Source organism: Pseudomonas sp. IT-P294 (assembly GCF_949767865.1).
Classification (GTDB): Bacteria; Pseudomonadota; Gammaproteobacteria; order Pseudomonadales; family Pseudomonadaceae; genus Aquipseudomonas.
In genome coordinates this window covers 224497-279974 of sequence record NZ_CATKQW010000055.1, presented here as the reverse complement: position 1 = coordinate 279974, position 55478 = coordinate 224497, and the positions used below count along the sequence as shown (strand labels likewise).

Here is a 55478-nt window from a genome sequence, read left to right as displayed (position 1 = left end):
ACGACGACAGGCTGGCCACTATCAGGGTTGACGCAGCCAGGTGCTTGAATGAGAAATTCATTGTTGAGGGCATTCCTTTGCAGGCAGTTTGTGAGAGATTTCTGATCGATAAGACAGAAAGTTTTCCAAACTAACACCCTGAATGCGCGATAGGGGAGCCTTCAAGCGGGATCTGTCGCACAAAAATGCAAAAGCGACGCACAAGCGAAAAAGGCCCGCCAGTCGGACTGAGCGGGCCTTTTTCGTGAGCGCAGGTCTTACATCGACAGCATCAGGCGCCCGGCGAACAAAATCAGAATCACCCCCATGGTCCGTTCAAACCAGTGCCCCATGCGCATGAACAGCAAGCGCACCCGGGCACTGGAAAAGAACAATGCGACGATCACAAACCACAACGCGTTGACCAAACACATCCACACGCCGTAGAGCGCCTGGATCTTTAGTGGCGTCGTGGCACTGATGATGGTGGTGAAAATCGCCAGGAAAAACAGCGTCGCCTTTGGATTGGTCGCGTTGGTGAGAAATCCAGTGGTGAACGCCTTCAGTAGCGTTTGCTCGATGACCGGTTCGTCGGCAACCTTGTCACCCTCAAGCGCCGACTTGGGTTTGCTGCGCAACAGGCTGACACCGAGGTACAAAATGTAAGCGCCACCGACGACTTTGGCCACAGTCAGCAGCCAGGGCGTCGAGTGCATCAGCGCGCCGACCCCGAGCAGGGTGTAAAGCACGTGCACGGAAATGCCCGCGCCAATGCCCAGCGCCGTGCAGATTCCGACCAGCCGACCGAAGCGCACACTCTGACGGATGGTGACGGCGAAGTCCGGCCCGGGTGCGACGACTGCCAGGAAGTGAATTGTCGCCAGCGCCAGAAACTCGCCCAGGTAATTCGAAAGCATCTCAACTCCAAAAAGTAAGGGGTGACGCATTGCCGCGATAGCCGACAAAGAACGAAAGGCTCAAGCGCGGATCTTCCAGCCCCGGCGTCACTGAGTGCATGCGGCGCGAATTGAACATGATGAAATCACCCGGCTCGGGACGAATCTCCAGGGTCGGAGCGCCCAGCAGGTTGGGGTCGATGCCGTAACTGTCGCCGCGCATTTCGTCGAACTGGTCCGCAGAAATGTCGTGGTCCCACATCTGCAATGCACCGCCCTCGGTCGGCATGCTCAGGTAGACGTTGCAGGCGAACTGCGCTTCCAGGCTCCTGGCCTGATAACTGTCCGGGGCGTCCTTGGCGAAAATGTCGTGATGAGCAAGGAAGCAAACCCCGGGTTTCACCACTCGGGACAGCCCGACATACATTTTGCGACCGTAGAGATTTTCCAGGTGCGCACCCGCAGGCCAGGTCTCATCAAGCATGCAGCGCAGGGTGTCGACCGGGGACGAGTAAGGCGCGCAACGGTTGCGCAACTCGGCGATGTTGCGCGAGGCACGCTCGAAGTAATCTTCGATCAGCAGCGGCTGGTTTTCCGCTTCATAGAACGCCATGCCGATACGGCCAATGCTGGGCGCGTTGATATAGCCTTCGAAGCCTGGCGCAAGGATCTTGTCGCCAATCTGCTTCGCCAGCGGCTGGGGCAATAAGCCTTTGACGCGGATCGCGAGGACTTCTTCGTTGGCCAGTTTTTTTATGCACGTCTCATCGAGACGCTCGACGTCAAGCATCATGTCTTAGGTCCATCTATCAGATAGTCAACAGAGCCCACGAACGCAGGCTCCCCCGGCGTCAGGCGATGACGGGGACGGCATCGCCCAAAAGCTCAATCCACGCTGTAGTGGACTGACAGCGTTCCCTTCTTCAGTGAAAGGGAAGCGATCGTGACCGTGCCCAAATCCTTCAGGCTACGTACATGGGTGCCGCCGCAGCCGTAGGCGGGCAGTTCACCGAATCCAATTTCCCGGGAGCCTTCGCGCAAAGACGTCAGGCGTGGCATGTCATCGGCCACCCATTGCGCGATGCCCTGTTGAATCATTCCGGCATCAACCTCTTTTGCCGACTCGGCCGGATTGAACTGCACGCGTCCTTCGCCCGGCCAGTGATGAGCCTTGATCGGCATCCAGCCCTGGGCCTGGACAAAATGGCCGATCAGATGCCCGGCCGAATGCATGCGCGAATTGAATTGGCGACGTTGCTCGTCAATCCGGATCTGGGTCATGCCCGGTTTTACCGGGCGGTCGACAAAATGAATGATGCGGTCCGGGTCCTGCACCACGCGCAGAACCTGGCTTTCGCCAATCCACCCGGTGTCGCACGGCTGACCGCCACCTTGGGGGTGAAACAACGTGGCGCGCAGCACCACCGCGAATTCGTTCTCCTGGGGGGTGCAGTCCAGGACTTCCACATTGGCCTTGAGGTCATCACTATGGAAAAAGAGGCGAAGCGTCATATTCCATGTCCTCATTAGAGTTTCTTTTTTTATTATATGAAGCGTGGAATTGCGTGATAATCCGTTCAAACATCAAAGGACTGTTGCGCTGTGAGCATAAATCTTCCACTGCCGCTGCTGGGTGAAATGGCGATTTTCGTCAAGGTTGTCGAGACCGGCAGTTTTTCCGAAGCCGCGCGTCAGTTGGGGTCGTCACCCTCGGCGGTCAGTCGCAGCATCTCGCGACTGGAAAAGGCGTTGGCCACACGTCTGCTGCAACGAACCACGCGCAAACTGCGGTTGAGCGATGGCGGCGAAGAAGTGTTCAAGCGTTGCCAGGAGATGGTCAGCGCAGCCAGGTCGGTGATGGAAATCAGCGGGCAGTTCACCCATGAAGCGGAAGGGCTGGTGCGGGTCAGCGTGCCCAAGGCTGTCGGTCGATTTGTGATTCATCCGCACATGCCAGAGTTTCTGCGGCGTTATCCCAAAGTGGACGTGGAGTTGTTGCTGGAGGATCGACAGGTGGATCTGATCGATGACAACGTCGATCTGGCCATTCGCATTACCGATCGACCACCCGCCGGCCTGGTCGGGCGGCAGTTGCTGACCATCGACCATCTACTTTGCGCGACACCGCAATATTTGGCCGAACATGGCACGCCCACCCATCCCCACGACTTGCTCAACCATAGCTGCATCTACCTGGGTGAAACCCCAAGCGATGCGCGCTGGAAGTTCAAGAAGGGCACCAAGGCCGTCACTGTCGGTGTGCGCGGACGCTATGCGGCGAATCACACGGGCGTGCGATTAGGCGCGGTGTTGCAGCACATCGGGATTGGCAGCCTGCCATACTTCACCGCGCGCTATGCGCTGGAACAGGGCTTGATTGTGCAGGTCTTGCCGGACTGGACCTTTCTGGCGTCTTACCATGGCGGCGCCTGGTTGCTGCATTCGCCAACGCGTTATCTACCGCCGAAGTTGCGGGTGTTTATCGATTATCTGGTGGAATGCCTGGAGAAGGAGCCGACGCTGGGCAAGCGGGGGAAACCGGGAAAGGTCGCGGCGGAGTATGAATTGCCTGAGAGTGACGGGTTGCTTTGACCGGCCCCATCGCGAGCAAGCTCGCTCCCACATTAGATTTGTGACCGCCGCAGAGCCAATGTAGGAGCGAGCTTGCTCGCGATGGCGGCCGTCCAGGCACTGCATCACTGCGCTATGCCACAAAAAAAAAGGCCCGCATGAATAACCATGCGGGCCTTTTGCGCTTCCAGCCGGGAATCAGTGCTTCGGTTCGTCGTTCGACATCGCCAGCAGCTGTTTTTCCTGGTTCCAGTCGAACGGTTCGTCGTTCTGCTCGGCTTCGAAACGACGTTCTTCCAGCGCCTGGTACAAGTCGATTTCGTCATCGGGCATGTAATGCAGGCAGTCTCCTGCGAAGTACCACAGCAGGTCACGAGGGACCAGATGGGCGATTTGCGGGTAACGGGTGATCACCTGGCAGAGAATGTCCTGGCCCAGGTATTGGCTTTCGATCGGGTCGACCGGCAGTAATGCACGCAGTTCGTCGAAGCGCTCCAGGAACAAGGCATGGCTTTCTTCGGGAACCTGTTCGGCCTCACCCACGGCGACCAGGATGCTACGCAAGTGGTCAAGCAAGACGAGATGATCGGCAACGACGTTGGACACGAGATAAGTCCTCAAGAGCAAAACGGGCGCGGGAGTATAAAGCCCCCGCGTCCATTTTTACATGATAGTCGACTTGATCAGCGGACCTTTCCGTCAGCCAGCGCCAGTTCTTCCTTGGCGAAATCATCGACGTCGATCACCTTGCGCCGCGCCGCCTCGGCATCATGCAGGGACAGCGCCTCACCCGCCTGCAAGACCCCGGCTTCCAGCGCCGCGTCGATGGCGTGTTCCCCGGCAGCCGGTTTGACCTGGCCGCTCTTGAGTGCCATGTGCAGCTTTTTCTGCAACGGCTGCACCGCGTTCAACAAGTTGCACGCTTGTTGCAGTGCTCCGACCGCGTCATCGGCCGATTGCGGACGGTAGCAACCGGCCAGCAACTCTTCGAGTGTCGGATCGCCTTTGGCCCGGCCAATCACCGCGGCCACTTCGGCAGCGAGTTTGTCCGATGGGCCTTTGTGACGACGACCCAGCGGGAACACGATCACCCGCAACAGGCAGCCCAGCACTTTGTTCGGGAAGTTGCTCAGCAACTCATCCAGCGCTCGTTCCGACTGGCCAAGACTTTCTTCCATGGCCCAGGTAAACAGTGGCGCCATATGTTCCGGCGAGTCGAGGTCGTGGTAACGCTTGAGCGCGGCGGAGGCGAGGTACATGTTGCTGAGCACATCGCCAAGCCGTGCCGACAGGCGTTCGCGACGTTTCAGCTCACCACCCAGCAGCATCATGCTCAGGTCCGCGAGCATGGCGAATGCGGCGGCCTGACGATTGAGGGCGCGGAAGTAACCCTGGCTGAGCTTGTTGCCTGGCGCGTGTTCGAAGTGCCCGAAGCCGAGGTTCAGTACCAGTGTGCTGGCGGCGTTGCTCACGGCGAAACCGATGTGTTTGAGCAGCAGGCCATCGAATTCGGTGAGGGCCTGGTCCTTGTCTTCACGACCGGCGAGGGCCATTTCCTTGAGCACGAACGGATGGCAGCGAATGGCGCCCTGACCGAAGATCATCAGGTTGCGCGAAAGAATGTTGGCGCCTTCCACAGTGATGAAAATCGGCGCGCCATTCCAGCTGCGGCCGAGGTAGTTGTTCGGGCCCATGATGATCGCCTTGCCACCGTGAACATCCATGGCGTGGCTGATGCATTCGCGACCGCGTTCGGTGAGGTGGTACTTGAGAATCGCCGACAGCACCGACGGTTTCTCGCCGAGGTCTACTGCGTTGGCGGTCAGCATCCGCGCCGCGTCCATCATCCAGGCGTTGCCGCCGATACGCGCCATGGCTTCCTGAATGCCCTCGAATGCGGACAGTGGCACGTTGAATTGTTCGCGAACCTGCGCATATTGGCCGGTCACCAGGCTGGTGAATTTGGCGGCGCCGGTGCCGACCGCCGGCAGGGAAATCGAACGCCCGACCGACAGGCAGTTCATCAGCATCATCCAGCCCTTGCCGAGCATTTCCTGGCCGCCGATAAGGAAGTCCAGCGGCACGAAGACATCCTTGCCGGAGTTCGGGCCGTTCATGAACGCTGCGCCTAACGGCAGGTGGCGGCGGCCGATTTCAACACCGGCCGTATCCGTGGGGATCAACGCCAAGCTGATGCCCAGGTCTTCCTTGTCACCGAGTAAATGGTCCGGGTCATAGGCCTTGAAGGCCAGACCGAGCAGGGTCGCCACCGGGCCCAGGGTGATGTAACGCTTTTCCCAGTTGAGGCGCAGGCCGAGGGTTTCCTTGCCTTCCCATTCACCTTTGCAGATCACCCCGGTGTCGGGCATGGCTCCGGCGTCTGAACCCGCCAGTGGCCCCGTCAATGCGAAGCAGGGAATGTCGTCGCCGCGGGCCAGCCGTGGCAGGTAATGGTTGCGCTGTTCCTCGGTGCCGTAATGCAGCAGCAGTTCGGCCGGGCCGAGGGAGTTGGGGACCATCACGGTGGACGCGAGGTCGCCGCTGCGGGTCGCCAGTTTCATCGCCACCTGGGAGTGGGCATAGGCCGAGAAACCCTTGCCACCAAACTCCTTGGGGATGATCAGCGCAAAGAAACCGTTTTCCTTGATGTGAGCCCAGGCCTCGGCAGGCAAGTCCATGTCTTGCCCGATCTGCCAGTCGGTGACCATTGCGCAGAGCTCTTCGGTCGGGCCGTCGATAAAGGCTTGTTCTTCTTCACTCAACTGCGCTTTTGGATAAGACAGCAGCTTGTCCCAGTCCGGGCGACCGCTGAACAGTTCGCCGTCCCACCACACCGTGCCGGCGTCTATTGCATCGCGTTCGGTTTGTGACATGGGCGGCAGGGTTTTCTGAAACCAGTTGAACAGCGGCGCGCTGAAGAATTTGCGACGCAGGTCGGGCAGCAACAACGGCGCCGCGACGGCTGCGATCAACACCCAGAGAACCAGCAGCAGCCAGCCAGGCGCGCGGCTGAAGGCACCCATCGCGACGACAAACACCGCGACGATACACAGGGCGGGCAGGGGGGCGATGCGGCGGTGCGCCAAATAGGCTATCCCGACAACCAGAACCAGTATCCACAACAGCAGCATATTTAATCCTCCGTGAACCAGGGCAAAACCAACCTTCAGAGCTTAGACGGCATCCGCAAAACAGGGTGGTCGGAGCGAGGTGATTGAATTCGTGGGAAATCATGGGTGAGTTTTGTAGGTTGGGTTGGCAACACCCTCGGGAAATCGTTCGCTTCCTACGCGGCTATACGCCCATGTTTGGCCGAAACGTCGTTATGTCTGTGCTAATGGTCTCGCTAGACTCGTGGTTTCCCCCAGGAGATCGTTCTCATGTACGAGTACCTGACACCCGGCCGCTTCATCGATAGTGACCATCCGTCGGTGGTGGAGTTCGCCGAAAAACATCGCGGTGCCAGTCGCGACCCGCTCGAGCAGGCGATCAATCTTTATTACGCCGTGCGCGAAGCTGTGCGCTACAACCCCTACACCTTCAGTCGCGACCCGCAGACCTTGTGCGGCAGTCATGCGTTGGCGACCGGGGAGAGCTATTGCGTGCCCAAAGCCACGCTGCTGGCAGGCGCCGCGCGCCATTGTGGTATCCCGGCGCGTATCGGCCTGGCGGATGTGCGCAATCATTTGTCGACCCCGCGTTTGCTCGAGTTGCTCAGGAGCGACGTGTTCGCCATGCATGGTTATACGGAGTTGTACCTGAACGAACGCTGGGTCAAAGCCACACCGGCCTTCAACCAGAAACTCTGTGAACTGTTCAATGTGGCACCGCTGGAGTTTGACGGGATCAACGACAGTGTTTTCCATCCGTTCAATCGCGATGGCGAGCAGTTGATGGAGTATCTGGTTGATCACGGCCAGTTCACCGATGTGCCCGAGGCATTCTTTTTCGAGCACCTGGAAAAGTGCTATCCGCACCTGTTCAGCGACACACTGCCCGTGCTCCTGGGTGATATGCAGAGCGATTTGAGCCGCGCCTGATCCGGCGTATGCTGCCTGCGCATTCATCCATAAAGAGGCGGTCATGCTGAAGATCTGGGGTCGGAAAAATTCGTCGAATGTCAGAAAGCCATTGTGGGCCGCCGAAGAGCTGGGCCTGGCTTACGAGGCTATCGATGCGGGCGGTGCTTTCGGTGTGGTCGATACGCCCGAGTATCGCGCGATGAATCCCAACGGCCGCGTGCCGGTGATTGAGGACGACGGCTTTGTGCTGTGGGAATCCAACGCCATCGTGCGCTACCTGATGGCTCGGCACGCCAGCGGCACGGCCTGGTATCCAGCGGATTTGAAAGTCCGCGCCTCGGCTGACAAGTGGATGGATTGGGCCACCTCAAGTTTCGCCGGCCCGTTTCGCACGGTGTTCTGGGGTGTGTTGCGCACGCCGAAGGATCAACAGGACTGGGCTGCGATCAACGCAGCGATCAAGGAATGCGATGGCCTGCTGTCGATGGCCGATCAGGCGCTGGCGACCCAACCTTACCTGTCGGGTGACGCCATCGGCATGGGCGATATCCCGCTCGGCAGTTTCATTTATGCCTGGTTCGAGATGCCGATCGAGCGCGCGCCACAACCTCATCTTGAAGCCTGGTATGCCCGGCTGAAGCAGCGGCCGGCGTATCAGAAAGCGGTGATGACCGCGTTGACTTAATACTCACTATCGACACGCTTGACTGTACTTGTGGGGCGGCGACACGCACCATTGCGCTCATGCGCCGTGGTTGTATTAGTCGCCGCCCGCCCTTATTTATCCCTTTCTTCCCTTCTTGGTGCGTAATCAGATATGAGTTCCGCTCTGTCCATCCGGCAGCTAACCAAAACCTACGGCAACGGTTTCCAGGCCTTGAGTGGTATCGATCTGGACGTCGCCGAAGGTGACTTTTTCGCCTTGCTCGGCCCCAACGGCGCGGGCAAATCCACGACCATCGGCATTCTCTCGACCCTGGTGAACAAGACCAGCGGCACGGTGAACATCTTCGGTCACGACCTGGACAAGGAACCAGCGGCACTCAAGCGCTGCATCGGCGTGGTGCCCCAGGAATTCAACTTCAACCAGTTCGAAAAAACCTTCGATATCGTCGTGACGCAGGCCGGTTACTACGGCATCCCGCCGAAAATCGCCAAGGAACGCGCCGAGCAATACCTGACTCAGCTCGGGCTGTGGGACAAACGCGATACGCCGTCGCGTTCGCTGTCCGGCGGTATGAAGCGTCGATTGATGATCGCTCGCGCGCTGGTTCACGAACCGCGCCTGTTGATCCTCGACGAACCAACGGCGGGGGTAGACATCGAACTGCGTCGCTCGATGTGGACGTTCCTCACCGAGCTGAACCAGAAAGGCATCACCATCATCCTCACCACGCATTACCTGGAAGAGGCTGAGCAGTTGTGCCGCAACATCGGCATCATCGACCACGGCACCATCGTCGAGAACACCAGCATGAAACAGCTGCTGGGCCAGTTGCATGTTGAGACCTTCTTGCTGGATTTGAAGAACGGCTTGGGCGTGACACCGCAGTTGATCGGTTACCCGACGCGGTTGCTCGACGGTCACACGCTGGAAGTCCAGGTGGACAAGGCCATGGGCATCACGTCGCTGTTTACCCAATTGGCGCAGCAGAACATTGAAGTGCTGAGCCTGCGTAACAAAACTAATCGCCTTGAGGAGTTGTTCGTGTCCCTGGTGGAGAAAAATCTGTCGAAGGTGGCGGTATGAGTTCCGAGCTGCAACCCAACCTCGTCGCCCTCAATACCATCGTTTACCGTGAGGTCCGCCGCTTCACCCGGATCTGGCCGCAGACATTGCTGCCCCCAGCCATCACGATGGTTCTGTACTTCGTCATCTTCGGTAACCTGATTGGCCGGCAGATTGGCGACATGGGTGGTTTCACCTACATGGAGTACATCGTACCGGGGCTGATCATGATGTCGGTGATCACCAACTCCTACGGCAACGTGGTGTCGAGTTTCTTCGGCAGCAAGTTCCAGCGCTCCATCGAGGAATTGATGGTCTCGCCGGTGTCGCCGCACACCATTCTGATCGGCTACACCCTCGGCGGCGTCCTGCGTGGCTTGATGGTCGGGGTCATCGTGACGATGCTGTCGCTGTTCTTCACCGATTTGCAGGTCCATCACCTGGGCGTGACCATTCTGGTCGTGGTGCTCACGGCAACGATCTTTTCGCTGCTGGGGTTCATCAACGCCGTGTTTGCGCGCAACTTCGATGACATCTCGATCATCCCGACTTTCGTGCTGACACCGCTGACTTACCTGGGCGGGGTGTTTTACTCGATCAGCCTGCTGCCGCCGTTCTGGCAAACCGTGTCCCTGGCCAACCCGGTGCTGCACATGGTCAACGCCTTCCGTTACGGCATTCTCGGCGTTTCGGATATCAAGATCAGCGTGGCGATTACCTTCATGCTGGTGGCGACCGTTGCGCTGTATATCGGTTGTGCGCGGTTGCTGGTCAGTGGGCGCGGCATGCGTACCTGATCAAGACCGAGTCGCCCCTTTCGCGGGCACAAAAAAACGGCCTCCCAAGTGGAGGCCGTTTTGCATGTCTACATCCGGTTTTTCTTGCGCCGCGTCCATTGCCGCGCAACCCACCAACGCCAATACAGCATGGTCAGGCAATAGGCGAGGGCGCCCAGCACCAGCCCTGTCACCACGGATCCGAGCAGGAACGGTTGCCACAGCGTCGATAGCTCACCGCTGATCCATTCCCAGGTCAACTCGTCCGGCAAATGCCTGGCGGGAACGTCCATCAACCACGCCCCGGTCTGATAGGTGCAGAAAAACACCGCCGGCATGGTGATCGGGTTGGTCAGCCAGACCAGGCTCACGGCAATCGGCATGTTGCCGCGCACCATGATGGCGAGGATGGCGGCTACCAGCATCTGCAACGGAATCGGCAGAAAGGCCGCAAACAAACCCACCGCCATGGCCCGTGCAACCGAGTGACGGTTGAGGTGCCAGAGGTTCGGGTCATGCAGCAGGGTGCCGAGAAAGCGTAAGGATTTGTGTTCCCTGATGCTGGTCGGGTCTGGCATGTAACGTTTGAATAAGCGCCGGGGCATAAGGCTTCTCGGTCGGTTAAGGCGGCAAGTATGTCTGGATTCTATGAGCCGCCCATTCAGACTTTGTGACAATTAATAACCGTGCCTCTGCGATCCGCCCGCTATGACTAGGGAGGGGACTCTCAAGGACGGGCTTATGCGCACAGGGATGATGGCGCTGGCGACGGGTTTGCTGGCGTTGCGTTTTTTACCGGAATTACCGCCGGTCTGGGTTTGGATGTTGCTGCCTGTTGTCGGGCTGATGCTGCTGCCGTTTCACACTTACGCATTGGCGTTCTTTATGTTCGGCTTCAGTTGGGCATGCGCGAGTGCACAGTGGGCGCTGGATGATCGTCTGCCGCTGAAGCTTGATGGTGAGACGCGCTGGGTCGAAGGGCGGGTGACGGGTTTGCCGCAGAATGCCGACGGTGTGGTGCGTTTTGAACTGTCGGACAGTCAATCGCGACGCACCCGGCTGCCCAGGCATTTACGCCTGGCCTGGTACGACGGCCCCGCCGTCAATGCCGGCGAACAGTGGCGGCTGGCGGTCAAGTTGAAGCGTCCCGCCGGGCTGCTCAATCCGCATGCGTTCGACTACGACGCCTGGTTGCTGGCGCAACGCATCGGTGCCACCGGGACGGTCAAGGCCGGTCAAAAGCTTGCCGATGCTCAATGGGCCTGGCGTGACAGCATTCGTCAACGCCTGCAGGCGGTGGATGCCCAGGGTCGAACGGGGGCGCTGACAGCTCTGGTGCTGGGGGATGGCGCCGGGTTGAGTCGCGAGGATTGGCAAGTTCTGCAAGACACCGGCACCGTGCATCTGTTGGTGATTTCCGGGCAACACATCGGGTTACTGGCGGGATTGGTGTATCTGCTGATCGCCGGGCTGGCCCGTTATGGCTTGTGGCCGAATCGTTTGCCCTGGCTGCCATGGGCGTGCGCGCTGGCGTTCGCGGCTGCGCTCGGGTACGGGCTGCTGGCCGGTTTCGAGGTGCCGGTGCGGCGCGCGTGCGTGATGATCGGCCTGATGCTGTTGTGGCGGCTGCGGTTTCGTCACCTCGGTGCCTGGTGGCCGTTATTGCTGGCGCTCGACGCGGTGTTGCTGATGGACCCGCTGGCCAGCCTGCAACCGGGTTTCTGGTTGTCTTTCGCCGCAGTGGCTGTGCTGGTCTTCACTTTTGGTGGACGGCTGGGCCCTTGGCAATGGTGGCAGACCTGGACCCGTGCGCAATGGCTGATCGCGATCGGCCTGTGTCCGTTGCTGCTGGTGCTCGGCTTACCGATCAGCATCAGTGGCCCGTTGGTCAACTTGCTGGCGGTGCCCTGGATCAGTCTGGTTGTGTTGCCACCGGCCTTGCTGGGCACGCTGCTCTTGCCAGTGCCTTATGTGGGCGAGGGGCTCCTGTGGTTGGCGGGTGGTCTGATTGACTGGCTGTTCAAGGGGCTGGCGTTGATGGCGGACCGGTTGCCCGCGTGGGTGCCGGTCGCCATCCCTTTGTGGAGTTGGGCGCTTGGCACGCTCGGGGCCATTTTTCTCTTGCTGCCCAAAGGCGTGCCGATGCGACCGCTGGGTTGGCCGTTGCTGTTGCTGCTGGTTTTTTCACCTCAAGAACGGGTGTCCGACGGCTTGGCCGAAATCTGGCAACTGGATGTCGGCCAAGGGTTGGCCATTCTCGTGCGCACGCGTCATCACACTTTGCTGTACGACACCGGCCCGCGTTTCGGCGATTTCGACCAGGGGGCGCGGGTGGTGCTGCCGTCGTTACGCAAACTGGGCGTGGACGGGCTCGATCTGATGCTCATCAGTCACCCCGACGCCGATCACGCCGGCGGCGCACGCGCGGTGGCCAACGGATTGCCGGTGACCCGGGTCCTCGGCGGCGATCATCAGGCGCTGCCGGCCGAGTTACAGGCCGAAGCCTGTGAAAGCGGTCGGCAATGGACCTGGGATGGCGTGAACTTCCAGCTCTGGCAATGGGCATCCGCCAGCGACAGCAATCAGAAATCCTGCGTCTTGCAGATCGAAGCCAACGGTGAGCGATTGCTGTTGACCGGTGATATAGATGTCGCTGCCGAACGGGCGCTGCTCGACAGTCCACTCGCCGTGCCCACCGATTGGCTGCAATCACCGCACCACGGCAGCCGCAGTTCGTCGTCAATGGCGCTACTGGCCGTGCTTGAACCCCATACAGTGCTGATCTCCCGTGGCCAGGGCAATTCCTTTGGTCATCCGCATCCCACGGTCATGGCGCGCTATCAAAAACGTGGCATGGCGATCTATGACAGCGCCGACCACGGCGCCATTCGTCTGCAACTCGGACGCTTCAAACCGCCCTGGTCGATGCGTCTGCAACGGCGTTTCTGGCGTGATTCGCCGCCGCTTACCCAATAACCCGCAGTTATTACAGACCGACCGGATGCGACATCACGGTCTTCGGTGCATCCACCCCCTATGTTAGAGTGGCGCACTTTTTCGAGGGGACTGTCACTGTGTGGGAATTGGTCAAATCCGGCGGCTGGATGATGCTGCCGATCATTCTGAGTTCCATCGCGGCCATGGCAATCGTCGCCGAGCGTCTCTGGACCCTGCGTGCCAGCCGTGTAACCCCGGAGCATCTGCTCGGGCAGGTCTGGGTGTGGATCAAGGACAAGCAACTCAATAAAGAAAAGCTCAAGGAACTGCGCGCCAACTCACCGTTGGGCGAGATCCTGGCGGCGGGCCTCGCCAACTCCAAGCATGGTCGCGAGATCATGAAAGAGTGCATCGAAGAAGCTGCTGCGCGGGTGATTCACGAGCTCGAACGCTACATCAATGCGCTGGGCACCATCGCCGCCATGGCCCCTTTGCTGGGGTTGCTGGGCACGGTGCTGGGCATGATCGATATTTTCAGTTCGTTCATGGGCACGGGCATGACCACCAATGCCGCAGTGCTGGCCGGCGGTATTTCCAAAGCCCTGATCACCACGGCTTCGGGCCTGATCGTCGGTATCCCGTCTGTCTTCTTCCACCGGTTCCTGCAACGGCGCATCGATGAGCTGGTGGTGGGGATGGAGCAGGAAGCGATCAAACTGGTCGAGGTCGTGCAGGGTGACCGTGACGTGGACCTGTCCGAGGGCAAAAAAGCGTGAAATTCCGCCGCAAGCAACGGGAGAACGTGGACATAAATCTCGTGTCGCTGATCGACGTAGTGTTTGTCCTGCTACTTTTTTTCGTTGTGACCACCACCTTTACCCGTGAAACCCAGCTACGTGTCGAGTTGCCGGAAGCGGTCAGCGGTTCGCCGGCAGAAGATCAGCAGATCAAGCAACTGGATATCGCCATCAATGCCGAAGGCGCGTTCTCGGTGAACAATCAGGTGTTGCAGAAAAACGATCTGGCAACCCTGATGGACGCGTTGCAAAAAGAGTCCAATGGCGACACCAACCTGCCGCTGTCCATCAGCGCTGACGGCAAGACCCAGCATCAATCCGTCATCACCGCCATGGACGCTGCCGGCAAGCTCGGTTTCAGCCACTTGCGCATGACCACGGTCGAGGCGGCGCCCGCGCCCTGATGGCCATGTCCGATCGGTTGCTCGCCGCGTGGTACGAAGGTCATCCGGCCCTGAAGCTGTTACAGCCACTGGAGTGGCTGTATCGGCGCGTGGTCATGAACAAGCGCAAACGCTTTCTGGCGGGTGAGGGCGAGATCTATCAGCCGCCGGTGCCGTTGATCGTGGTCGGAAACATCACGGTCGGCGGCACCGGCAAGACCCCCCTGATTTTGTGGATGATCGAACATTGCCAGCGCAGTGGCCTGCGGGTCGGTGTGGTCAGCCGGGGTTACGGTGCCAAGCCGCCGCAGCTGCCGTGGCGCGTCGAGGCGGATCAAGCCGCCGAAATGGCCGGCGACGAGCCGCTGTTGATCGTCCAGCGCACGGGTGTGCCGTTGATGATCGACCCGGACCGCAGCAGCGCCGTCAAGGCTCTGCTGGCGAGCGAACCGCTGGACCTGATTCTCTCCGATGACGGTATGCAGCATTACCGCCTGGCTCGCGATCTTGAGCTGGTGCTGATCGACGCCGCGCGTGGCCTGGGCAATCGCCGTTGCCTGCCCGCCGGGCCGTTGCGCGAGCCGGTCGAGCGTCTGCAAAGCGTCGATGCGGTGCTGTACAACGGCGCGGCCGATGATCGCGAGAATGGTTTTGCCTTCCAGCTGCGACCCACCGAATTGATCAATCTGCACAGCGGCGAACGGCGTCCTCTGGACCACTTCCCCGCAGGCCAGGCGCTGCACGCCGTGGCCGGGATCGGCAATCCCCAGCGTTTCTTCAAAACCCTCGAAACGCTACACTGGCAGCCAATCCCGCATGCGTTTGCCGACCACGCCGAATACAGCGTGCAGGCCTTGAATTTCAAACCGTCATTGCCAGTGGTGATGACTGAAAAGGACGCGGTGAAGTGCCGTGCCTTCGCCGCGACCGACTGGTGGTACCTGGCGGTCGATGCTGCGCCATCGCCGGCTTTCGTGGCCTGGTTCGATACGCAGCTGATGCGCCTGTTGCCGGATCGTCTTCTGCCTTAACCGTTTTTTTCCAGGGAATGTTCATGGACACCAAATTGCTCGATATCCTCGCTTGCCCGGTCTGCAAAGGCCCCCTCAAGCTCAGCGCCGACAAAAAGGAGCTGATCAGCAAGGGCGCAGGTCTGGCCTACCCGATTCGTGACGGTATTCCGGTCATGCTCGAAACTGAAGCCCGCACCCTGACCACCGAAGAGCGCCTGGATAAATGACCACAGCCTTTACTGTTGTCATTCCATCGCGTTATGCCTCGACCCGCCTGCCGGGCAAACCGCTGCTGTTGATCGCCGGCAAGCCGATGATTCAGCACGTCTGGGAGCAGGCGAGCAAAAGCAGTGCCCAGCGGGTCGTGGTCGCCACGGATGATGCGCGCATCGTCGAGGCCTGCAACGCCTTTGGTGCGGAAGTGGTGTTGACCCGTGAAGATCATAATTCCGGCACCGACCGTCTGGCCGAAGTGGCGGCGAAACTGGGCCTGGCGCCTGACGCCATTGTGGTCAACGTTCAGGGTGACGAGCCGTTGATCCCGCCGAGTGTGATCGATCAGGTCGCGGCCAACCTGGCGGCGCACACCGAAGCGCGCATGGCCACGTTGGCCGAGCCGATCGAAGACGTTGAAACCCTGTTCAATCCCAATGTGGTCAAGGTCGTCAGCGACCTCAATGGCCTGGCGTTGACCTTCAGTCGCGCCACGTTGCCGTGGGCCCGGGATGCATTCGCCAAAACACGCGAGCAATTGCCGCACGGCGTGCCGTATCGCCGCCACATCGGCATCTATGCCTACCGCGCCGGTTTCCTGCATGACTTCGTCAGCTGGGGCCCATGCTGGCTGGAAAACACCGAATCCCTGGAACAGCTGCGTGCGCTGTGGCACGGCGTGCGAATTCACGTCGCCGATGCGCTGATCGCACCGCCAACCGGTGTTGATACCGTCGAAGACCTTGAGCGCGTTCGTCGCCTGCTGGAGGCCTGATGCGCGTTTTGTTCGTGTGCCTGGGCAACATCTGCCGGTCTCCCACGGCCGAAGGTGTGCTGCGCCATAAACTGCGTGAAGCAGGGCTGGCCGATCAGATCGAAGTCGCTTCCGCCGGCACCGGCGACTGGCATGTCGGCAAGGCGCCGGACAAACGCAGCCAGGCGGCCGCAAAGCTGCGTGGTTACGACCTGTCGGCCCAGCGCGCCCAGCAAGTGACCCGCGCTGATTTCGCCGCCTACGACTTGATCCTGGCCATGGACAACAGCAACCTGCGCCACCTCAAGGCCCTGCAACCGGCAACGGGCAAGGCCGAATTGGACCTGTTCCTGCGACGCTATCAATCGGAACTCGATGAAGTGCCGGATCCCTATTACGACGGCGACCAGGGTTTCGAACAGGTGCTGGACCTGATCGAGCGCGCCAGTGATTTGCTGGTGATCGAATTGAAGGGGCGGTTATGAGTTTGCAGGTTCGACCTCAGGTTTCGCTCAAGCCGTTCAACAGCTTTGGTGTCGACGTCAAGGCGCGGTTGTTTGCCGAGGCGCACAGCGATGCCGATGTGCGCGACGCCCTGGCCTATGCGACAGCGCATGACGTGCCACTGTTGGTCATCGGCGGTGGCAGCAACCTGCTGCTGACGGCCGATATCCCGGCGCTGGTGCTGCGCATGACCACGCGCGGGATTCGAATCCTGAGCGATGATGGCAACAAAGTCGTCATCGAAGCCGAGGCCGGCGAGCCCTGGCACCCGTTTGTGCAACACACCCTGGCGCAGGGTTTGGCGGGGCTTGAAAACCTCAGCCTGATCCCCGGCACCGTGGGCGCGGCACCGATGCAAAACATCGGCGCTTATGGTGTCGAGATCAAGGATGTTTTCGCCGGCCTGACCGCGCTGGATCGCCAGAGCGGCGAGCTGCGGGACTTCACCTTGGCGCAGTGCAACTTCGCCTATCGCGACAGCGTGTTCAAACAGGAGCCGGGACGCTGGTTGATCCTGCGCGTACGTTTCACCCTGGACCGCGCCGCACACCTGCACCTGGAATACGGCCCGGTTCGCCAGCGCCTGACCGAGCAAGGCATCGATCATCCGACCGCTACCGATGTCAGTCTGGCGATCTGCAGCATTCGCAACGAAAAGCTCCCGGACCCGGCCGTGCTGGGTAATGCCGGCAGCTTTTTCAAGAATCCTCTGGTGCCGGCCGCGTTGGTCGCACAGCTCAAAATCGAATACCCGGACCTGGTGGCCTACGCGCAGCCCGACGGGCAGATGAAACTGGCGGCGGGTTGGTTGATCGAGCGAGCGGGCTGGAAAGGGTTTCGAGACGGGGATGCCGGCGTACACAAGTTGCAGGCTCTGGTGCTGGTCAACTACGGCACTGCCACCGGCCTGCAATTGCTGAGCCTGGCGCAGCACATTCAGCAAGACATTTCAGAACGATTCAAGGTCGATCTGGAAATGGAGCCAAACCAGTATTGAAGCTACGCTTCTATGACTGATTTCAGAGCCCTGCACACCTTCAAATGTGCAGGGCTTTTTTGTTAATGCTGAGTTAACTTAGCCACCTAACGATGCAAGCATTTGCTCCATCAAAGGCCCGATGCAGACCTTCCCGTCCGCATAAGAGAGCCTCATTAGCCTGAGTCGATCTGCGTAATGCCAACCGCCAACCCCAGGCGGCAGATTGCTCGACCCCATAACCTGAATAAATATGCGGGCGTGCCCATGATTACCCTGAAACTCAATGGTCAAGACCATCAACTCGACGTCACCGAGGACATGCCGCTGCTCTGGGCAATCCGCGATGTGGCCGGCTACAACGGCACCAAGTTTGGCTGCGGCATGGGCCTGTGCGGCGCCTGCACCATTCATATCGACGGCGCTCCGGCGCGCAGTTGCATCACGCCGATCGGTTCGGTGGTCGGCCAGAACGTCACCACCATCGATAACTTGCACGTCGACCCGGTCGGGCAAGTCGTGCAACAGGCCTGGCTCGACACCGCCGTGGCCCAATGTGGTTTCTGTCAGGGCGGGCAAATCATGTCGGCCACCGCGCTGCTCAAGACTCATCCGAACCCCAGCGACGAACAGATTGAAGAGGCGATGGTCGGCAATATTTGCCGCTGCGGCACCTACAACCGTATCAAGACCGCCATCCGCCAGGCATCCACTCACCTGAAGGAGGCCAAGGCATGAGCCAGTTGCCGAATGATTTTGCGCTGAGCAACCTCAGTCGCCGTGGTTTCCTTAAAGGTGTCGGTGCGACTGGTGCATTGGTGCTGGTGGCGAGCTGGGGCTGGCAAGACGCTTTCGCCGAAGAAAAAGAGAAGAAATTCGGCGCCGACGGCATGCCCAATGGCTGGATCGACGATCCCAAGGTTTACGTCAGCATCGCCGCTGACGGCATGGTGACCGTCGTCTGCAACCGTTCGGAAATGGGCCAGGGCGTGCGCACCAGCCTGACCATGGTGGTGGCCGATGAACTGGACGCCGACTGGGCGATGATGAAAGTGCAGCAGGCGCCGGGCGACGAAGTGCGCTTCGGCAACCAGGACACCGACGGCTCACGCAGCATGCGTCACTGGTACGAACCGATGCGCCGCTGCGGTGCTGCCGCGCGGACCATGCTGGAGCAGGCCGCCGCCGATCAGTGGAAAGTGCCGGTCGGCGAGTGCCATGCGCAACTGCATAAAGTGCTTCACCAACCCACCGGCCGCGAACTGGGTTATGGCGCCCTGGCCGCCGCTGCGGGTGCGCTGGACGTGCCGGCTCGCGACAGTCTGCGACTCAAGCAGCCATCGGAATTTCGCTACATCGGCAAAGAGGGCACCAAGGCCATCGACGGCGCCGACATCGTCAATGGCCGTGCCGTTTACGGTGCCGATGTGCATTTCGACGGCATGCTCTACGCCACGATTGCCCGTCCGGCGGTCTATGGCGGCACGGTTAAATCCGTCGATTCCAGCGCTGCGCTGAAAGTCCCGGGGGTGATCAAGGTCATTCAGATCGAAGGCCGTCCGCTGCCGTCAGAATTCCAGCCATTGGGTGGCGTGGCCGTCGTGGCCAGCAATACCTGGGCCGCGATCAAGGGCCGCGAAGCGCTGAAAATCGAGTGGGATGACGGTCCCAACGCCAGTTATGACTCGATTGCCTACCGCAAGGAGTTGGAAGCCGCGTCCCTGCAACCCGGCAAAGTGGTGCGCAATACCGGCAACATCGACGAGGCCATGAAAGGCGCCAGCAGCACCGTCGAAGCGTCCTACTACCTGCCACACCTGGCACAGGCGCCAATGGAGCCGATGGTCGCCATCGCCCGCTTCAAGGATGGCGTGTGCGAAGCCTGGGGGCCGAGCCAGGCGCCGCAAGTCACCCGCGAGCGCATCGGCGAACGCCTGGGCATTCCCTTCGATAACGTCACCTTTAACGTGACCCTGCTGGGCGGCGGTTTCGGTCGCAAGTCCAAACCGGATTTCATCATCGAGGCGGCCATTCTCGCCAAGGAATTCCCGGGCAAGGCTGTGCGTGTGCAATGGACCCGTGAAGACGACATCCATTGCTCCTACTTCCACACCGTGTCGGCCGAATACCTGAAAGCCAGCCTGAACAAGGACGGCCTGCCTTCCTGTTGGCTGCACCGCACCGTCGCGCCGAGCATCACGGCGCTGTTCGCGCCGGGGATGAACCACGAAGCGGCGTTCGAGTTGGGCATGGGGTTCACCAACATGGCCTATGCCATTCCCAACGTGCGCCTGGAAAACCCGGAAGCCGCGATCCACACCCGGGTCGGCTGGTATCGCTCGGTATCGAACATTCCTCACGGCTTTGCGATTCAGAGCTTCGTCGATGAGCTGGCGTACAAGGCAAAGCAGGATCCGCTCAAGTACCAGATCAAATTGCTCGGTCCGGACCGCCAGATCGATCCGCGCACGTTGAGTGAAGAGTGGAACTACGGCGAGTCGCCCGAGCGTTACCCGATCGACACCGCCCGGATGCGCACGGTGTTGGAAACCGCTGCCAAGGCGGCTGGCTGGGGCCGTGAAATGCCCAAGGGCCGAGGTTTGGGGCTGGCGGTGCATTACAGCTTTGTCACTTACGTGGCAGCGGTCATCGAGGTCGAGGTCAAGGACGATGGCACGTTGATCGTGCATAAAGCCGACATCGCCGTGGATTGCGGTCCGCAAATCAACCCGGAGCGGATTCGCTCTCAGTTTGAAGGCGCCTGCGTCATGGGCCTGGGCAATGCGGTGCTGGGTGAAATCAGCTTCAAGGACGGCAAGGTCCAGCAGGACAACTTCCACATGTACGAAGTGGCGCGCATGTCCCTGGCGCCGAAGGAAGTCGCCGTGCATCTGGTGACACCTCCAGGCGTGGTACCGCTGGGCGGTGTCGGTGAGCCAGGCGTGCCACCGATTGCGCCGGCGCTGTGCAACGCGATCTTCGCGGCGACCGGCAAACGCATCCGTACGCTACCGGTTCGCTATCAGCTGCAAGGTTGGCAGAAGGCTCAAGCCTGATGGACAGCGCAGATCTGAACGTCCTGCGCAGCGTCCTCGAATGGCGCCGTGCCGGTCAGCGGGTGGTGTTGTTCAGCGTGGTCCAGACCTGGGGCACCGCGCCCCGGGCACCTGGCGCCATGCTGGCGTTGCGTGAAGACGGCGTGGTGATCGGTTCAGTGTCCGGTGGTTGTGTCGAGGATGATCTGATAGCGCGGCTGCACGACGGACGGATTGCGACTGACGGGCCGCCCGTGCAATTGATCACCTACGGCGTCACCCGCGAGGAAGCTGCGCGGTTTGGTTTGCCGTGTGGCGGCACGTTACGCCTGACCGAAGAGCGCGTGGGCGATCCGGAATGGGTGGCGCAGTTGCTGGCGCGTTGCGAGGCGCATGAAATCGTTGCCCGCACACTTGATCTTGAGACGGGCGAAGTGGCTTTACAGCCGGCGAACAAAAGCGATGTGCTGACGTTTGATGGCAAGACGCTGCGGGCCATCTACGGTCCTCGTTGGCGGCTATTGCTGATCGGCGCAGGGCAGCTGTCCCGGTACGTCGCCGAGATGGCGCGGTTGCTGGATTTCGAAGTGCTGATCTGCGATCCGCGCAGCGAGTTCGTCTACGGGTGGGAAGAGCAGCACGGGCGTTTCGTCCCGGGCATGCCGGATGAAGCGGTGCTGACGATCCAGACCGATGAGCGCACGGCCATCGTCGCCCTGACCCACGATCCGCGTCTGGATGACATGGCGCTGCTGACAGCACTGGACTCCAAGGCTTTCTATGTCGGTGCACTCGGCTCACGGGTCAACAGCCTCAAGCGTCGGGATAACCTGGCTCAGCTAGGCTTGTCGCCACAGGCCATCGACCGGCTGCACGGCCCGATTGGGTTGCACATCGGCAGCCACAGCCCGGCGGAAATCGCCTTGTCGCTGTTGGCCGAAATTGTGGCGATCAAGAATGGCGTCGAACTCAAGCAGAAGAAGCCGTTGCAGGAGGTCGTATGAGTGAATCCATCGGCATCATTGTCCTGGCGGCGGGACAGGGCAGTCGTTTCAGGCAGGTGGCGGGGGCGGATAAGGACAAGTTGCTGGCTGATTGCACGGGGCGAGACGGCGCGGTTCGCTCCGTCATCGAGCAAGTCCTGGTGAACCTGCCTGCTTCGCGGGGGAGGCGCGTGCTGGTGACCACCGAAGATCGTCCCCAGGTGATACGCATGGCTCAGGCGTACGGCTTCGAGATTGTATTGATCGAGTCTGCCGGGATGGGCGACAGCATTGCTGCCGGGGTGACGGCGTGTCCGGAGCTTGATGGCTGGTTGATTGTGCTGGGGGATATGCCGTTTATCCAGCCGTCGAGTATTGATCAGGTGCTGACAGGGATAGCTGACGATTGCGTCAGTGTTCCGGTGCATGAGGGCAAGTTTGGGCATCCAGTGGGGTTTGGTCGCCGCTTTGGTCCGGGGTTGATGGCGTTGTCCGGCGATCACGGTGCCAAGCCGTTGTTTGCGCAGGGCAGGGTGGTCGAGGTGGTCGTGGATGATCCCGGGGTGTTGTGGGATGTGGATGTCCCGGAGAAATTGATCTTCAAGTAGCGCCAGCACAAATTCCCTGTGGGAGCGAGCTCGCTCGCGATTGCTGTTTTACATTCAACATTTATGCAAGCTGATCCTCCGCCATCGCGAGCAAGCTCGCTCCCACATTGGATTCTGGTGATTTACGAACAGGTATAAAAAAGCCCCGCCTGGATTACCAGGCGGGGCTTTTTAGTGGCCGATGGAATCAGACGAGAGGTTTAGGCTCGTGTTCTTTTTCCAGGGCTTGTTCGTGTTGCTCTACCGCTTCCTGTACGGAGCGTGGTGCCTCTTCGATGACCGATTCGGCAGCAGGTGCCGATTCGATCACTTCAGCTGCAACCGGTGCAGGTTCGGAAGCCGGAGCCGCTTCAGCCGGAGCAGCAGCGGCAGCCAGTTCGGCTTCCTTCTTCAGACGCTCTTCTTCACGCTTGCGACGACGCACTTCACGCGGGTCGTTGGGCGCACGACCGCTCGGGGTCAGGGCGCTGACAGGGGCAGCTTCGACTTGCGGCGCAACCACTTCAGCCACAACCGGCGCTTCCACGACCGGAGCAGGCTCGGCGGCAGCAACCACTGGCTCGGAGACTATCGCTTCAGCAACCGGGGCTTGCGCAACAGGTGCTGGAGCTTCGACAGCTACCGGCTCGGCAACCCAGTTGAACGCGGTTTGTTCTTCGCGAACTTCACGAACAGCTTCGGTTACGGTTTCGCTGGAGGTTTCGACAGCTGGCTCGGCGGCAAACACTGGTTCGGCGACAGCGGCAGCTTCAACCACAGGCTGTGCTTCTTCGCGAACCGGAGCCACTTCGATTTCCGGCGCGGCGGTGGCTTCGACCGGAGTCGTTGCTTCAACCACAGGTGCTTCAACCGCAGCTGTTTCCAGAGTAGCGGCAGTGGCGCGTTCGGCTTGCTCGTGGGCTTGTGCTTCAGCCGGAGCGCTGATCACGGTGCTGGCAACGGCTGCGGTAACAGCCAGGCCGGCGGCCAGATCGGAAGTGCTTGGCGCTTCGTTGCGTTCAGCAGCTTCGTTACCTTCACCGGCTTCGGACTCTTCCGAACCTTCGATCACGTTGCCGTTGGCATCACGCTGACGCTCGCGACGGTTGCTGCGACGACGCTGGCCACGGGAGCGGCGGCGTGGACGATCGCCTTCGGCGCCTTCCTGACCGTCTTCCTGCAGTTGCTCTTCGTTGGTCACCAGTTCTTCTTCGGCAACGGCAGCCGCTTGCTCGGCACGTGGCTGACGTTCTTCACGCGGTGGGCGTGGAGCGCGTTCTTCACGTGGCTGGCGAGCTGGACGCTCTTCAGCGGTAACGGCAGCAGTCGCGACGGCGGCAGCGACAGCTGGAGTGGCATCCAGAGGCTCACGCAGTTCACGAACCGGACGCTCTTCGCGGTCGCCTCGTGGCTTGCGATCTTCGCGTGGAGCGCGCGGGGCACGTTCTTCACGAGGGGCGCGTGGTGCGCGCTCTTCACGAGGTGCGCGTTCTTCGCGAGCAACAACCGGCGTTTCTTCACGAGCTTCACGTGGCTCACGTGGTGCACGTTCTTCGCGCGGTGCACGTTCTTCACGAGGCTTGCGTTCTTCATCGCGGCGACCGTTACGGTTGCGGCTCTGCTGACGACCGTTGCGACGCTCTTCGTTGCGGGCCGGACGCTCGGTGGTCGCTGGTTTTTCAACCACAACCGGAGCTACGGGCTCTTCCTTGGTCGCGAACAGGCTGACCAACGACTTCACCAGGCCCTTGAACAGGCTTGGCTCTGGCGCGGCGACCGGTGCAGCCACTGGCGCAGGAGCAACGACTTCGGTCGGAACCGGAGCGTTGGCGCGGGCCGGAGCGGTCTTGACCGCAGCTTCCTGGCGAACCAGGGTGCGGGTCGCGGCGGCTGGCTGGACTTCTTCGACTTCGGCAGCGGCAGCAGCGATTTCGTAGCTGGACTGGCCGACCGCGGCTTCCGGGCTGTCATCGCGCAGACGCTGAACTTCGAAGTGCGGCGTTTCGAGGTGGTCGTTCGGCAGGATGACGATGCGGGCACGGGTGCGCAGTTCGATCTTGGTGATCGAGTTGCGTTTTTCGTTGAGCAGGAACGCAGCGACCGGGATCGGCACTTGGGCGCGAACTTCGGCGGTACGGTCTTTCAGGGCTTCTTCTTCGATCAGGCGCAGGATCGCCAGCGACAGCGATTCAACGTCACGGATGATGCCGGTGCCGTTGCAACGCGGGCAGACGATGCCGCTGCTTTCGCCAAGCGATGGACGCAGGCGTTGACGGGACATTTCCAGCAGGCCGAAGCGCGAGATGCGACCGACTTGTACGCGAGCGCGGTCGGCTTCCAGGCATTCGCGGACTTTCTCTTCCACGGCGCGCTGGTTCTTGGCAGGGGTCATGTCGATGAAGTCGATGACGATCAGGCCGCCGATGTCGCGCAAGCGCAACTGACGGGCAATTTCTTCGGCGGCTTCAAGGTTGGTCTGCAGGGCGGTTTCTTCGATGTCGCTGCCTTTAGTGGCGCGCGCCGAGTTGATGTCGATGGACACCAGGGCTTCGGTCGGATCGATAACGATGGAACCACCGGAAGGCAGTTCGACGACGCGCTGGAAAGCGGTCTCGATCTGGCTTTCGATCTGGAAACGGTTGAACAGCGGAACGCTGTCTTCGTACAGCTTGATCTTGCTGGCGTACTGCGGCATCACCTGACGGATGAAGGTCAGGGCTTCGTCCTGGGCTTCAACGCTGTCGATCAGCACTTCGCCGATGTCCTGGCGCAGGTAATCGCGGATGGCGCGGATGATCACGTTGCTTTCCTGATAGATCAGGAACGGCGCGGAGCGATCCAGCGAGGCTTCTTTGATGGCGGTCCACAGTTGCAGCAGGTAATCGAGGTCCCACTGCATTTCTTCGCTGCTACGGCCAAGGCCGGCAGTGCGCACGATCAGACCCATGTCAGCCGGGGCAACCAGGCCGTTCAGGGCTTCACGCAGTTCGTTGCGCTCTTCACCTTCGATGCGACGGGAAATACCGCCGGCACGCGGGTTGTTCGGCATCAGCACCAGGTAACGACCGGCCAGGCTGATGAAGGTGGTCAGGGCGGCGCCCTTGTTGCCACGTTCTTCTTTTTCGACCTGAACGATGACTTCCTGGCCTTCGCTCAGGACGTCCTTGATGTTGACGCGGCCTTCAGGGGCTTTCTTGAAGTATTCGCGGGAGATTTCTTTGAGGGGCAGGAAGCCATGGCGCTCAGAGCCGAAATCGACAAAGGCAGCCTCAAGGCTTGGTTCGATGCGAGTAATCCGGCCTTTATAGATGTTGGCCTTTTTCTGCTCGCGTGCACCGGATTCGATGTCCAGGTCGTAGAGGCGTTGGCCATCTACCAGTGCAACACGCAACTCTTCGGGTTGAGTTGCGTTAATCAGCATTCTTTTCATGTAGTACCGTCGGTTTCCGGGCTGCCGGAAACGGCGTTCGGCACACACGACTTCTCATGGTCGGTGTCAGGTGCGTCGGGAGTGGTTGGCCATTCCCGTGTCCAGCGATGTCTGGCCAATTGGGCCGTTATCGCGACGTACGCGTCCTGCTTGCTGTGGCTACTTAAGCACTCAGTCAGGAGGAGGAATCAACCAGCGGCTGTGGACGAGATGAAGCGTCTTGATAAAGCCTATTGCTACACAGTCCAGCGGTTGTGCATCTCCACCCTACACGTATCCCTGATAATTCGGGTGCTGCCGCGCGCAGAATCCGCAGCGGGTTGGCATTTACCGTGAGCTCCGAAGGGGGAGGTCACGCATCATGGCTAATTTAGGCGGTGTTTCCGAAGCGTTCGCTCGGGGTCGTTCGTCGCTGACTGCACTTTGTGAACTGGCCGTGAATATTGGCTCGCAAGGCGAGTGAAAACTCTGCTTTGCCGCTTGATTCAGGCCTCATGTCACCTGCGCTCGTTACAGCTGCAAACTCCACCGTTACGTAGCGAAAGCCCCGTAGGACGGCCTTGCGTCCTGGTGAATTGCGTTGGTCAGGGCCGGTTTTTGACCGTTAGTCCGCTGTCCAGGCCGCTTTTGGCGGCGTTCGCGACTATAGCAGCAATGATTAAGTGCTTCAATTCCATAAAAAATTGTTATCATCCGCGACATGACGACTACTGCCCCTTCGACCCCAGCCGTACAACTGCTGGAGGTCTCGCCGGAATATGCCGGCCAACGTATTGATAACTTCCTTCTCGCTCGGCTCAAAGGCGTGCCCAAGACCTTGATTTACCGCATTTTGCGCAAAGGCGAAGTGCGAGTGAACAAAGGTCGGATCAAGCCCGAATACAAGCTGCAGGCGGGCGATATCGTGCGCGTGCCGCCTGTTCGCGTGCCTGAGCGCGACGAGCCTGTCCCGCTGGCCCAGGGCCTGCTGCAGCGCCTTGAGGCGTCGATTGTCTTCGAGGACAAGGCGCTGATCGTGATCAACAAGCCTCCCGGCATCGCTGTTCACGGCGGTAGTGGCCTGACTTATGGCGTGATTGAAGCCTTTCGTCAGTTGCGTCCCGATTGCAAGGAGCTCGAGCTGGTTCACCGTCTCGACCGTGATACCTCCGGCCTGTTGATGATCGCCAAGAAGCGCAGCATGTTGCGCCACTTGCACACGGCCTTGCGCGGCGACGGTGTCGACAAGCGCTATATGGCGCTGGTTCGCGGTAACTGGGCGACATCGATCAAGCAAGTCCGGGCGTCGCTCGGCAAGAGCAATCTGCGCTCCGGCGAGCGTATGGTCGAGGTCGACGAGGAGGAGGGCAAGGAGTCCGTGACCGTGTTCAAGGTCCTGCGTCGCTTCGGTGACTTTGCCACCATGGTCGAAGCCAGGCCGATCACCGGTCGGACTCACCAGATTCGCGTTCACACCTTGCACGCCGGACACTGCATCGCGGGCGATACCAAGTATGGCGATGAAGCGTTCAGCAAGGAGATTCGCGACCTGGGCGGCAAGCGCCTGTTCCTGCACGCCTACATGCTGACCGTGCCGCTGCCCGATGGTGGTGAGCTGAAGTTGCAGGCGCCTGTCGATGAAATGTGGGCCAAGACCGTGGAGCGCCTGAGTGCACCCCTCTGATTACAAGCTGCTGATTTTCGATTGGGACGGCACGCTCGCTGACTCCATTGGTCGGATTGTCGAGGCGATGCATGTCGCCTCCGAACGGTCCGGATTTCAGTTGCGCGATGATTTTGCCGTCAAAGGCATTATTGGCCTGGGCTTGCCTGAGGCCATTCGCACCTTGTATCCCGACATTGGCGATGCTGAACTCGTGGCGTTCCGTCAGCACTATGCCGATCATTACATCGCCTCCGAGGCCGTGCCTTCACCGCTGTTCGAGGGTGTGGTGGAGTCGATGGAGGCGTTTCGCGCCGAGGGTTATCATTTGGCCGTGGCGACGGGCAAGGCGCGTCGCGGGCTGGATCGGGTGCTCAAGTCTCACGGTTGGGAAGATTATTTCGATATCACCCGCGCCGCTGACGAAACCGCCAGCAAGCCCCATCCGCTGATGCTCGAGCAGATTCTGGCGCATTGCAGCGTTCGCCCGGAGCAGGCGCTGATGGTCGGCGATTCTTCGTTTGATCTGCAGATGGCGCGTAACGCCGGTATGGATTCGGTGGCGGTCAGCTATGGCGCGCAATCGATCGAGGCGCTGAAGGTGTTCGAGCCGGCACTGGCCATTGACCATTTTTCAGAATTGCATGCCTGGCTGAGTCAGCGGGCTTAATCGTTTTTTGCTGGGGTAGATGTCATGACCGACGAATGGAAAGCGCCCGCCAAGGCGAGCGCGGAGAGCGGTGACGAGAAAAGCTGGAAGCTGCTGGAAAAAACCTTGCTGGCCAGTGTGCAGGAGCAGCGCCGGTCTCGTCGCTGGGGGATTTTCTTCAAATTGCTGACCTTTGTTTACCTGTTTGGCGCGCTGGTCCTGTTCACGCCGCTGATGGACATGGAAAAAAGCGCCACTCGCGGGTCCCATTACACCGCATTGATCGACGTGACCGGCATGATTGCCGACAAGGAGCCGGCCAGCGCTGACAACATCGTCGGCAGCTTGCGTGCGGCGTTCGAGGACGAAAAGGTCAAGGGCGTAATCCTGCGCATCAACAGTCCGGGCGGCAGTCCGGTGCAGTCGGGTTACGTGTACGACGAAATCGTCCGTTTGCGCGGTCTGCACCCGGATACCAAGGTGTATGCGGTGATTTCGGACCTGGGTGCGTCTGGTGCCTACTACATCGCCAGTGCGGCAGATCAGATCTACGCCGATAAGGCGAGTCTGGTGGGTTCCATTGGTGTGACGGCGGCCGGGTACGGTTTTGTCGGCACCATGGAGAAGCTTGGTGTTGAGCGTCGGACCTATACGTCGGGGGAGCACAAATCGTTCCTCGACCCGTTCCAGCCGCAGAAACCCGAAGAAACCCAGTTCTGGCAGGGCGTGCTTGATACGACTCACCAGCAGTTCATCAACAGCGTCAAGAAAGGGCGCGGGGATCGCATCAAGGATAAGGAACATCCAGAGCTGTTCTCCGGTCTGGTCTGGAATGGCGAGCAGGCGTTGCCGCTGGGCCTGATCGATGGTCTGGGCAATGCCAGTTCGGTTGCGCGCGATGTGATTGGCGAGAAGGAGTTAGTGGATTTCACCGTTCAGGAGTCGCCGTTCGACCGCTTCTCGAAAAAACTCGGTGCCAGCGTTGCCGAGCAATTGGCGATGTGGATGGGCTTTCACGGTCCATCGCTGCGCTGATCCTCTGCGGCATAAAAAAAACCGGCCTTCATGGCCGGTTTTTTACATTCGCGCGGTCTGTTTTGCGGTGCTCAGGGTATTTGCACACCTTCGGCCAGCAGCATGTCGATCAGGCGAATCAGCGGCAGGCCTATCAGGCTGGTGGCGTCAGGGCCTTCGGTGCTTTGAAACAGGCTGACCCCTAAACCTTCGGCCTTGAAGCTGCCAGCGCAGTCGTAGGGCTGTTCGGCGCGCAGATAGCGTTCTATGCGCACCGGGTCGAGAGTGCGCATGTGAACGGTGAAGGGTACACAGTCGACCTGGCAATCGCCGGTCTGGCTGTTGAGCAGCGCCAGGCCGGTGAGGAAGGTGACACTGGCACCGCTCGAAGCCAGCAGTTGTTCGCGGGCTTTATCGAAGGTGTGGGGTTTGCCGATAATCCTGTCGCCGAGTACGGCGACCTGGTCGGAACCGATAATCAGGTGATCGGGGTGGCTGTCGGCAAGCGCCAGGGCTTTCTCTTTGGCGAGGCGCTTGACCAGATCAATGGCAGGCTCGTCCGGACGATGGCTTTCGTCGATGTCCGGTGAGCTGCAAGTGAACGGCAGCTGCAGGCGGGCCAGCAATTCCCGGCGATACACCGAGCTTGAAGCGAGTAATAAAGGCAGCATGCGCATCTCCAAAGGGCAGGTGCGAATTCTAGCGGAGGCGTGCAAGTGACGGACAGGGCTGAATTTCCTTTGACATGGCTGGGGGCATCCCTATAATGCTGCGCCTATGTTGAATGACCCGATTCCACCTCACGTTGACCCGCGCAAATTGGCTGATCGTGGCACCACCCTTCAAGGTGAATTGCTGCTAGCCGATTTGGAGAGACTCTGCGACCCGCTTTCCGATACTGTCGGTACGGTGCAGGCTAAATTCGTTTTTGAACGAGATGAACGTAAATCTGTGGTAATTCACAGCTTTATCGACACCGAAGTCAAAATGGTTTGCCAGCGTTGTCTTGAGCTGGTCACCCTGCCGATCCATAGCGAATGCAGTTATGCTGTGGTGAAGGAGGGTGCGAATACCCAGTCGTTGCCGAAAGGTTATGACGTGCTGGAACTGGGCGAAGATCCATTGGATCTGCAGTCACTGATCGAGGAGGAGCTTTTGCTCGCCTTGCCCATTGTGCCTGCTCATCATCCGGAAGAATGCCAGCAGCCGGCGGGTCTCGATGAGCCCGAACCGAGCGAGGACGAGGTAACGCGGTCCAACCCGTTCAGTGTATTGGCGCAGTTAAAGCGTGACCCAAACGTTTAGGAGTTAATCAATTATGGCTGTTCAGCAGAACAAAAAATCCCGCTCTGCCCGTGACATGCGTCGTTCGCACGACGCCCTGACGGCAAGCACTCTGTCTGTAGAAAAAACCACCGGTGAAATTCACCTGCGTCACCACGTATCGCCAGAAGGCGTATACCGTGGCCGTAAAGTGATCGACAAGGGCGCTGACGAGTAATCACTTGTCTGCTCAAGTCATCGCGATTGACGCAATGGGCGGGGACTTCGGTCCCCGCAGCATTGTTCAGGCCAGCCTTGCTTGTCTGTCTGCTACGCCCTCGCTGCACCTGACCCTCGTCGGTCAACCGTCCCTTCTTGAAGAACTGCTCTCTGGCCAATCGGCTGTGGATCGCGCGCGCCTGTCGATTGCTCCGGCATCCGAAGTCATCACCATGGACGAAAAGCCTGCCCAGGCACTGCGTGGCAAGCCCGATTCGTCGATGCGTGTGGCGCTCGAGTTGTTGCGCGATGGCAAGGTCCAGGCGTGTGTCAGTGCCGGCAATACCGGCGCGCTGATGGCGTTGTCGCGGTTTGTGCTCAAGACATTGCCGGGCATCGATCGTCCGGCGATGGTGGCGGCAATTCCGACGCAGAAGGGTTATTGCCAGTTGCTCGACCTGGGCGCCAACGTCGATTGCAGCGCCGAGCACTTGTTGCAGTTTGCGGTGATGGGCTCGGTGGCGGCAGAAACCCTGGGCATCGTTCGTCCGCGCGTGGCGTTGCTGAACATCGGTACCGAAGACATCAAGGGCAATCAACAGGTCAAGCTGGCCGCGACTTTGTTGCAGAGCGCTCGCGGTATCAACTACATCGGCTTTGTCGAAGGTGACGGTTTGTACCGGGGCGAGGCGGACGTGGTGGTGTGTGACGGCTTTGTCGGCAATATCCTGCTCAAGTCCAGCGAAGGCCTGGCGACCATGATTGCCGGGCGTATCGAGGCCTTGTTCAAGAAAAACCTCGCCTCAAAAATGGTCGGCGCGCTGGCGCTGCCGCTGATGAAGCGCCTGCAAGCCGATCTGGCGCCTGCGCGGCATAACGGCGCCAGTTTCCTCGGGTTGCAGGGGATTGTCGTGAAGAGCCATGGTTCTGCTGGCGTTCAGGGGTTTCAAAGTGCGATACAGCGTGCGGTGATCGAGATCCAGGAAAACCTGCCGGAGCGTATTCACGGCCGTCTGGAGGATTTGTTGCTTTAGGCGTTTTCGTCGGACAATGCTTAAATGTGACTGCTCAGTTCAATTGGCCATCCAACTGTCAGTTTCTTGCGTCCCCAAGGTGGGGCGTCAATTCTCCGACGACAAGATCATTAGGGGCTCGTTACATGTCTGCTTCCCTCGCATTCGTCTTTCCAGGACAGGGTTCGCAGTCCCTCGGCATGCTGGCCGAGTTGGGCGCGCAACATCCGATTGTCCTCGAAACATTTAAAGAAGCTTCCGATGCTCTGGGTTACGACCTGTGGGCACTGACCCAGCAAGGGCCGGAAGAGCAACTCAATCAAACCGATAAAACCCAGCCGGCCATTCTGACCGCCTCGATTGCCTTGTGGCGTCTGTGGCTGGCTGAAGGCGGCGCGCGTCCGGCTTACGTTGCCGGTCACAGTCTGGGTGAGTACAGCGCACTGGTTGCCGCGGGCAGCCTGACGCTAGGCGATGCCGTCAAACTGGTTGAGCGTCGTGGTCAACTGATGCAGGAAGCCGTTCCGGCCGGGCAGGGTGGCATGGCCGCTATCCTCGGTCTGGACGATGCTGATGTGCTGGCCGCCTGTGCTGAAGCGGCACAAGGCGAAGTGGTCAGCGCGGTGAACTTCAACTCCCCGGGCCAGGTTGTTATTGCCGGTGCCAAGGCGGCGGTCGAGCGCGCCATTGAAGGCTGCAAGGCCCGTGGTGCCAAGCGCGCCATGCCATTGCCAGTGAGCGTGCCATCTCACTGCGAGCTGATGCGTCCGGCAGCCGAGCGCTTCGCCGAGTCGATCGCTGCGATCGACTGGCAGGCGCCGCAGATCCCTGTGGTACAGAACGTCAGCGCCGGCGTGCCGGCCGATCTGGAAACCCTCAAGCGCGATCTGCTCGAGCAGCTCTACAAGCCTGTGCGCTGGGTCGAATCGGTCCAGGCACTGGCCGCCAAGGGCGCGACCCAACTGGTCGAGTGCGGTCCTGGCAAAGTATTAGCCGGCTTGAACAAACGTTGCGCCGAAGGCGTGTCGACATCCAATCTTAATACCCCAGACGCTTTCGCTGCCGCCCGTGCAGCGTTGGCCTGAATCAGGAGAAACTTGCATGAGTCTGCAAGGTAAAGTTGCATTGGTCACCGGTGCGAGCCGCGGTATCGGCCAGGCCATTGCCCTGGAGCTGGGTCGTCAAGGTGCCATCGTTGTGGGTACTGCGACTTCCGCTTCTGGCGCCGAGCGTATTGCCGCCACCCTGAAAGAAAATGGTATTCAAGGCACTGGCATGGAACTCAATGTCACCAGCGACGAATCCGTTGCGGCGGTGCTGGCGAGCATTTCTGCGCAGTTTGGTGCGCCGGCGATCCTGGTCAATAATGCCGGTATCACCCGCGATAATCTGATGATGCGCATGAAAGATGACGAATGGCATGACGTCGTCGATACCAACTTGAACAGTCTGTTCCGCCTGTCCAAGGGCGTTTTGCGCGGTATGACCAAAGCCCGTTGGGGACGAATTATCAGTATTGGTTCGGTTGTGGGTGCCATGGGCAACGCAGGCCAAGTAAACTACGCAGCCGCCAAGGCCGGTCTGGAAGGTTTCAGTCGTGCACTGGCGCGTGAAGTCGGTTCGCGTTCGATTACGGTAAACTCGGTGGCCCCAGGGTTCATCGACACCGATATGACCCGTGAACTGCCTGAGGCACAGCGTGAAGCCTTGCAGACGCAGATTCCGCTGGGTCGTCTGGGACAAGCTCAAGAGATCGCGTCTGTGGTCGCTTTTCTTGCATCCGACGGTGCGGCTTACGTTACTGGGGCTACAATCCCGGTGAACGGCGGGATGTACATGAGTTAAATGTGACGGATTGCTTCAAAAAAATGTCATACGAGCTGTCTAAAATCCGTTATAAAGCTGCAATCTATTTATAGGCAGAGGGCCGCCGGGTTTGAGGAGTGAAGCTTTCAGTTGAAATGCTGAAAAGTCTTTCTATACACTTACCCACTGGCCAGCTGCCTGAATTTGTCCATTAGGAGTGAAAACAAGGTATGAGCACCATCGAAGAGCGCGTCAAGAAAATCGTTGCCGAGCAACTGGGCGTTAAAGAAGAAGAAGTGGTCAACACTGCTTCCTTCGTTGAAGACCTGGGTGCTGACTCCCTTGACACCGTTGAGCTGGTGATGGCTCTGGAAGAGGAATTCGAGACCGAAATCCCTGACGAAGAAGCTGAGAAGATCACTACAGTACAAGCCGCAATCGATTACGTTACTAACCACCAGGCTTAATAGCTTGTAATCGTTGCTAGCTGTCATGGAAAAACCGCACTGCCATCACGGCGTGCGGTTTTTTCTTTAGGCCTGATGCAAAGTCGTCATTTGAAAAAGGAGAGTGCTGTGTCGCGTAGACGCGTCGTAGTCACCGGTATGGGTATGTTGTCGCCACTGGGCACGGATGTGCCGAGCAGTTGGCAGGGCATTCTGGCTGGCCGCAGTGGCATTGGTCTGATCGAACACACCGACCTTTCTGCCTATTCCACCCGTTTTGGCGGCTCGGTAAAGGGCTTCAATGTCGAGGAATACCTGTCGGTCAAGGAAGCTCGCAAGCTCGACCTGTTCATTCAGTACGGTCTGGCCGCAGGTTTTCAGGCTGTACGCAATGCCGGTCTGGAAGTCACCGACGCCAACCGTGAGCGCATCGGCGTGGCCATGGGTTCCGGTATTGGCGGTTTGACCAATATCGAAGAAACCAGCCGCACGCTGCATGATTCCGGCCCACGACGGATTTCTCCGTTTTTCGTGCCTGGCTCGATCATCAATATGATTTCCGGTTTCCTGTCCATTCACCTGGGTGCACAGGGACCTAACTACGCCATCGCCACAGCCTGTACCACCGGTACGCACTGCATCGGTATGGCGGCACGCAACATCATGTACGACGAAGCTGACGTGATGATTGCCGGCGGCGCCGAGATGGCGGCTTGCGGTCTGGGCATGGGCGGCTTCGGTGCCTCCCGCGCGCTGTCGACCCGCAACGACGAGCCAACCCGCGCCAGCCGTCCATGGGACAAGGGCCGTGACGGCTTCGTGTTGTCCGACGGTGCCGGTGCTCTGGTTCTCGAAGAACTGGAACACGCCAAGGCGCGTGGCGCGACCATCTATGCCGAGCTGATCGGCTTTGGCACCAGTGGCGATGCCTACCACATGACTTCGCCGCCCGCCGATGGCGCCGGTGCCGCGCGTTGCATCACCAATGCCTTGCGCGACGCGAAGATCAATGGCGATCAGGTCCAGTACATCAATGCCCACGGCACGTCCACTTCGGCCGGCGACCTCGCTGAAGCGTGTGCGATCAAGTCGGTGTTTGGCGATCACGCCTACAAACTGGCCGTCAGTTCGACCAAGTCCATGACCGGTCACTTGCTGGGTGCGGCGGGCGCGGTCGAGGCGATCTTCAGCGTGCTGGCGATCAACAGCCAGGTGGCGCCACCGACCATCAACCTCGACGAACCGGACGAAGGTTGCGATCTCGATTTCGTACCTCACACCGCGCGCAACATGGACATTGATGTGGTGCTGTCCAACTCCTTCGGTTTTGGCGGTACCAATGGCTCGCTGGTGTTCCGCCGGTTCGCTGACTGATGGACAGCTGGGTCGACGGTCAGCCGGCTGACGCTTTGTCGCTGAAGGATCGCGGCCTGGCTTACGGCGATGGTCTGTTCGAGACAATTGCGGTCAAGGGCGGGCAACCGTTATTGCTGGACCGGCATCTGTCGCGTCTGGCCGATGGCTGTTCGCGCCTGGCAATCACTGCCGATCACGAACTGATCCGCAGTGAGCTGCTGGCCTACGCCAAAGCGCTGGGTGAAGGCGTGCTCAAGCTCATCCTTACGCGCGGTGACAGTCTGCGTGGGTATGCGCCCGATCCCTCGGCTCAGGCCCGACGCATTCTGCAGGGCAGTCCTCCCTCAGCTTATCCTGCCGTGCATGGCGAGCAGGGCGTTCGCCTGTTCCCCTGCGCGACACGATTGTCCGGGCAGCCATTGCTTGCAGGACTCAAGCACCTGAACCGTCTCGAACAAGTGATTGCTCGCGCTGAATGGCAAGATACGGATCACGCTGAAGGATTGATGCTCGATCAGGCCGGTCGGGTGATCGAGTGCGTGTTCAGCAATCTGTTCCTGGTGCGCGAAGGCGTGTTGATAACGGCCGATTTGAAACGCTGTGGCGTGGCCGGCGTGATGCGTGCCGAATTATTGTTTCAAGCCAAATCATTGGGGATCCCCACCCAAATCACTGACATCAGCCTTGATCAGCTGCAATGGGCTGACGAAGTCTTTGTCTGTAATAGCGTGTATGGCGTTTGGCCGGTGCGCGCCTTTGCAGCTCTGAGCTGGCCGGTTGGGCCGCTCACCCGTAAACTCCAAACCATTGCCCGCGCGCTACTGGATGCTTGATACGTGAGACGTAAACTCTTGCTGCTGCTGGAAACCGGATTGGTTCTGGCGGGACTGTGTCTGGGCGCTGCCGCCTGGAAAATCCATTCGGCGCTGGAACAGCCGCTGAATATTTCCCAGGAACAGTTGCTGGATGTGCCCAAGGGCACGACGCCGACCCGCACTTTTTATCGACTCGAAGCCGATGGCATCATCAAGGATGCTTTCTGGCTGCGTGTGTATTGGCGATTCAATCTGAACCGGCAGCCTTTGCATAAGGGCGAGTACCGCATGCAGCCTGGCATGACCGTAGAAGGGTTGATCGATGAGTGGAAGCGCGGTGACATCGTGCAGTACAGCCTGACACTGGTTGAAGGCTGGAATTTCCATCAGGTCCGTGCGGCCCTGGCCAAGGATGAAAAACTCGAGCAGACCCTGAACGGTTTGAGCGATAGCGAAGTGATGGACAAGCTTGGTCACACCGGGATTTTTCCGGAGGGACGATTCTTTCCCGACACTTACCGCTTCGTGCGCGGGATGAGCGACGTCGAGTTGCTGAAAAAAGCCTACGATCGTCTCGACGAAGTCCTTGCCAAGGAGTGGGAACAGCGCGCCGCGGATGTGCCGTACACCGAACCCTATCAGGCGCTGATCATGGCCTCGTTGGTGGAAAAGGAAACCGGTGTGCCGCAAGAGCGCGGGCAGATCGCCGGTGTGTTCGTGCGGCGTATGGCGATGGGCATGTTGCTGCAGACCGATCCTACGGTGATCTACGGACTCGGTGAGCGCTACAGTGGCAAGCTGACTCGCGCCCACCTCAAGGAAGCGACGCCTTATAACACCTACATGATTTCGGGCCTGCCGCCGACACCGATCGCGATGGTCGGCCGCGAGGCGATCCATGCGGCATTGAACCCGGTGGCCGGCAACAGTCTGTATTTTGTTGCGCGCGGTGACGGCAGTCATGTGTTCTCCGATGATCTGGAGGCCCATAACAATGCGGTGCGCGAGTTCCAGCTCAAGCGCCGTGCCGATTATCGCTCCAGCCCGGCACCGGCCTCGGCGCCCGAAACGTCGAGTGGTGAAACCCCGAATACCGGTACCCCGGACGCGCAGGCTCCGATTCCGGCGGCTTCCCCTAATCCCGATCCCGAAGCTTTGCCACCATCAGCGCCACAAGAGGCGCAGAAAGAACCCGCTGCTGTACCCGCTCCGGCACCTGAGCCCGTGCCGGATACCGCGGCGCCGCAAAACCCGCAATGACTTTGATTAAGGACCGCCTGTGACTGGCTTGTTTATTACCCTGGAAGGCCCGGAAGGCGCCGGCAAGAGCACCAATCGCGAATACCTGGCCGAGTGCCTGCGCGCTGCCGGTATCGAGGTCGTGCTAACCCGCGAGCCCGGAGGCACGCCTTTGGCCGAGCGTATCCGCGAGGTGTTGTTGGCCCCAGTCGATGAAGTCATGAACCCGGACACCGAGTTGTTGCTGGTGTTTGCCGCGCGAGCCCAGCATCTGGCCGAAGTAATTCGCCCGGCGCTGGCGCGGGGTGCGGTTGTTTTGTGTGATCGATTTACCGATTCGACTTATGCGTATCAGGGAGGCGGTCGCGGCTTGTCGCTTGCGCGCATCGCGACCCTGGAAACCTTTGTCCAGGGCGATTTGCGTCCGGACCTGACACTGATCTTCGATCTGCCGGTGGAAGTAGGCCTGGCCCGCGCCAGCGCGCGCGGCCGGCTGGATCGCTTCGAGCTTGAAGGGCGTGCGTTTTTCGATGCCGTGCGCAGCGCGTTCCTGGCGCGTGCCAAAGCGGATCCTTCGCGTTATGTCTTGATCGATGCCGCTCAGTCGTTGACACAGGTCCAACGCTCTCTGGACGCCTTGTTGCCACGGCTGCTGGAGCTGACCCGTGGCTGAAGCCTATCCATGGCAGGACGGCCTCTGGCAACAGTTGGCCGGGCGCACGCAACATGCTCATGCCTATCTGCTGCATGGCCCGGCCGGGATCGGCAAGCGGGCGCTGGCCGAACGGTTGATGGCCAGCCTGTTGTGCCAGCGTCCGACTGCTCAGGATGCGTGCGGCGAATGCAAATCGTGCCTGCTGCTCAAGGCCGGCAGTCATCCCGACAATTACATCCTGGAACCGGAAGAGGCCGACAAGGCGATCAAGGTCGATCAGGTGCGTGATCTGGTGAGCTTTGTGGTGCAGACCGCACAAATGGGCGGGCGCAAGGTGGTGTTGATCGAGCCGGTCGAGTCGATGAACATCAACGCCGCGAACGCCTTGCTCAAAAGCCTTGAAGAACCGTCCGGCGACACCGTTTTGCTGCTGGTCAGCCACCAGCCCAGCCGTTTGTTGCCGACCATCAAGAGCCGCTGTGTGCAGCAGGCCTGCCCGCTACCGAATCAAGCGATGAGTCTGGCCTGGCTGGCCAAGGCCTTGCCGGACAGCTCGGAAGAAGAACGCGTCGAACTGCTCACCCTGGCTGCCGGTTCGCCGCTTGGCGCGGTCAAATTGCAAACCCAGGGCGTGCGCGAACAGCGAGCGTTGGTGGTCGAAGGGGTGAAGAGGTTGCTCAAACAGCAACAATCGCCGACGCAGTTGGCCGAAGAATGGAAAACCATTCCGCAGTTGCTGTTGTTCGACTGGTTCTGCGATTGGTCGAGCCTGATCCTGCGCTATCAGTTGACCCAGGATGAAGAAGGCCTCGGGTTGACCGACATGCGCAAGGTCATTCAATACCTGGCGCAGAAGTCGGCTCAGGAGAAAGTCTTGAGTATTCAGGACTGGATCCTTGCCCAGCGTCAGAAAGTCATGAGCAAAGCCAACCTCAATCCGGCGTTGCTGCTGGAGGCGCTGCTGGTGCAATGGGCATCCTTGCCTACCCAGAAGTGATCGTCTGGGCATAGACTCAGGTCATCAGTAACGGAGGTGCGCATGAATGAAGCCGTGAATCCGGGGCCGCGCAACGGCATTTTGTCCCTGACCATCAAGGACAAGTCCGTGCTTTATGCGGCTTACATGCCGTTCATCAAGAACGGCGGCTTGTTTATTCCGACCAACAAGAGCTACAAGTTGGGCGATGAGGTATTCATGCTGCTGAACCTGATGGATGAGTCGGAGAAGATTCCGGTGGCCGGTAAAGTCGCCTGGATTACGCCCAAAGGTGCACAGGGCAACCGGGCTGCCGGGGTCGGCGTGCAGTTCAACGACGGCGACAACACCGCGCGCAGCCGAATCGAAACTCATCTGGCCGGAGCCCTGAAGTCCGACCGTCCCACTCATACGATGTAAGTTGCAGCCCTTTTATGCTCGTAGATTCCCATTGTCACCTCGATCGTCTTGACCTTGCCGCCCACGACGGCTCACTCGATGCCGCGCTCGATGCGGCCCGGGGGCGCGGGGTCGGTCACTTTCTATGTATCGGTGTCAGCGTCGACAACGCCGCGGACGTCAAAGCCCTGGCTGAACGTTATGACGATGTCGATTGTTCGGTAGGCGTGCATCCTCTGGATGTGCAGCCGGGTGCCGCGCCGGCGCTTGACTGGCTGTTGCGCGAACTCAATCACCCGCGTGTGGTGGCGATTGGTGAAACCGGTCTGGATTATCACTACGAGCCAGAAGCGGCAGAGTTGCAGCAGGAGTCGTTCCGTCTGCATCTACAGGCGGCCCGGCAAACCGGCAAGCCCGTGATCATCCACACCCGCGGTGCCCGCGCCGACACGCTGAACCTTCTGCGCGAGGCGGCGTTGCCTCAGGCGGGTGTGCTGCATTGCTTCACGGAAGATTGGGACATGGCCAAAGCAGCGCTGGATATGGGCTATTACATTTCCCTGTCCGGCATTGTCACTTTTCGCAATGCCGATGCACTGCGCGATGTTGCCAGCAAGGTGCCGGCTGATCGGTTATTGGTGGAAACCGACTCGCCGTATCTCGCGCCGATCCCTCATCGCGGCAAGCCGAACCTGCCGCAGTACGTTCGCGAGGTAGCGGAATTTCTGGCAATGTTGCGAGGCGAGTCCTACGAGCGTTTTGCCGCGCAAACCACTGAAAACTTCAAGCGGCTGTTTCCGCTGGCGCATGTGAAAGGTTAAATCGCAGGCAAAAAAAACCCGGGTTCTGGGGGGTGAATCCGGGTTAAGACCATTAGGAGTAAAACAAAGGCACGCGGTCCGTTGGTACCTATATCGGCGCGACACTTGGGGGAGATGCCCCGCCGACAGTTGAAGTATTGATCAGTATTGCGCCGAGTCCAGTTTACCGGCCCTGATTTTTAAACAATTTTGGAATACGGGCGCTTCAGAAGAGTTCTCATCAATGGACGATCCTTTCTGAAATCATCAAGAAACACAGATATGGTCGGATGATCCGTGCATTTTTGCGTAAGTTAGGCATAATACGCGGCTTCGAATTTTGACCCCTACAGACCTTTTCTTATGCATAAAGAACCTCGTAAGGTCCGTGAGTTTCGTCGCCGCGAGCAAGAAATTCTCGATACCGCGCTCAAGCTGTTCCTCGACCAGGGTGAAGACAGTGTCACCGTCGAGATGATTGCTGATGCCGTCGGTATCGGTAAAGGCACGATCTACAAGCACTTCAAATCCAAGGCCGAGATCTACCTGCGCCTGATGCTCGACTACGAGCGTGATTTGAACGAGCTTTTGCATTCGGCCGATGTCGACAAGGACAAGGAAGCCCTGTCCCGGGCTTACTTCGAATTCCGCATGCGCGACCCGCAACGCTATCGTTTGTTCGATCGCCTGGAAGAGAAGGTGGTCAAGGGCAATCAGGTGCCTGAGATGGTCGAGGAGCTGCACAAGATCCGCGCCTCGAACTTTGAACGCCTGACCTTGCTGATCAAGGGCCGGATCAGCGAAGGCAAGCTTGAAGACGTGCCACCATACTTCCATTACTGCGCATCCTGGGCGCTGGTGCACGGCGCTGTTGCGCTGTATCACTCGCCGTTCTGGAGCAACGTGCTGGAAGATCAGGAAGGCTTTTTCCAGTTCCTGATGGACATTGGTGTGCGCATGGGCAACAAACGCAAGCGCGATACCGACACGCCGAGCAGCTGAACCATTCAGTCGCCTTATTGCGCCATGTTTTTGCTATATGGCGCAGTACCTCAGGAATATACTCAGGTATAGGACTTGCTAAAACTTGATTTGTGAGTCAAGTTTTGTGCGTTCAAATTCCTTTTGCCGGAGTGATCCATGATCGTTGACCGTCAAGGCAGGCGTTTTCGCAATTTGCGGATCAGTCTGACTTCAGCCTGCAATTACGCTTGTACCTATTGCGTGCCTAACGGCAAGCGCCTGGTGGCTGCGCAGGATGAATTGTCGGCCGAGGCCATGGCGCGCGGCGTGGCTTATTTGATCGAAGCCGCCGGCATCGAGCGTCTGCGTATCACCGGTGGCGAACCACTGGTCAGCCCCAAACTCGAAGCCTTCATGACAGCTGTCGGCAAGATGGGCCTGGAAGACATCAGTCTGACCACCAATGGTCAGCTGCTGGCGAAAAAACTGCCCTTGCTGGTGGATGCCGGCATTCGCCGCATCAACGTTTCCCTCGATACCCTGGATGCCAGTGCCTTTCGCAGCATTGCCCGTGGCGGCGATCTGGCGACCGTGCTCGATGGTATGGATCAGGCCAAGTCCGCCGGCCTGAAAATCAAGGTCAACATGGTGCCGTTGCGTGGCCAAAATCTCGATCAGGTGATGCCGCTGCTCGATTACTGCCTTGAGCAGGGCTATGAGTTGCGCTTCATCGAACTGATGCGCATGGGTCACCTGGCCAGCGATAACAACGCCTTCCTGCAACAGTTCGTCAGCCTTCAGCAGTTGCTGAGCCTGATTGGCGAGCGCTACGAATACCTGCAAGCTGACGCCCCTGTGGACGCCACTGCCGTGCGTTATGAAATTCCAGGGCTTGGGCACTTCGGCGTCATCGCCAACGAAAGCGTTCCCTTCTGCCGCACCTGCTCACGGCTGCGCCTGTCGTCCACGGGCTGGTTGCACGGTTGCCTGTCGTCGAGCAACCGTCACTATGTCGGAGACCTGCTGGACAAGCCGCGTCATCAGGCATTGCCTGCGTTGCAGCGCCTTCTGGTCAAAGCCTTGGGGGACAAACAGGAAGTGGCGTTCTCCGGCGGCGCGACCATCATGAAGATCATCGGCGGCTGATGCGCCCTGTGAGGCACCCATACGCTTGAGCTGGCGCGGAAGCTGCATCCAATGGCCATTCGCCGGTTTTCCGTCACCGGCCTCTGGAGGGTAGGATGCGTAGCCTGGTTTTGCTGCTGGCCGTTTTGGCGCTTGGTGGCTGCATGAATGTCAGCGACATGGCTGAAGGGACTCGCTACCACATGAGCGATGCGGGGCTGTTGGATCACAGCGACAATCACCGCTCCAATAACCTGCGCATTCAGCCGGATTCATTCATCTACATCGCCCAGGGGGCTTTTGCACCGCCAGGCAGTACCTACCCGCGGCCCAACGTGGTTGCTGAAGAAGCCTTCAATGGCTTTATCGAATACTTCCCGATGGTGCGCCGCGCCCGTGCCCCTGAAGGGCTCGACCAGGCCATGGGCGAAGCCCGTGCTGCCGGTGCCCATTATCTGCTCTACACCCGATTCGCCAAGGCCGACGACCGGATTGGCAACTCGGATGATTGGCTCGATCAGGAATACGTGGATCGACTTGGCATCGACAGCGGGGTGATTCAGATCATGTTGATCGAGACCAGCACCCAGTACTTGATTGATACTGCACGCATCAAGAGTCGTGGCGGTTTACTGACGTTCTACGACAACAAGCCAGAAGATCTGATTAGCCGGCCGCTGGAGCAATACGCGCGCGGCCTGATCGGGCTCAGCGACCAGTAATTCAAGGAGAACGCCATGAGTGGCCCGCAAAAAGCCAACGACTTGTTGGGGCAAATCCCCAAAACCAAAGGCTTGCCGCCGGTTCACTTGTGGAACCCCGACTTTTGCGGCGACATCGACATGCGCATTGCGCGTGACGGCACCTGGTATTACCTGGGTACGCCGATCGGACGCAAGCCGATGGTCAAGCTGTTCTCCACTATCATTCGCCGCGACGGCGATGATTATTTTCTGATCACCCCGGTCGAGAAGGTGGGCATCAAGGTTGATGACGCGCCGTTTGTGGCGATTGCCCTGGAAGTGGAGGGCGAGGGCGAAGCCCAGCTCCTGCGCTTCACCACCAACGTCGACGAGGTTACCGAAGCTGGCGCCGAACATCCGATCCGTGTGGTCATCGATCCGGTCACGCAAGAACCTGCGCCGTATGTGCATGTGCGCACCAACCTCGAAGCGCTGATCCACCGCAATGTGTTTTACCAACTGGTGGAGCTGGCGGTGAGCCGCGACATCGACGGACAACGCTGGCTCGGGGTGTGGAGCGGCGGTGAATTCTTCAAGATCGGTCTCGAACCGTAATCGCTCCCAGTTTGATTTTGTTCAAAAATCAAATTGACACCAAATCGTATGATGATTAGCGTGGACTCCCATCGCGAACGGCTTTTTGCCGTTCCTGCTTCGAGGTGCCCATGTCCAGCAGTTTTCATGCATCGACCGTCGATTGGCTGGGTTGCTGGATAGCCGCCGGCCAGGTCAAACCCGGCGAAACCATCAAGGTCGAAGCCGATCTCGGCGAACAACTCGGTGTTAGCCGCACGGTTATCCGCGAAGCCATCAAGACCCTGGTCGCCAAAGGCATGCTCGAAGTCGGGCCGAAGGTTGGCACACGGGTGTTGCCGGTGCGGCGCTGGAATCTCTTTGATCCGCAAGTCGTGGGCTGGCTGTCACGCAGCGGCTTGCCGGAAAACTTCGTCGACGACTTGCTCGACCTGCGCCGCACCATCGAGCCGATGGCGGTGCGCTGGGCCTGTGAACGAGCGACCGTCGAACAGGTGCAAGCCGTGCTTCAGGCCTATAACGCGTTGGAGCGAGCCGTCGACAGCGGCATCGATTACAACCGCGCCGACCAGTTCTTCCACGAATGCATCCTCGCTGCCAGCCACAATCAATTCATCGAGCAAATGGTCCCGGCCCTCGGCGCACTCTTGGCCGTGTCGTTTGAAGTATCTGCCGCCGACCCGGACGAACTGCGCCGCACGCTGCCCATTCACAAAGACATGGCCGACGCCATCGCCGCCCGTGACTCCGCGCGCGGTGTCTGGGCGTGCATGACGCTGATCGATAACGCTGACCTGGCGATCAAGCGTTTCTACCCGAAAGTCATGGCCGACAAAAAAGCCAGCTGACAACAACGAACCTTGTGGGAGCGAGCCTGCTCGCGATAGCGGTTGAACATTCAGCGACCAAGTTGCCTGACACACCGCCATCGCGAGCAGGCTCGCTCCCACCTACAGTGCAACGCAGGAGGCTTCATGACGTGGAATGCGGTTACCGGACACCGTGCGCAACTGGGCGAAGCCCCGTTTTGGGATGCGCCGACGCAAGCGTTGTACTGGGTGGACATCGCCGGTCAGCAGGTGCTACGGCTGATCGGTGCCAATGTGCAGATCTGGCAGATGCCGGAGCACGTGTCCGCGTTCATTCCCTGCGAAAGCGGCGATGCGCTGGTGACGTTGAGCAGCGGAGTCTATCGACTCGATCTGGATTCGCCGGGACTTGAGCCGCGCCTGACGTTGTTCTGCGTCGCCGATCCACAACCCGGCAATCGCGCCAACGAAGCGCGCTGCGATCCCTTGGGTCGGCTCTGGCTCGGCACCATGCAAAACAACATCGGCGAGCAGGGCGAAGACCTGCCGATCGAACGGCGCAGTGGTGGTTTGTTTCGCATTGACCGCGATGCCCGGGTCACGCCGCTGCTGCGTGGGTTGGGCATTCCCAACACATTGCTGTGGAGCGATGACGCAACGATGCTGTATTTCGGCGACAGCCTCGACGGCACGTTGTATCAGCATTTCATTCACACCGACGGCAACCTGGATGCCGCGTACGTCTGGTTTGGCCCCCATGCGCGTGGGGGCCCGGATGGTTCGGCGATGGATGCCGAAGGTTTCATCTGGAATGCCCGCTGGGACGGTAGTTGTCTGCTCAGGCTGGCGCCGAGCGGGCATGTCGACCGTGTTATCGAGCTGCCGGTCAGCCGTCCGACCAGTTGCGTGTTCGGCGGCGAAGACCTGAAAACCCTGTACATCACCAGCGCCGCCAGCCCGCTCAACCATCCGCTGGATGGTGCATTGCTGTCGATCCGCGTCGATGTGGCTGGAAAACCCTGTACCCGATTCGCTGGATAGATCCCAAAATATGGGATGTAAAATTATATATTGAGATTATTCGGTGGTCGGGTTTATAGTCGGCCATCAGTTACACGCACTCACACTTAAAAAAACAAAACAGGTGAAGTGATGCAGCGATTTTCCGAAAAGCCTTTTGGCCGGTCATCGACAGATGCCCGGTTTTTGTCGTGCCTGCAAACAGGAGCGCTGAGCCATGGCTGAGCCTCTTTCCTTGCCGCCGGCGCCAGAACCGCCCAAGGGCGAGCGCCTGAAAAACAAGGTCGTGCTGCTGACCGGCGCGGCGCAGGGGATTGGCGAGGCCATCGTTGCCACCTTCGCGGCGCAACAGGCCAAGCTGGTGATCAGCGATATTCAGGCTGAAAAAGTCGAGCAAGTTGCAGTGCATTGGCGTGAGCAGGGTGCGGATGTGGTCGCCCTCAAAGCTGATGTGTCACGCCAGCAAGACCTGCACGCCATGGCCAGACTGGCGGTCGACCTGCACGGGCGCATCGACGTTCTGGTCAACTGCGCCGGGGTCAACGTGTTCCGCGATCCACTGGAAATGACCGAAGAGGACTGGCATCGCTGCTTCGCCATCGACCTTGATGGCGCCTGGTACGGTTGCAAAGCGGTGTTGCCGCAAATGATCGAGCAGGGTATCGGCAGCATCATCAATATTGCCTCGACGCACTCCAGCCACATCATTCCGGGTTGCTTTCCCTACCCGGTGGCCAAACACGGTTTGCTTGGCCTGACCCGCGCCCTGGGCATCGAATATGCGCCGAAGGGCATTCGCGTCAACGCGATTGCACCGGGCTATATCGAAACCCAGTTGAACGTCGATTACTGGAACGGCTTTGCCGACCCTCACGCCGAACGTCAGCGGGCCTTCGACCTGCATCCGCCGCGCCGCATCGGGCAGCCGATGGAAGTGGCGATGACCGCCGTGTTCCTGGCCAGCGATGAAGCGCCGTTCATCAACGCCTCGTGCATCACCATCGATGGTGGGCGTTCGGTGATGTACCACGACTGAATAAAACAGGTTTCAGACGCCGAACTCCGTCTGAAATCCAATCATCATACGATATGACTATTTGCTCTACCGGCTTTCAAATAACGCCTCAAAAAAAAATAACAAGGAGTCAGCTTATGAATCGTCGTCGTGGGATCCGTTCCCTGTGCTGTGCCGCTTTGGCGGTCACTGCGGTCAGCTTGAGCAGTACGTTGCTGGCGGCAGAGGAAGTGAAGATCGGTTTTTTGGTCAAGCAGGCGGAGGAGCCCTGGTTCCAGACCGAATGGGCGTTCGCCGAAAAGGCCGGGAAAGACAAAGGCTTCACCGTCATCAAGATCGCCGTGCCTGACGGCGAGAAAACCCTCTCGGCCATCGACAGCCTGGCCGCCAACGGCGCGAAAGGTTTTGTGATTTGCCCGCCAGACGTCGGCCTCGGCCCGGCTATCGTGGCCAAGGCCAAAGCCAATGGTTTGAAAGTGATCGCGGTCGATGACCGTTTTGTCGATGCCAGCGGCAAGTTCATGGAAGACGTGCCTTATCTGGGCATGGCCGCGTTTGAGGTCGGCGAGAAACAGGGCAGTGCCATGGCCACCGAAGCGAAAAAACGTGGCTGGGACTGGAAAGAAACCTACGCGGTGATCAACACCTTCAACGAACTCGACACTGGCAAGAAACGCACCGACGGTTCAGCCAAGGCACTGCAAGACGCCGGTTTTCCAAAAGACCACATTCTCTTTACCGCGCAGAAAACCCTCGACGTGCCAGGCAGCATGGACGCCACCAACTCGGCGCTGGTGAAACTGCCGGGCGGGGCGAAAAACCTGATCATCGGCGGCATGAACGACAACACCGTGCTGGGCGGCGTGCGCGCCACCGAAAGCGCCGGTTTTGCAGCGGCCAACGTGATCGGCATCGGCATCAACGGCACAGACGCCATCGGCGAATTGAAGAAGGCCAACAGCGGCTTCTTCGGTTCCATGCTGCCAAGCCCGCACATTGAGGGCTACAACACCGCCAGCATGATGTACGAGTGGGTCACCACCGGCAAAGAGCCACCGAAATACACCGCGATGGACGACGTGACACTGATCACTCGCGAGAACTTCAAGCAGGAACTGGAAAAGATCGGCCTGTGGAACTGAGGCTTGGTTGATTTCATCGGCGGCCCTGGTAATAGGGCTGCCTGATCTGTGTGATGAGGTGGTTTTATGCACGCGCAAGTACAGACACACGAGCACAGCGTCGGCGGTAGCCTGCGTTTCAACGGTATCGGCAAAACCTTTCCCGGAGTGAAGGCGCTGGACGGCATCAGCTTCGTTGCCCATCCGGGCCAGGTTCACGCTCTGATGGGCGAGAACGGCGCCGGTAAATCCACGCTGTTGAAAATCCTCGGCGGTGCCTACACGCCGAGCAGCGGCGACCTGCAGATCGGCGAACAGTCGATGGCCTTCAAGTCCACCGCCGACAGCATTGGCAGCGGCGTCGCGGTGATCCATCAGGAGCTGCATCTGGTCCCGGAAATGAGTGTGGCGGAGAACCTTTTCCTGGGGCACTTGCCGGCCAGTTTCGGCTTGATCAATCGCGGCGCGCTGCGCCAGCAAGCACTGGCCTGCCTCAAGGGCCTGGCCGATGAAATCGATCCGCAGGAGAAAGTCGGGCGCCTGTCCCTCGGCCAGCGGCAGTTGGTGGAAATCGCCAAGGCGTTGTCCCGTGGCGCGCACGTCATTGCGTTCGACGAACCCACCAGCAGCCTGTCGGCGCGCGAGATCGATCGCTTGATGGCGATCATCGGGCGCCTGCGCGACGAAGGCAAAGTGGTGCTCTATGTTTCCCATCGCATGGAAGAAGTGTTCCGCATCTGTAATGCGGTGACGGTGTTCAAGGACGGTCGCTACGTGCGCACGTTCGAGGACATGAACGAACTGACCCACGATCAGTTGGTGACGTGCATGGTCGGTCGCGACATCCAGGACATCTACGATTACCGCAGCCGCCAGCGTGGCGCGGTGGCACTCAAGGTTGAAGGTTTGCTCGGGCCGGGTTTGCGTGAGCCGGTGAGTTTCGAGGTGCACAAGGGCGAGATTCTCGGGCTGTTCGGCCTGGTCGGCGCGGGGCGTACCGAGTTGTTCCGGATGCTCAGCGGGCTGACGCGCAATACCGCTGGACGCCTGGAGCTTCGCGGTCATGAAGTGAAACTGCGTTCCCCCCGCGATGCTATCGCGGCCGGCATTCTGCTGTGCCCCGAGGACCGTAAGAAGGAGGGCATCATCCCGCTCGCCAGCGTCGCCGAGAACATCAACATCAGTGCTCGCGGTGCGCATTCCACTTTCGGTTGCCTGTTGCGCGGCCTGTGGGAGAAGGGCAATGCCGACAAACATATCAAGGCGTTGAAGGTGAAGACGCCGAGCGCCGAACAGAAAATCATGTACCTGTCCGGCGGCAATCAGCAGAAGGCCATTCTCGGTCGCTGGCTGTCGATGCCGATGAAAGTCCTGCTGCTGGACGAGCCGACTCGCGGCATCGACATCGGTGCCAAGGCCGAGATTTACCAGATCATCCATAACCTGGCCGCCAGCGGCATCGCGGTGATCGTGGTGTCCAGCGACCTGATGGAAGTGATGGGCATTTCCGACCGCATCCTGGTGCTCTGCGAAGGCGTGATGCGCGGCGAGCTGTCTCGCGCAGAGGCCAATGAATCCAACCTGCTGCAACTGGCTTTGCCGCGCCAACGCGCTGACGGCGTGGCGAACTGAGAGGTGACTATGATGACAACCCAAAACAACGCCCTGCCCACCCAGCGCAAACCTCTGGACCTGCGGCGCTTTCTCGATGACTGGGTGATGCTGCTCGCAGCCGTCGCCATCTTTGTAGCCTGCACCTTACTGATCGACAACTTCCTCTCGCCGCTGAACATGCGCGGTCTGGGCCTGGCGATTTCGACCACCGGGATCGCGGCCTGCACCATGTTGTATTGCCTGGCGTCCGGGCATTTCGACTTGTCGGTAGGCTCGGTGATTGCCTGTGCCGGCGTGGTCGCGGCGGTGGTCATGCGTGACACCGACAGTGTGTTCCTCGGTGTGAGCGCGGCGCTGTTGATGGGCCTGATTGTCGGGCTGATCAACGGGATCGTGATCGCCAAACTGCGGGTCAACGCATTGATTACCACGCTGGCGACCATGCAGATCGTGCGGGGGCTGGCTTACATTTTTGCCAACGGCAAAGCGGTGGGCGTGTCGCAGGAATCGTTCTTCGTCTTTGGTAACGGCCAGTTGTTTGGCGTGCCCGTGCCGATCCTGATCACCATCGTGTGCTTCCTGTTTTTCGGCTGGTTGCTGAACTACACCACCTACGGCCGCAACACCATGGCCATCGGCGGCAACCAGGAAGCGGCACTGCTGGCCGGGGTCAACGTTGACCGCACCAAGATCATTATCTTTGCCGTGCACGGCTTGATTGGTGCGTTGGCCGGGGTAATCCTGGCGTCGCGCATGACGTCCGGTCAGCCGATGATCGGCCAGGGTTTCGAGCTGACGGTGATCTCTGCTTGCGTGTTGGGCGGGGTGTCGCTGAGCGGCGGGATTGGCATGATCCGGCATGTGATTGCCGGGGTGTTGATTCTGGCGATCATCGAGAACGCGATGAACCTGAAGAACATCGACACGTTCTATCAGTACGTGATTCGCGGTTCGATCCTGCTGCTGGCTGTCGTGATCGATCGTCTCAAGCAACGCTGAGATTTGCGCCCACCCTACTGGCGCCATCGCGGGCAAGCCCGCTCCCACAGGATCCATGCATGACTTGTGGGAGCGGGCTTGCCCGCGATTGACCGCGCAGCGGTCGCTCCTCCTTCCGTCATTTCCCCTAAATATTCCTTGCTTGCGCCATCCCGTTTCGGTTATCAATTTGTACATGATTAGACAGGTACGATTTGACAAGAAACAACGGGTGGTCGACGAACTCATCCGGCGCATCGAAAGCGGCCTCATGGAGGACGGCTTTCTGTTGCCTGGCGAGCATCAATTGGCTCAAGAATTCAAAGTCAGCCGCGGCACGCTGCGCGAAGCCCTGGCCGAACTGAAAAGGCGCAAATACATTGCCACGCAAAGCGGAGTTGGTTCCATTGTCACCTTCGACGGAGTGGTGCTCGACCAACGCAGCGGTTGGGCCCAGGCGCTGGCGGACAGCGGGGCGCTGATCAATACCGAAGTGCTGCGGCTGGAGGCGGTGACGCGTCCTGACCTGCTGCCGCGCTTTGGCACCGACCAATTCATTACCCTCGACCGGCGCCGCCGTTCCACCGACGGCAAACTGGTTTCCCTCGAACGCTCATTGATGCCCGCTACCGGAGGCCTGGAAAGCCTGCCGCGTGTTGGCCTGATCGACAATTCCCTGACCATTACCCTGGCCGCTTACGGCTACATCGGCGAGCGCGGCGATCAATGGATCGGTGCCGAACCCTTGAACGCCGAAGACGCCGAGTTGCTCGGACGTCCCGAAGGCACCGTCTTTCTAAAAGCCTTGCGCACCACGTACGACCGGCAAAATCGCTTCATGGAGCAGGTCGAAAGCCTGCTCGACCCGGTGCATTTTCGCCTGCACCTGCAATTTGGAGAGTCGAGATGACCGCGCTCAACCGTGCACTTGGCGCGTTCTACGGACTCGCCCTGGGTGACGCGCTGGGCATGCCGACTCAATCCCTGAGCCGCGCCGAAATCAAGGCGCGCTTCGGCGAAATCACTGACTTGCAAGACGCCGGCCCCGATCAACCGATCGCTGCCAACATGCCTAAAGGCTCGATCACCGACGACACCGAGCAGGCGATCCTGGTCGGTCGATTGTTGATTGAAGGCAAGGGCTGGATCGAACCGGCCATGCTCGCTCAACGACTGATCGAATGGGAAGCCGCGATGCAAGCCAAAGGCTCGCAGGACTTGCTCGGGCCGTCGACCAAGCGCGCGATCGAGTTGATCCTCGACGGGTACTCGCCGGAGGAGGCCGGGCGCTATGGCACCACCAATGGCGCGGCGATGCGTATCACGCCGGTGGGGATTGCGGCAGATGTCGCCAACCCCGAACGTTTCATCAGAGCTGTGGTGCAAGCCTGCCAGGTCACCCACAACACCACGCTGGGTATTTCCAGTGCCGCGGCGGTGGCGGCGGTGGTCTCGGCCGGAATCAACGGCATGGACTTGGGCGAGGCATTGAACCTCGGCCAGCAAATAGCACAGCAAGCCGAGAGCCACGGTCACTGGGTGGCTGGCGGCAGGATCGCCTCGCGCATCAGCTGGGCACGAACCATCAGCGTCGACAGTGACAAAGAGTTACTGGCGGATTTGTTGTACGACGTGATCGGCACGTCGGTGGCATCGCAGGAATCGGTGGTGGTCGCATTCGCCCTGGCGCAACACGTAGCCATCGGCGAAATGAACGCCTTCCAAGCGTTGTGCATGGCCGCCAGCTTAGGCGGCGACACCGACACCATCGCGGCGATTCTCGGTGCAATGCTCGGGGCCTGCCTGGGTCTTGAGAGTTGGCCGGTGGCGATGATCGACACGATCAAAGCCGTTAACGATCTTCAACTGGAACCATTGGTGCAAGGACTTCTCGCCCTGCGTTGACTGGACCGACGCCATCGCGGGCAAGCCCGTTCCCACACTGGATCTGTGAACAATACAAATCCCCTGTGGGAGCGAGCCTGCTCGCGATTGGCGCGCCGCTTGTTTGAATGAATACAATCCCGCAATGGAACGCGCGAATACGGCCAGGACGGCCGGGATGTAGTTTCGTCTTCCGTCATTGCCCACAACCACAACAAAGGCAACAGGAGCATTTCACATGAGTTCATCGAACGCCGGGCAAAGCGCCGGGCAACTGGAAACCCGTGGCATCGAGCCGGTGCCAGAAGCGGAGTGCAACGGTCATCCGCTGCAGCTGTTCTGGGTCTGGTTTGCCGCCAACATTTCCATCCTCGGTCTGCCGCTGGGTGCCACGCTGGTGGCGTTTCGCGGCTTGGCGATCTGGCAGGCGATCATTGTCGCAATCCTCGGCGCCGCCGGTTCCTTTGCGGTGGTCGGGATCATTTCCATCGCCGGTCGCCGTGGTCGTGCACCAAGCCTGACGCTGTCGCGAGCGATCTTCGGGGTACGCGGCAATATCGGCCCGACCCTGGTCTCGCTGATGTCCCGGCTGGGTTGGGAAACCGTCAACACCACCACGGCCGCTTTCGTGTTGCTGTCGCTGTGTTCGATCCTGTTCGGCTCACCGGTGGAAGCCAAAAGCGCCCCGGTGCTGACCCTGATCTTCATCGCGATTTTCGTCCTGCTGACCTTGTCGGTGTCCGGCCTCGGTCACGCCACGTTGCTGGTGATCCAGAAGTGGGCCACCTACGTGTTCGGCGCGCTGAACATTGTGGTCGGCGGCTTTCTCTGCGCCACCATCGACTGGAGCGCGGTGTTCAACGCCACGCCAGCACCGTTGAGCGCAATGATCATCGGCGTCGGCACCATGGCCGCAGGCACCGGGATCGGTTGGGCCAATGCCGGTGCCGACATGTCGCGCTATCAGCACCGTAGCGTCAAAGCCGTGCGCCTGGTGGCCTCGGCGGCGTTCGGTGCGGGGATTCCGCTGGTGTTGCTGATCACCCTTGGCGGCTTGCTGTCAGTGGGCAACAACGACTTGGCTTCGGCTACTGACCCTATCATCGCGATCCGCGACATGCTGCCGACCTGGATGGCCGTGCCGTACCTGATCACGGCGTTCGGCGGGCTTCTGCTGTCGAATAACCTGTCGGTGTATTCCGCCGGTTTGACCACGCTGACCCTTGGCCTCAAGGTCAAGCGCGTCTACGCCGTGGTGGTCGACATCGTGGCGATCTTCGCCGGTTCGATCTACTTCATGCTGATTGCCGACAGTTTCTACGGCCCGTTCATCACCTTCATTTCACTGTTGGCGGTGCCGATCACGGCGTGGGTCGGGATCTTCGTTGTCGACCTGATTCATCGTCATTACTACAGCCCCAAAGACTTGCTGGACGTCACCCCGAGCAGCGCCTACTGGTACAACGGCGGCATCGAGTGGCGCGCGTTCGGTGCGTGGGCGCTGGCAATCGTGCTGGGCTTCAGCTTCACCACCATCGGCACCACCGAACAGACTGTCTGGTTCCGTGGCTTCCTGTCCGACTCGTGGCTGGGCCATAACGGCCTCGGCTGGATCGTGACGTTCCTGGTGGCTGGCGGGATTTATTTTGTACTCGGTGGGGCGAAGGATCGTCGCGCTGCGTTGACCGAGAATGCTCATGCCTAAGCTGTTGCACACCGGCCAGGTCATCATCGACCTGGTCATGGCCGTCGATAAACTGCCCCAACCGGGCGGCGATGTGTTGGCGCAATCGGCCAGTTTCGAAGCCGGCGGCGGCTTCAACGTGATGGCCGCCGCTCAGCGTAATGGCTTGCCGGTGGTTTACCTCGGACGTCATGGCACCGGTCGTTTCGGCGATCTGGCCCGTGAGGCGATGCAGGCCGAAGGTATTCGGATCGGCATCGCGCACAAAGCCGAACGGGATACGGGATTGTGCGTTGCGGTGACCGACGCATCGGCCGAGCGCAGTTTCATTTCCTATATCGGTGCCGAGGGTGAGTTGACGGCGCAGGATCTGGCTAGCGTGTCGGCCGAAACGGGCGACTACGTTTACGTCAGCGGCTACAGCCTGTTGCACAGCGGCAAGGCCCAGGCGCTAGTGGATTGGGTGCTGGCATTGCCACGCACAATCAACGTGGTGTTCGATCCGGGGCCGTTGGTGGAATCACCGGACGCACCATTGATGCAAGCGTTGGTGCCGCGCATTGATCTGTGGACCAGCAACGGTGTCGAAGCGCTGCGGTTCACCGGGGCGGCGGACATTGCCGAGGCGCTGGACAGGCTGACCGATCATCTGCCGGCCGGTGTGCTGATGGTGGTTCGCGATGGGCCGCAAGGGTGCTGGATCAGTCAGCGTGGCGACCGTCAGCATGTGCCGGGCTTCAAGGTCGAGGCGGTGGACAGCAATGGCGCCGGCGATGCGCATGCCGGCGTGTTTATCGCCGGTCTGTCGCAAGGCTTGTCGACAGGTGAGGCGGCCAGGCGAGCCAATGCAGCAGCGGCGCTGGCCGTGACTCGTTGGGGGCCGGCGACTTCGCCTGGGATGGCTGAAGTGGATGGGTTGATCCGCAAGACTTTTGGCGGCTGATCCGCCGCCATCGCGAGCAGGCTCACTCCCACAGGGGATGTGTATCGTTCACAGATCCAGTGTGGGAGCAACCTGATTCAGAGTGCTAAACGTCCAGCTTGCGCGCCGCTTCCACCCCGGCGGCGCTGAGTTTGATCGGCAGGTTCAGCGAGTGCTCGCCGGCCTCGTTACACGTCACATGCCCGTGCTGGATCAGTCCACGGTCCTGCAAAGTGGCGAGGGTGCTGGCCACGACTTTCTCCCCCCGGTAATTGTCCAGGACTTCCTTGCCCAAGCCCCCAGGGTGGGCGTGCAGCAGGCGGGTCAGGACTTCTTTTTCCAGGTTTTTATCGACGTTCATGCTTACCTCTTCATGGATGTGGATAGGTGCAACTCGCATCGGCGAACTATTGGCTGACACCGCCCTCGGAACCCGAACCACCGGTGGTGGTTTTGGCGCCGATGCCGCTGCCGGCGTTGTCGGGCGTCTGGGTATCGGGCAGGTTCATTCCACCTTGACGGCCCGCGTCGTTGCCTTGGGTCCGTGGGTCGATGCCCGTGGAGGGAGGCAAGCCGCTGTCGACGCCCGAGCCGTTGATGTTCAGGCCGGGCAAGCTTTGTGTCGTCGGGGATTTATGGCTATCGACCGGGTCGGTCGGGCCGGTATCCGAGGTGCTGGTCGCGGCGATGGCGGCAGAGGACAGCAGCGTGGCGAGTGCGAGGGCAGTCAAGCGGAATGTGATCATGGTTGGTTCTCCATTTAATAAGAGTCCTTACCTGATGTTGGTCCGCCCTCGATTTAATTTGGTGCCTGATGAACGACGAACGGTTCAGGCCTTTTGCAAGGCTCTCGCGCTGACAACCCGGCGCCAGATCAGGCGACCGACAGTGATCGACCAGTTCAGCAGCGCTATGGCGAAAACAGTCAGCAGCAGTGTCATCATCCCGTGTTCGACGATGATCCTCCCGGCCAGCCACGGAAAGCCAAACACGCCAATGAAGTACGACAAACTGAACAACAACAACGCTTGCGAGGTGGTGCCGGACGGCGCTTCATTCGCTGCCAGGCCGTTGATCACCGAGTACGTCAGCCCGTAGCCGACCCCGAGCATCATCGCCGCCAGCACGTAGCTAAACCCGCTGTCGACCACTAAACCGAACAGCACGATCGACCCCATCATCACACCCG

General features: G+C 59.8%; 59 protein-coding genes (2 of these 59 only partly in view). 47 read left to right on the top strand and 12 right to left on the bottom strand.

What is annotated here, in order from left to right:
• From ACM6I0_RS25735 to ACM6I0_RS25720, 4 genes are all read right to left on the bottom strand, one after another.
• Window positions 1-61 carry the start of a dipeptidase gene (locus tag ACM6I0_RS25735; protein WP_285430392.1) on the bottom strand. Its footprint begins 1679 nt before the window's first position, so 61 of the gene's 1740 nt are visible here — the first part of the coding sequence; its start codon is at window positions 59-61; its stop codon lies beyond the left edge, outside the window.
• A 196-nt stretch (window positions 62-257) separates the two neighbouring features.
• A complete protein-coding gene (locus ACM6I0_RS25730; RefSeq protein ID WP_285430393.1) occupies window positions 258-896 on the bottom strand; it encodes a LysE family translocator in 639 nt (212 codons plus the stop codon).
• A 1-nt stretch (window position 897) separates the two neighbouring features.
• Entirely contained in the window at window positions 898-1668 is a 771-nt protein-coding gene (locus ACM6I0_RS25725; protein WP_414923594.1) for a 2OG-Fe(II) oxygenase, read from the bottom strand.
• A gap of 92 nt (window positions 1669-1760) precedes the next feature.
• On the bottom strand, window positions 1761-2387 hold the full coding sequence (locus ACM6I0_RS25720) for an alanyl-tRNA editing protein (protein WP_414923593.1): 627 nt from the start codon (window positions 2385-2387) through the stop codon (window positions 1761-1763).
• Between the two features lie 90 nt (window positions 2388-2477).
• Between ACM6I0_RS25720 and ACM6I0_RS25715 the strand changes: the two genes are divergently transcribed.
• Window positions 2478-3467, top strand: coding sequence for a LysR family transcriptional regulator (locus ACM6I0_RS25715; protein ID WP_414923592.1), 990 nt, complete (start codon window positions 2478-2480; stop codon window positions 3465-3467).
• Window positions 3468-3644: 177 nt separating this feature from the next.
• Here the strand turns inward: ACM6I0_RS25715 and ACM6I0_RS25710 are convergent, their stop codons facing one another.
• Window positions 3645-4052, bottom strand: a complete 408-nt coding sequence (locus tag ACM6I0_RS25710) for a PA2817 family protein (RefSeq protein ID WP_010461909.1) — start codon at window positions 4050-4052, stop codon at window positions 3645-3647.
• A gap of 77 nt (window positions 4053-4129) precedes the next feature.
• Complete coding sequence (locus ACM6I0_RS25705) at window positions 4130-6577, bottom strand: acyl-CoA dehydrogenase (protein WP_414923591.1); 2448 nt, start codon at window positions 6575-6577, stop codon at window positions 4130-4132.
• 249 nt (window positions 6578-6826) lie between these two features.
• On the opposite strand from ACM6I0_RS25705, the gene ACM6I0_RS25700 reads away from it, so the two are divergent.
• The 4 genes from ACM6I0_RS25700 (at window position 6827) to ACM6I0_RS25685 (ending at window position 9994) form a co-directional block, all read left to right on the top strand.
• Window positions 6827-7486, top strand: a complete 660-nt coding sequence (locus ACM6I0_RS25700; protein WP_285430398.1) for a transglutaminase-like domain-containing protein — start codon at window positions 6827-6829, stop codon at window positions 7484-7486.
• Between the two features lie 43 nt (window positions 7487-7529).
• On the top strand, window positions 7530-8153 hold the full coding sequence (locus ACM6I0_RS25695; RefSeq protein ID WP_414923590.1) for a glutathione S-transferase family protein: 624 nt from the start codon (window positions 7530-7532) through the stop codon (window positions 8151-8153).
• Window positions 8154-8285: 132 nt separating this feature from the next.
• The gene (locus ACM6I0_RS25690; protein ID WP_285430400.1) at window positions 8286-9218 is read left to right on the top strand and encodes an ABC transporter ATP-binding protein; all 933 of its coding nucleotides are present in this window, start codon (window positions 8286-8288) and stop codon (window positions 9216-9218) included.
• Window positions 9215-9994, top strand: a complete 780-nt coding sequence (locus tag ACM6I0_RS25685; protein WP_208669425.1) for an ABC transporter permease — start codon at window positions 9215-9217, stop codon at window positions 9992-9994. Before ACM6I0_RS25690 ends, ACM6I0_RS25685 begins: the two co-directional genes overlap by 4 nt.
• Before the next feature lie 68 nt (window positions 9995-10062).
• Here ACM6I0_RS25685 and ACM6I0_RS25680 read toward each other — a convergent pair whose 3' ends face one another.
• On the bottom strand, window positions 10063-10578 hold the full coding sequence (locus ACM6I0_RS25680) for a DUF2062 domain-containing protein (RefSeq protein WP_208669424.1): 516 nt from the start codon (window positions 10576-10578) through the stop codon (window positions 10063-10065).
• Window positions 10579-10714: 136 nt separating this feature from the next.
• On the opposite strand from ACM6I0_RS25680, the gene ACM6I0_RS25675 reads away from it, so the two are divergent.
• From ACM6I0_RS25675 to ACM6I0_RS25620, 12 genes are all read left to right on the top strand, one after another.
• Window positions 10715-12949 (top strand): DNA internalization-related competence protein ComEC/Rec2, encoded by a 2235-nt coding sequence (locus ACM6I0_RS25675; RefSeq protein ID WP_414923589.1) that lies wholly within the window; start codon window positions 10715-10717, stop codon window positions 12947-12949.
• Between the two features lie 98 nt (window positions 12950-13047).
• The gene (locus ACM6I0_RS25670; RefSeq protein WP_185058243.1) at window positions 13048-13686 is read left to right on the top strand and encodes a MotA/TolQ/ExbB proton channel family protein; all 639 of its coding nucleotides are present in this window, start codon (window positions 13048-13050) and stop codon (window positions 13684-13686) included.
• Complete coding sequence (locus tag ACM6I0_RS25665) at window positions 13683-14111, top strand: ExbD/TolR family protein (protein WP_208669422.1); 429 nt, start codon at window positions 13683-13685, stop codon at window positions 14109-14111. The genes ACM6I0_RS25670 and ACM6I0_RS25665 overlap by 4 nt, the downstream gene beginning before the upstream one ends.
• Window positions 14111-15121: a tetraacyldisaccharide 4'-kinase gene (lpxK, locus tag ACM6I0_RS25660; protein ID WP_414923588.1), complete on the top strand. Its 1011-nt coding sequence runs from the start codon at window positions 14111-14113 to the stop codon at window positions 15119-15121. Before ACM6I0_RS25665 ends, lpxK begins: the two co-directional genes overlap by 1 nt.
• A gap of 23 nt (window positions 15122-15144) precedes the next feature.
• Complete coding sequence (locus tag ACM6I0_RS25655; protein ID WP_285430404.1) at window positions 15145-15330, top strand: Trm112 family protein; 186 nt, start codon at window positions 15145-15147, stop codon at window positions 15328-15330.
• Window positions 15327-16091: a 3-deoxy-manno-octulosonate cytidylyltransferase gene (kdsB, locus tag ACM6I0_RS25650; protein ID WP_285430405.1), complete on the top strand. Its 765-nt coding sequence runs from the start codon at window positions 15327-15329 to the stop codon at window positions 16089-16091. Before ACM6I0_RS25655 ends, kdsB begins: the two co-directional genes overlap by 4 nt.
• Entirely contained in the window at window positions 16091-16555 is a 465-nt protein-coding gene (locus ACM6I0_RS25645; RefSeq protein ID WP_285430406.1) for a low molecular weight protein-tyrosine-phosphatase, read from the top strand. Before kdsB ends, ACM6I0_RS25645 begins: the two co-directional genes overlap by 1 nt.
• Entirely contained in the window at window positions 16552-17571 is a 1020-nt protein-coding gene (gene murB / locus ACM6I0_RS25640; protein ID WP_414923587.1) for a UDP-N-acetylmuramate dehydrogenase, read from the top strand. The genes ACM6I0_RS25645 and murB overlap by 4 nt, the downstream gene beginning before the upstream one ends.
• Window positions 17572-17817: 246 nt before the next feature.
• A complete protein-coding gene (locus ACM6I0_RS25635) occupies window positions 17818-18288 on the top strand; it encodes a (2Fe-2S)-binding protein (protein WP_222587998.1) in 471 nt (156 codons plus the stop codon).
• Window positions 18285-20606, top strand: coding sequence for a molybdopterin cofactor-binding domain-containing protein (locus tag ACM6I0_RS25630; protein WP_414923586.1), 2322 nt, complete (start codon window positions 18285-18287; stop codon window positions 20604-20606). Before ACM6I0_RS25635 ends, ACM6I0_RS25630 begins: the two co-directional genes overlap by 4 nt.
• Window positions 20606-21589, top strand: a complete 984-nt coding sequence (locus ACM6I0_RS25625) for an XdhC family protein (protein WP_414923585.1) — start codon at window positions 20606-20608, stop codon at window positions 21587-21589. The genes ACM6I0_RS25630 and ACM6I0_RS25625 overlap by 1 nt, the downstream gene beginning before the upstream one ends.
• The gene (locus ACM6I0_RS25620) at window positions 21586-22176 is read left to right on the top strand and encodes a nucleotidyltransferase family protein (protein ID WP_414923584.1); all 591 of its coding nucleotides are present in this window, start codon (window positions 21586-21588) and stop codon (window positions 22174-22176) included. The genes ACM6I0_RS25625 and ACM6I0_RS25620 overlap by 4 nt, the downstream gene beginning before the upstream one ends.
• Window positions 22177-22363: 187 nt before the next feature.
• Here ACM6I0_RS25620 and rne read toward each other — a convergent pair whose 3' ends face one another.
• Entirely contained in the window at window positions 22364-25585 is a 3222-nt protein-coding gene (gene rne, locus ACM6I0_RS25615; protein ID WP_414923583.1) for a ribonuclease E, read from the bottom strand.
• A gap of 700 nt (window positions 25586-26285) precedes the next feature.
• Here rne and rluC point away from each other — a divergent pair.
• Genes rluC through ACM6I0_RS25600 form a run of 3 tightly spaced genes read left to right on the top strand, consistent with a single transcriptional unit; the run spans window position 26286 to window position 28911 of the window.
• Window positions 26286-27248, top strand: coding sequence for a 23S rRNA pseudouridine(955/2504/2580) synthase RluC (rluC, locus tag ACM6I0_RS25610; RefSeq protein WP_414923582.1), 963 nt, complete (start codon window positions 26286-26288; stop codon window positions 27246-27248).
• Complete coding sequence (locus tag ACM6I0_RS25605; protein WP_414923581.1) at window positions 27235-27897, top strand: HAD-IA family hydrolase; 663 nt, start codon at window positions 27235-27237, stop codon at window positions 27895-27897. Before rluC ends, ACM6I0_RS25605 begins: the two co-directional genes overlap by 14 nt.
• A gap of 24 nt (window positions 27898-27921) precedes the next feature.
• Window positions 27922-28911: a S49 family peptidase gene (locus ACM6I0_RS25600; protein ID WP_414923580.1), complete on the top strand. Its 990-nt coding sequence runs from the start codon at window positions 27922-27924 to the stop codon at window positions 28909-28911.
• Between the two features lie 71 nt (window positions 28912-28982).
• On the opposite strand, the gene ACM6I0_RS25595 is transcribed toward ACM6I0_RS25600, so the two are convergent.
• Window positions 28983-29561 carry a Maf family protein gene (locus ACM6I0_RS25595; protein ID WP_414923579.1) on the bottom strand — a complete coding sequence of 193 codons (579 nt, stop codon included), beginning with the start codon at window positions 29559-29561 and terminating at the stop codon, window positions 28983-28985.
• Window positions 29562-29667: 106 nt separating this feature from the next.
• Here ACM6I0_RS25595 and ACM6I0_RS25590 point away from each other — a divergent pair, with 106 nt between their 5' ends.
• From ACM6I0_RS25590 to ACM6I0_RS25460, 27 genes are all read left to right on the top strand, one after another.
• Window positions 29668-30195 (top strand): YceD family protein, encoded by a 528-nt coding sequence (locus ACM6I0_RS25590; protein WP_004371317.1) that lies wholly within the window; start codon window positions 29668-29670, stop codon window positions 30193-30195.
• Window positions 30196-30208: 13 nt separating this feature from the next.
• On the top strand, window positions 30209-30391 hold the full coding sequence (rpmF, locus tag ACM6I0_RS25585; RefSeq protein ID WP_008152339.1) for a 50S ribosomal protein L32: 183 nt from the start codon (window positions 30209-30211) through the stop codon (window positions 30389-30391).
• A 4-nt stretch (window positions 30392-30395) separates the two neighbouring features.
• On the top strand, window positions 30396-31406 hold the full coding sequence (plsX, locus tag ACM6I0_RS25580) for a phosphate acyltransferase PlsX (RefSeq protein WP_090186770.1): 1011 nt from the start codon (window positions 30396-30398) through the stop codon (window positions 31404-31406).
• 125 nt (window positions 31407-31531) lie between these two features.
• Window positions 31532-32470: an ACP S-malonyltransferase gene (gene fabD / locus ACM6I0_RS25575; protein WP_222587989.1), complete on the top strand. Its 939-nt coding sequence runs from the start codon at window positions 31532-31534 to the stop codon at window positions 32468-32470.
• 16 nt (window positions 32471-32486) lie between these two features.
• Window positions 32487-33230 carry a 3-oxoacyl-ACP reductase FabG gene (gene fabG / locus ACM6I0_RS25570; protein WP_090186765.1) on the top strand — a complete coding sequence of 248 codons (744 nt, stop codon included), beginning with the start codon at window positions 32487-32489 and terminating at the stop codon, window positions 33228-33230.
• Between the two features lie 191 nt (window positions 33231-33421).
• Window positions 33422-33658, top strand: a complete 237-nt coding sequence (gene acpP, locus ACM6I0_RS25565; protein WP_003442511.1) for an acyl carrier protein — start codon at window positions 33422-33424, stop codon at window positions 33656-33658.
• 108 nt (window positions 33659-33766) lie between these two features.
• Window positions 33767-35011, top strand: coding sequence for a beta-ketoacyl-ACP synthase II (gene fabF / locus ACM6I0_RS25560; RefSeq protein WP_010461853.1), 1245 nt, complete (start codon window positions 33767-33769; stop codon window positions 35009-35011).
• Window positions 35011-35826, top strand: a complete 816-nt coding sequence (gene pabC, locus ACM6I0_RS25555) for an aminodeoxychorismate lyase (protein ID WP_414923578.1) — start codon at window positions 35011-35013, stop codon at window positions 35824-35826. Before fabF ends, pabC begins: the two co-directional genes overlap by 1 nt.
• 3 nt (window positions 35827-35829) lie before the next feature.
• On the top strand, window positions 35830-37068 hold the full coding sequence (gene mltG / locus ACM6I0_RS25550; RefSeq protein ID WP_414923577.1) for an endolytic transglycosylase MltG: 1239 nt from the start codon (window positions 35830-35832) through the stop codon (window positions 37066-37068).
• Between the two features lie 19 nt (window positions 37069-37087).
• On the top strand, window positions 37088-37720 hold the full coding sequence (gene tmk, locus ACM6I0_RS25545; RefSeq protein WP_285430428.1) for a dTMP kinase: 633 nt from the start codon (window positions 37088-37090) through the stop codon (window positions 37718-37720).
• The gene (locus ACM6I0_RS25540; protein ID WP_285430429.1) at window positions 37713-38699 is read left to right on the top strand and encodes a DNA polymerase III subunit delta'; all 987 of its coding nucleotides are present in this window, start codon (window positions 37713-37715) and stop codon (window positions 38697-38699) included. The genes tmk and ACM6I0_RS25540 overlap by 8 nt, the downstream gene beginning before the upstream one ends.
• 42 nt (window positions 38700-38741) lie before the next feature.
• Window positions 38742-39098, top strand: coding sequence for a PilZ domain-containing protein (locus ACM6I0_RS25535; protein ID WP_285430431.1), 357 nt, complete (start codon window positions 38742-38744; stop codon window positions 39096-39098).
• Between the two features lie 14 nt (window positions 39099-39112).
• Window positions 39113-39898: a TatD family hydrolase gene (locus tag ACM6I0_RS25530; RefSeq protein WP_285430433.1), complete on the top strand. Its 786-nt coding sequence runs from the start codon at window positions 39113-39115 to the stop codon at window positions 39896-39898.
• A 342-nt stretch (window positions 39899-40240) separates the two neighbouring features.
• On the top strand, window positions 40241-40879 hold the full coding sequence (locus tag ACM6I0_RS25525) for a TetR/AcrR family transcriptional regulator (RefSeq protein ID WP_008152317.1): 639 nt from the start codon (window positions 40241-40243) through the stop codon (window positions 40877-40879).
• Window positions 40880-41017: 138 nt separating this feature from the next.
• Entirely contained in the window at window positions 41018-41986 is a 969-nt protein-coding gene (locus ACM6I0_RS25520) for a GTP 3',8-cyclase MoaA (protein WP_414923576.1), read from the top strand.
• 95 nt (window positions 41987-42081) lie between these two features.
• On the top strand, window positions 42082-42687 hold the full coding sequence (locus tag ACM6I0_RS25515; protein WP_414923575.1) for a DUF4823 domain-containing protein: 606 nt from the start codon (window positions 42082-42084) through the stop codon (window positions 42685-42687).
• A 15-nt stretch (window positions 42688-42702) separates the two neighbouring features.
• Window positions 42703-43263, top strand: coding sequence for a DUF1285 domain-containing protein (locus tag ACM6I0_RS25510; RefSeq protein WP_414923574.1), 561 nt, complete (start codon window positions 42703-42705; stop codon window positions 43261-43263).
• A gap of 110 nt (window positions 43264-43373) precedes the next feature.
• On the top strand, window positions 43374-44090 hold the full coding sequence (locus ACM6I0_RS25505) for a FadR/GntR family transcriptional regulator (protein ID WP_208669401.1): 717 nt from the start codon (window positions 43374-43376) through the stop codon (window positions 44088-44090).
• 126 nt (window positions 44091-44216) lie between these two features.
• Complete coding sequence (locus ACM6I0_RS25500; RefSeq protein WP_414923573.1) at window positions 44217-45092, top strand: SMP-30/gluconolactonase/LRE family protein; 876 nt, start codon at window positions 44217-44219, stop codon at window positions 45090-45092.
• 196 nt (window positions 45093-45288) lie between these two features.
• Window positions 45289-46107, top strand: a complete 819-nt coding sequence (locus ACM6I0_RS25495) for an SDR family oxidoreductase (RefSeq protein ID WP_414923572.1) — start codon at window positions 45289-45291, stop codon at window positions 46105-46107.
• Window positions 46108-46223: 116 nt separating this feature from the next.
• Window positions 46224-47228 carry a substrate-binding domain-containing protein gene (locus ACM6I0_RS25490; protein WP_414923571.1) on the top strand — a complete coding sequence of 335 codons (1005 nt, stop codon included), beginning with the start codon at window positions 46224-46226 and terminating at the stop codon, window positions 47226-47228.
• Between the two features lie 66 nt (window positions 47229-47294).
• Window positions 47295-48839: an L-arabinose ABC transporter ATP-binding protein AraG gene (araG, locus tag ACM6I0_RS25485; protein ID WP_285430444.1), complete on the top strand. Its 1545-nt coding sequence runs from the start codon at window positions 47295-47297 to the stop codon at window positions 48837-48839.
• Between the two features lie 12 nt (window positions 48840-48851).
• A complete protein-coding gene (gene araH, locus ACM6I0_RS25480; protein ID WP_285430445.1) occupies window positions 48852-49820 on the top strand; it encodes an L-arabinose ABC transporter permease AraH in 969 nt (322 codons plus the stop codon).
• A gap of 175 nt (window positions 49821-49995) precedes the next feature.
• Window positions 49996-50709, top strand: a complete 714-nt coding sequence (locus ACM6I0_RS25475; RefSeq protein ID WP_090186718.1) for a GntR family transcriptional regulator — start codon at window positions 49996-49998, stop codon at window positions 50707-50709.
• On the top strand, window positions 50706-51704 hold the full coding sequence (locus tag ACM6I0_RS25470) for an ADP-ribosylglycohydrolase family protein (protein ID WP_285430447.1): 999 nt from the start codon (window positions 50706-50708) through the stop codon (window positions 51702-51704). The genes ACM6I0_RS25475 and ACM6I0_RS25470 overlap by 4 nt, the downstream gene beginning before the upstream one ends.
• A 217-nt stretch (window positions 51705-51921) precedes the next feature.
• Complete coding sequence (locus ACM6I0_RS25465) at window positions 51922-53388, top strand: purine-cytosine permease family protein (protein ID WP_285430449.1); 1467 nt, start codon at window positions 51922-51924, stop codon at window positions 53386-53388.
• Window positions 53381-54310 (top strand): PfkB family carbohydrate kinase, encoded by a 930-nt coding sequence (locus ACM6I0_RS25460; RefSeq protein WP_414923570.1) that lies wholly within the window; start codon window positions 53381-53383, stop codon window positions 54308-54310. Before ACM6I0_RS25465 ends, ACM6I0_RS25460 begins: the two co-directional genes overlap by 8 nt.
• A gap of 85 nt (window positions 54311-54395) precedes the next feature.
• On the opposite strand, the gene ACM6I0_RS25455 is transcribed toward ACM6I0_RS25460, so the two are convergent.
• The 3 genes from ACM6I0_RS25455 to ACM6I0_RS25445 all read right to left on the bottom strand — a co-directional run.
• Window positions 54396-54650 carry a hypothetical protein gene (locus ACM6I0_RS25455; RefSeq protein WP_090186707.1) on the bottom strand — a complete coding sequence of 85 codons (255 nt, stop codon included), beginning with the start codon at window positions 54648-54650 and terminating at the stop codon, window positions 54396-54398.
• A 46-nt stretch (window positions 54651-54696) separates the two neighbouring features.
• Complete coding sequence (locus ACM6I0_RS25450) at window positions 54697-55035, bottom strand: hypothetical protein (RefSeq protein WP_414923569.1); 339 nt, start codon at window positions 55033-55035, stop codon at window positions 54697-54699.
• Window positions 55036-55119: 84 nt separating this feature from the next.
• On the bottom strand, window positions 55120-55478 hold the 3' portion of the coding sequence (locus tag ACM6I0_RS25445; RefSeq protein WP_285430453.1) for an MFS transporter. It continues 847 nt past the right edge of the window; 359 of the gene's 1206 nt are visible here — the last part of the coding sequence; its start codon lies beyond the right edge, outside the window; its stop codon occupies window positions 55120-55122.

What these genes read in the sequence shown, in the direction of transcription:
- ACM6I0_RS25525 (WP_008152317.1), top strand. Translation starts at nt 40,241, where the DNA reads ATGCATAAAGAACCTCGTAAGGTCCGTGAGTTTCGTCGCCGCGAGCAA.
- ACM6I0_RS25695 (WP_414923590.1), top strand. Translation starts at nt 7,530, where the DNA reads ATGCTGAAGATCTGGGGTCGGAAAAATTCGTCGAATGTCAGAAAGCCA.
- ACM6I0_RS25510 (WP_414923574.1), top strand. Translation starts at nt 42,703, where the DNA reads ATGAGTGGCCCGCAAAAAGCCAACGACTTGTTGGGGCAAATCCCCAAA.
- ACM6I0_RS25590 (WP_004371317.1), top strand. Translation starts at nt 29,668, where the DNA reads ATGTTGAATGACCCGATTCCACCTCACGTTGACCCGCGCAAATTGGCT.
- acpP (WP_003442511.1), top strand. Translation starts at nt 33,422, where the DNA reads ATGAGCACCATCGAAGAGCGCGTCAAGAAAATCGTTGCCGAGCAACTG.
- ACM6I0_RS25625 (WP_414923585.1), top strand. Translation starts at nt 20,606, where the DNA reads ATGGACAGCGCAGATCTGAACGTCCTGCGCAGCGTCCTCGAATGGCGC.
- araG (WP_285430444.1), top strand. Translation starts at nt 47,295, where the DNA reads ATGCACGCGCAAGTACAGACACACGAGCACAGCGTCGGCGGTAGCCTG.
- ACM6I0_RS25470 (WP_285430447.1), top strand. Translation starts at nt 50,706, where the DNA reads ATGACCGCGCTCAACCGTGCACTTGGCGCGTTCTACGGACTCGCCCTG.
- ACM6I0_RS25700 (WP_285430398.1), top strand. Translation starts at nt 6,827, where the DNA reads ATGTACGAGTACCTGACACCCGGCCGCTTCATCGATAGTGACCATCCG.
- ACM6I0_RS25725 (WP_414923594.1), bottom strand. Translation starts at nt 1,668, where the DNA reads ATGATGCTTGACGTCGAGCGTCTCGATGAGACGTGCATAAAAAAACTG.
- ACM6I0_RS25520 (WP_414923576.1), top strand. Translation starts at nt 41,018, where the DNA reads ATGATCGTTGACCGTCAAGGCAGGCGTTTTCGCAATTTGCGGATCAGT.
- ACM6I0_RS25635 (WP_222587998.1), top strand. Translation starts at nt 17,818, where the DNA reads ATGATTACCCTGAAACTCAATGGTCAAGACCATCAACTCGACGTCACC.
- ACM6I0_RS25595 (WP_414923579.1), bottom strand. Translation starts at nt 29,561, where the DNA reads ATGCTGCCTTTATTACTCGCTTCAAGCTCGGTGTATCGCCGGGAATTG.
- kdsB (WP_285430405.1), top strand. Translation starts at nt 15,327, where the DNA reads ATGACCACAGCCTTTACTGTTGTCATTCCATCGCGTTATGCCTCGACC.
- ACM6I0_RS25460 (WP_414923570.1), top strand. Translation starts at nt 53,381, where the DNA reads ATGCCTAAGCTGTTGCACACCGGCCAGGTCATCATCGACCTGGTCATG.
- fabG (WP_090186765.1), top strand. Translation starts at nt 32,487, where the DNA reads ATGAGTCTGCAAGGTAAAGTTGCATTGGTCACCGGTGCGAGCCGCGGT.
- ACM6I0_RS25455 (WP_090186707.1), bottom strand. Translation starts at nt 54,650, where the DNA reads ATGAACGTCGATAAAAACCTGGAAAAAGAAGTCCTGACCCGCCTGCTG.
- rne (WP_414923583.1), bottom strand. Translation starts at nt 25,585, where the DNA reads ATGAAAAGAATGCTGATTAACGCAACTCAACCCGAAGAGTTGCGTGTT.
- fabD (WP_222587989.1), top strand. Translation starts at nt 31,532, where the DNA reads ATGTCTGCTTCCCTCGCATTCGTCTTTCCAGGACAGGGTTCGCAGTCC.
- ACM6I0_RS25705 (WP_414923591.1), bottom strand. Translation starts at nt 6,577, where the DNA reads ATGCTGCTGTTGTGGATACTGGTTCTGGTTGTCGGGATAGCCTATTTG.
- ACM6I0_RS25630 (WP_414923586.1), top strand. Translation starts at nt 18,285, where the DNA reads ATGAGCCAGTTGCCGAATGATTTTGCGCTGAGCAACCTCAGTCGCCGT.
- pabC (WP_414923578.1), top strand. Translation starts at nt 35,011, where the DNA reads ATGGACAGCTGGGTCGACGGTCAGCCGGCTGACGCTTTGTCGCTGAAG.
- ACM6I0_RS25490 (WP_414923571.1), top strand. Translation starts at nt 46,224, where the DNA reads ATGAATCGTCGTCGTGGGATCCGTTCCCTGTGCTGTGCCGCTTTGGCG.
- ACM6I0_RS25450 (WP_414923569.1), bottom strand. Translation starts at nt 55,035, where the DNA reads ATGATCACATTCCGCTTGACTGCCCTCGCACTCGCCACGCTGCTGTCC.
- ACM6I0_RS25475 (WP_090186718.1), top strand. Translation starts at nt 49,996, where the DNA reads ATGATTAGACAGGTACGATTTGACAAGAAACAACGGGTGGTCGACGAA.
- ACM6I0_RS25620 (WP_414923584.1), top strand. Translation starts at nt 21,586, where the DNA reads ATGAGTGAATCCATCGGCATCATTGTCCTGGCGGCGGGACAGGGCAGT.
- ACM6I0_RS25675 (WP_414923589.1), top strand. Translation starts at nt 10,715, where the DNA reads ATGCGCACAGGGATGATGGCGCTGGCGACGGGTTTGCTGGCGTTGCGT.
- ACM6I0_RS25685 (WP_208669425.1), top strand. Translation starts at nt 9,215, where the DNA reads ATGAGTTCCGAGCTGCAACCCAACCTCGTCGCCCTCAATACCATCGTT.
- ACM6I0_RS25655 (WP_285430404.1), top strand. Translation starts at nt 15,145, where the DNA reads ATGGACACCAAATTGCTCGATATCCTCGCTTGCCCGGTCTGCAAAGGC.
- ACM6I0_RS25535 (WP_285430431.1), top strand. Translation starts at nt 38,742, where the DNA reads ATGAATGAAGCCGTGAATCCGGGGCCGCGCAACGGCATTTTGTCCCTG.
- ACM6I0_RS25730 (WP_285430393.1), bottom strand. Translation starts at nt 896, where the DNA reads ATGCTTTCGAATTACCTGGGCGAGTTTCTGGCGCTGGCGACAATTCAC.
- lpxK (WP_414923588.1), top strand. Translation starts at nt 14,111, where the DNA reads ATGGCCATGTCCGATCGGTTGCTCGCCGCGTGGTACGAAGGTCATCCG.
- ACM6I0_RS25515 (WP_414923575.1), top strand. Translation starts at nt 42,082, where the DNA reads ATGCGTAGCCTGGTTTTGCTGCTGGCCGTTTTGGCGCTTGGTGGCTGC.
- rpmF (WP_008152339.1), top strand. Translation starts at nt 30,209, where the DNA reads ATGGCTGTTCAGCAGAACAAAAAATCCCGCTCTGCCCGTGACATGCGT.
- ACM6I0_RS25500 (WP_414923573.1), top strand. Translation starts at nt 44,217, where the DNA reads ATGACGTGGAATGCGGTTACCGGACACCGTGCGCAACTGGGCGAAGCC.
- ACM6I0_RS25680 (WP_208669424.1), bottom strand. Translation starts at nt 10,578, where the DNA reads ATGCCCCGGCGCTTATTCAAACGTTACATGCCAGACCCGACCAGCATC.
- rluC (WP_414923582.1), top strand. Translation starts at nt 26,286, where the DNA reads ATGACGACTACTGCCCCTTCGACCCCAGCCGTACAACTGCTGGAGGTC.
- ACM6I0_RS25495 (WP_414923572.1), top strand. Translation starts at nt 45,289, where the DNA reads ATGGCTGAGCCTCTTTCCTTGCCGCCGGCGCCAGAACCGCCCAAGGGC.
- murB (WP_414923587.1), top strand. Translation starts at nt 16,552, where the DNA reads ATGAGTTTGCAGGTTCGACCTCAGGTTTCGCTCAAGCCGTTCAACAGC.
- ACM6I0_RS25645 (WP_285430406.1), top strand. Translation starts at nt 16,091, where the DNA reads ATGCGCGTTTTGTTCGTGTGCCTGGGCAACATCTGCCGGTCTCCCACG.
- ACM6I0_RS25530 (WP_285430433.1), top strand. Translation starts at nt 39,113, where the DNA reads ATGCTCGTAGATTCCCATTGTCACCTCGATCGTCTTGACCTTGCCGCC.
- ACM6I0_RS25505 (WP_208669401.1), top strand. Translation starts at nt 43,374, where the DNA reads ATGTCCAGCAGTTTTCATGCATCGACCGTCGATTGGCTGGGTTGCTGG.
- ACM6I0_RS25720 (WP_414923593.1), bottom strand. Translation starts at nt 2,387, where the DNA reads ATGACGCTTCGCCTCTTTTTCCATAGTGATGACCTCAAGGCCAATGTG.
- araH (WP_285430445.1), top strand. Translation starts at nt 48,852, where the DNA reads ATGACAACCCAAAACAACGCCCTGCCCACCCAGCGCAAACCTCTGGAC.
- ACM6I0_RS25600 (WP_414923580.1), top strand. Translation starts at nt 27,922, where the DNA reads ATGACCGACGAATGGAAAGCGCCCGCCAAGGCGAGCGCGGAGAGCGGT.
- ACM6I0_RS25690 (WP_285430400.1), top strand. Translation starts at nt 8,286, where the DNA reads ATGAGTTCCGCTCTGTCCATCCGGCAGCTAACCAAAACCTACGGCAAC.
- ACM6I0_RS25465 (WP_285430449.1), top strand. Translation starts at nt 51,922, where the DNA reads ATGAGTTCATCGAACGCCGGGCAAAGCGCCGGGCAACTGGAAACCCGT.